This is a genomic window from Anaerotignum sp. (genome assembly GCF_030625865.1).
In the GTDB taxonomy this organism is placed as follows: Bacteria; Bacillota; Clostridia; order Lachnospirales; family Anaerotignaceae; genus Chakrabartyella.
The window spans coordinates 1-52918 of sequence record NZ_DAOUQB010000023.1 but is presented as its reverse complement, the minus strand read 5'-3'; the positions used below and the strand labels follow the sequence as shown (position 1 = coordinate 52918).

At 36.3% G+C, this 52918-nt stretch carries 47 protein-coding genes; 8 read left to right on the top strand and 39 right to left on the bottom strand.

The features are described from left to right. Together P9Q65_RS08225 and P9Q65_RS08220 are read right to left on the bottom strand one after the other, a co-directional pair. Positions 1 to 702, bottom strand: a 702-nt coding sequence (locus P9Q65_RS08225; protein ID WP_304508910.1) for a BadF/BadG/BcrA/BcrD ATPase family protein, incomplete at its 3' end; no start/stop codon positions are given. A 17-nt stretch (positions 703 to 719) separates the two neighbouring features. Then, entirely contained in the window at positions 720 to 1169 is a 450-nt protein-coding gene (locus tag P9Q65_RS08220) for a Fur family transcriptional regulator (RefSeq protein WP_330695309.1), read from the bottom strand. A 147-nt stretch (positions 1170 to 1316) separates the two neighbouring features. Here P9Q65_RS08220 and P9Q65_RS08215 point away from each other — a divergent pair, with 147 nt between their 5' ends. Beyond that, on the top strand, positions 1317 to 2006 hold the full coding sequence (locus P9Q65_RS08215; protein ID WP_304508909.1) for a Crp/Fnr family transcriptional regulator: 690 nt from the start codon (positions 1317 to 1319) through the stop codon (positions 2004 to 2006). 247 nt (positions 2007 to 2253) lie between these two features. Here the strand turns inward: P9Q65_RS08215 and P9Q65_RS08210 are convergent, their stop codons facing one another. From P9Q65_RS08210 to P9Q65_RS08200, 3 genes are all read right to left on the bottom strand, one after another. Then, positions 2254 to 2979: an ABC transporter ATP-binding protein gene (locus P9Q65_RS08210; protein WP_304508908.1), complete on the bottom strand. Its 726-nt coding sequence runs from the start codon at positions 2977 to 2979 to the stop codon at positions 2254 to 2256. Beyond that, entirely contained in the window at positions 2969 to 3778 is an 810-nt protein-coding gene (locus tag P9Q65_RS08205) for an ABC transporter permease (RefSeq protein WP_304508907.1), read from the bottom strand. Before P9Q65_RS08205 ends, P9Q65_RS08210 begins: the two co-directional genes overlap by 11 nt. A 221-nt stretch (positions 3779 to 3999) precedes the next feature. Next, complete coding sequence (locus tag P9Q65_RS08200) at positions 4000 to 5004, bottom strand: ABC transporter substrate-binding protein (protein ID WP_304508906.1); 1005 nt, start codon at positions 5002 to 5004, stop codon at positions 4000 to 4002. Positions 5005 to 5126: 122 nt separating this feature from the next. Here P9Q65_RS08200 and P9Q65_RS08195 point away from each other — a divergent pair, with 122 nt between their 5' ends. Continuing rightward, positions 5127 to 5804 (top strand): Crp/Fnr family transcriptional regulator, encoded by a 678-nt coding sequence (locus P9Q65_RS08195; protein ID WP_304508905.1) that lies wholly within the window; start codon positions 5127 to 5129, stop codon positions 5802 to 5804. 596 nt (positions 5805 to 6400) lie between these two features. Here P9Q65_RS08195 and P9Q65_RS08190 read toward each other — a convergent pair. The 12 genes from P9Q65_RS08190 to P9Q65_RS08135 form a co-directional block, all read right to left on the bottom strand. Further along, complete coding sequence (locus P9Q65_RS08190; RefSeq protein WP_304508904.1) at positions 6401 to 8134, bottom strand: ABC transporter ATP-binding protein; 1734 nt, start codon at positions 8132 to 8134, stop codon at positions 6401 to 6403. Then, positions 8127 to 9932 (bottom strand): ABC transporter ATP-binding protein, encoded by a 1806-nt coding sequence (locus P9Q65_RS08185; protein WP_304508902.1) that lies wholly within the window; start codon positions 9930 to 9932, stop codon positions 8127 to 8129. The genes P9Q65_RS08190 and P9Q65_RS08185 overlap by 8 nt, the downstream gene beginning before the upstream one ends. A 14-nt stretch (positions 9933 to 9946) precedes the next feature. After that, positions 9947 to 10969: a methyltransferase gene (locus tag P9Q65_RS08180; protein ID WP_304508901.1), complete on the bottom strand. Its 1023-nt coding sequence runs from the start codon at positions 10967 to 10969 to the stop codon at positions 9947 to 9949. A 52-nt stretch (positions 10970 to 11021) separates the two neighbouring features. After that, positions 11022 to 11255, bottom strand: coding sequence for a FeoC-like transcriptional regulator (locus tag P9Q65_RS08175; protein WP_304508900.1), 234 nt, complete (start codon positions 11253 to 11255; stop codon positions 11022 to 11024). Between the two features lie 11 nt (positions 11256 to 11266). Then, positions 11267 to 13306: a ferrous iron transport protein B gene (gene feoB, locus P9Q65_RS08170; protein WP_304508898.1), complete on the bottom strand. Its 2040-nt coding sequence runs from the start codon at positions 13304 to 13306 to the stop codon at positions 11267 to 11269. After that, on the bottom strand, positions 13303 to 13533 hold the full coding sequence (locus tag P9Q65_RS08165; RefSeq protein ID WP_304508897.1) for a FeoA family protein: 231 nt from the start codon (positions 13531 to 13533) through the stop codon (positions 13303 to 13305). Before P9Q65_RS08165 ends, feoB begins: the two co-directional genes overlap by 4 nt. Before the next feature lie 369 nt (positions 13534 to 13902). Further along, the gene (locus tag P9Q65_RS08160) at positions 13903 to 14520 is read right to left on the bottom strand and encodes a TetR/AcrR family transcriptional regulator (RefSeq protein ID WP_304508896.1); all 618 of its coding nucleotides are present in this window, start codon (positions 14518 to 14520) and stop codon (positions 13903 to 13905) included. A 690-nt stretch (positions 14521 to 15210) separates the two neighbouring features. Continuing rightward, on the bottom strand, positions 15211 to 16371 hold the full coding sequence (locus tag P9Q65_RS08155; protein ID WP_304508895.1) for an HDOD domain-containing protein: 1161 nt from the start codon (positions 16369 to 16371) through the stop codon (positions 15211 to 15213). Positions 16372 to 16959: 588 nt separating this feature from the next. After that, positions 16960 to 18000, bottom strand: coding sequence for a response regulator (locus P9Q65_RS08150; protein WP_304508894.1), 1041 nt, complete (start codon positions 17998 to 18000; stop codon positions 16960 to 16962). A gap of 18 nt (positions 18001 to 18018) precedes the next feature. Next, positions 18019 to 19311, bottom strand: coding sequence for an ATP-binding protein (locus tag P9Q65_RS08145; RefSeq protein ID WP_304508893.1), 1293 nt, complete (start codon positions 19309 to 19311; stop codon positions 18019 to 18021). Positions 19312 to 19658: 347 nt separating this feature from the next. Beyond that, complete coding sequence (locus tag P9Q65_RS08140; protein ID WP_304508892.1) at positions 19659 to 21824, bottom strand: amino acid permease; 2166 nt, start codon at positions 21822 to 21824, stop codon at positions 19659 to 19661. 59 nt (positions 21825 to 21883) lie between these two features. Next, entirely contained in the window at positions 21884 to 22234 is a 351-nt protein-coding gene (locus P9Q65_RS08135; RefSeq protein WP_304508891.1) for a LapA family protein, read from the bottom strand. A 1685-nt stretch (positions 22235 to 23919) separates the two neighbouring features. On the opposite strand from P9Q65_RS08135, the gene P9Q65_RS08125 reads away from it, so the two are divergent. From P9Q65_RS08125 to P9Q65_RS08115, 3 genes are read left to right on the top strand one after another with little or no spacing between them, the layout of a single operon-like run. Then, entirely contained in the window at positions 23920 to 24780 is an 861-nt protein-coding gene (locus P9Q65_RS08125) for a hypothetical protein (RefSeq protein ID WP_304508890.1), read from the top strand. A gap of 9 nt (positions 24781 to 24789) precedes the next feature. Next, positions 24790 to 25020, top strand: coding sequence for a helix-turn-helix domain-containing protein (locus P9Q65_RS08120; RefSeq protein WP_304508889.1), 231 nt, complete (start codon positions 24790 to 24792; stop codon positions 25018 to 25020). Then, the gene (locus P9Q65_RS08115) at positions 25007 to 25984 is read left to right on the top strand and encodes a hypothetical protein (RefSeq protein ID WP_304508887.1); all 978 of its coding nucleotides are present in this window, start codon (positions 25007 to 25009) and stop codon (positions 25982 to 25984) included. The genes P9Q65_RS08120 and P9Q65_RS08115 overlap by 14 nt, the downstream gene beginning before the upstream one ends. 445 nt (positions 25985 to 26429) lie before the next feature. Here P9Q65_RS08115 and metA read toward each other — a convergent pair whose 3' ends face one another. Beyond that, positions 26430 to 27350 carry a homoserine O-acetyltransferase MetA gene (gene metA, locus P9Q65_RS08110; protein WP_304508886.1) on the bottom strand — a complete coding sequence of 307 codons (921 nt, stop codon included), beginning with the start codon at positions 27348 to 27350 and terminating at the stop codon, positions 26430 to 26432. 94 nt (positions 27351 to 27444) lie between these two features. Next, positions 27445 to 28731: an O-acetylhomoserine aminocarboxypropyltransferase/cysteine synthase family protein gene (locus tag P9Q65_RS08105; protein WP_304508911.1), complete on the bottom strand. Its 1287-nt coding sequence runs from the start codon at positions 28729 to 28731 to the stop codon at positions 27445 to 27447. 809 nt (positions 28732 to 29540) lie between these two features. Here P9Q65_RS08105 and P9Q65_RS13440 point away from each other — a divergent pair. Then, positions 29541 to 29642 (top strand): hypothetical protein, encoded by a 102-nt coding sequence (locus tag P9Q65_RS13440; RefSeq protein ID WP_442870843.1) that lies wholly within the window; start codon positions 29541 to 29543, stop codon positions 29640 to 29642. Between the two features lie 220 nt (positions 29643 to 29862). On the opposite strand, the gene P9Q65_RS08100 is transcribed toward P9Q65_RS13440, so the two are convergent. The 9 genes from P9Q65_RS08100 to P9Q65_RS08060 form a co-directional block, all read right to left on the bottom strand. Further along, the gene (locus P9Q65_RS08100) at positions 29863 to 30441 is read right to left on the bottom strand and encodes a dipicolinate synthase subunit B (protein ID WP_304508885.1); all 579 of its coding nucleotides are present in this window, start codon (positions 30439 to 30441) and stop codon (positions 29863 to 29865) included. A 12-nt stretch (positions 30442 to 30453) separates the two neighbouring features. Then, complete coding sequence (gene dpsA / locus P9Q65_RS08095) at positions 30454 to 31326, bottom strand: dipicolinate synthase subunit DpsA (RefSeq protein ID WP_304508884.1); 873 nt, start codon at positions 31324 to 31326, stop codon at positions 30454 to 30456. 908 nt (positions 31327 to 32234) lie between these two features. Continuing rightward, positions 32235 to 35327: an SbcC/MukB-like Walker B domain-containing protein gene (locus P9Q65_RS08090; protein ID WP_304508882.1), complete on the bottom strand. Its 3093-nt coding sequence runs from the start codon at positions 35325 to 35327 to the stop codon at positions 32235 to 32237. Next, entirely contained in the window at positions 35324 to 36457 is a 1134-nt protein-coding gene (locus tag P9Q65_RS08085) for an exonuclease SbcCD subunit D (RefSeq protein ID WP_304508881.1), read from the bottom strand. The genes P9Q65_RS08090 and P9Q65_RS08085 overlap by 4 nt, the downstream gene beginning before the upstream one ends. 157 nt (positions 36458 to 36614) lie before the next feature. Then, entirely contained in the window at positions 36615 to 37661 is a 1047-nt protein-coding gene (locus P9Q65_RS08080) for an alcohol dehydrogenase (protein WP_442870844.1), read from the bottom strand. 32 nt (positions 37662 to 37693) lie between these two features. Further along, positions 37694 to 38284, bottom strand: coding sequence for an FMN-dependent NADH-azoreductase (locus P9Q65_RS08075; RefSeq protein WP_304508879.1), 591 nt, complete (start codon positions 38282 to 38284; stop codon positions 37694 to 37696). A 13-nt stretch (positions 38285 to 38297) separates the two neighbouring features. Next, the gene (locus P9Q65_RS08070) at positions 38298 to 39221 is read right to left on the bottom strand and encodes a ribokinase (RefSeq protein ID WP_304508878.1); all 924 of its coding nucleotides are present in this window, start codon (positions 39219 to 39221) and stop codon (positions 38298 to 38300) included. Further along, positions 39218 to 39694, bottom strand: a complete 477-nt coding sequence (locus P9Q65_RS08065; RefSeq protein ID WP_304508877.1) for a DMT family transporter — start codon at positions 39692 to 39694, stop codon at positions 39218 to 39220. The genes P9Q65_RS08070 and P9Q65_RS08065 overlap by 4 nt, the downstream gene beginning before the upstream one ends. 14 nt (positions 39695 to 39708) lie before the next feature. Continuing rightward, on the bottom strand, positions 39709 to 40134 hold the full coding sequence (locus tag P9Q65_RS08060) for a DMT family transporter (protein WP_304508876.1): 426 nt from the start codon (positions 40132 to 40134) through the stop codon (positions 39709 to 39711). Positions 40135 to 40293: 159 nt separating this feature from the next. Between P9Q65_RS08060 and P9Q65_RS08055 the strand changes: the two genes are divergently transcribed. Beyond that, a complete protein-coding gene (locus tag P9Q65_RS08055) occupies positions 40294 to 41040 on the top strand; it encodes a nucleoside phosphorylase (protein WP_304508875.1) in 747 nt (248 codons plus the stop codon). A 121-nt stretch (positions 41041 to 41161) separates the two neighbouring features. After that, positions 41162 to 41950, top strand: coding sequence for a hypothetical protein (locus tag P9Q65_RS08050; RefSeq protein ID WP_304508874.1), 789 nt, complete (start codon positions 41162 to 41164; stop codon positions 41948 to 41950). Between the two features lie 78 nt (positions 41951 to 42028). On the opposite strand, the gene P9Q65_RS08045 is transcribed toward P9Q65_RS08050, so the two are convergent. From P9Q65_RS08045 to P9Q65_RS07995, 11 genes are all read right to left on the bottom strand, one after another. Beyond that, complete coding sequence (locus P9Q65_RS08045) at positions 42029 to 43378, bottom strand: aminotransferase class III-fold pyridoxal phosphate-dependent enzyme (RefSeq protein ID WP_304508873.1); 1350 nt, start codon at positions 43376 to 43378, stop codon at positions 42029 to 42031. 37 nt (positions 43379 to 43415) lie between these two features. Then, complete coding sequence (locus P9Q65_RS08040; protein ID WP_304508872.1) at positions 43416 to 44510, bottom strand: YkvI family membrane protein; 1095 nt, start codon at positions 44508 to 44510, stop codon at positions 43416 to 43418. A 379-nt stretch (positions 44511 to 44889) separates the two neighbouring features. After that, a complete protein-coding gene (locus tag P9Q65_RS08035; protein ID WP_304508871.1) occupies positions 44890 to 45450 on the bottom strand; it encodes an XRE family transcriptional regulator in 561 nt (186 codons plus the stop codon). Between the two features lie 257 nt (positions 45451 to 45707). Further along, positions 45708 to 46625, bottom strand: coding sequence for an AEC family transporter (locus P9Q65_RS08030; RefSeq protein ID WP_304508870.1), 918 nt, complete (start codon positions 46623 to 46625; stop codon positions 45708 to 45710). Between the two features lie 107 nt (positions 46626 to 46732). Continuing rightward, a complete protein-coding gene (gene rplT, locus P9Q65_RS08025; RefSeq protein WP_304508868.1) occupies positions 46733 to 47086 on the bottom strand; it encodes a 50S ribosomal protein L20 in 354 nt (117 codons plus the stop codon). A 31-nt stretch (positions 47087 to 47117) separates the two neighbouring features. Beyond that, entirely contained in the window at positions 47118 to 47318 is a 201-nt protein-coding gene (gene rpmI / locus P9Q65_RS08020) for a 50S ribosomal protein L35 (RefSeq protein WP_304508867.1), read from the bottom strand. A gap of 73 nt (positions 47319 to 47391) precedes the next feature. Continuing rightward, positions 47392 to 47886 carry a translation initiation factor IF-3 gene (infC, locus tag P9Q65_RS08015; RefSeq protein WP_304508866.1) on the bottom strand — a complete coding sequence of 165 codons (495 nt, stop codon included), beginning with the start codon at positions 47884 to 47886 and terminating at the stop codon, positions 47392 to 47394. Between the two features lie 283 nt (positions 47887 to 48169). Next, complete coding sequence (gene thrS / locus P9Q65_RS08010; protein WP_304508865.1) at positions 48170 to 50077, bottom strand: threonine--tRNA ligase; 1908 nt, start codon at positions 50075 to 50077, stop codon at positions 48170 to 48172. A 373-nt stretch (positions 50078 to 50450) separates the two neighbouring features. Then, on the bottom strand, positions 50451 to 51371 hold the full coding sequence (locus P9Q65_RS08005) for a magnesium transporter CorA family protein (RefSeq protein ID WP_304508864.1): 921 nt from the start codon (positions 51369 to 51371) through the stop codon (positions 50451 to 50453). A 25-nt stretch (positions 51372 to 51396) separates the two neighbouring features. Continuing rightward, positions 51397 to 51714 (bottom strand): YbjQ family protein, encoded by a 318-nt coding sequence (locus tag P9Q65_RS08000; protein WP_304508863.1) that lies wholly within the window; start codon positions 51712 to 51714, stop codon positions 51397 to 51399. A gap of 403 nt (positions 51715 to 52117) precedes the next feature. Next, the gene (locus tag P9Q65_RS07995; RefSeq protein ID WP_304508862.1) at positions 52118 to 52864 is read right to left on the bottom strand and encodes an amino acid ABC transporter ATP-binding protein; all 747 of its coding nucleotides are present in this window, start codon (positions 52862 to 52864) and stop codon (positions 52118 to 52120) included. Positions 52865 to 52918 lie beyond the last annotated feature (54 nt).

The window sequence follows — 52918 nt, the reverse complement described above, 5'->3', positions numbered from 1 at the left end:
CAATACATCCTTTAATGCAGTAAGAATTGCTCCGTTATAGGCAACACCGCCGGAAAAAAGAATGGGTTTTTTCACGGGAAGCTTTTTCATCACCGTACCCTTATAGTTTCTGACAAGGGCATAAGCCAAGCCCAACAAGATATCCGCAGCGGGTACGCCCTCTTGCTGATGATGGGTGATATCCGTTTTGGCAAATACACTGCAACGCCCTGCAATTCTGGGAATAGACTTTGCTTCCTTTGCCAGCTCCGTATAATCAGTTAGCTTTAAATTCAGCCTGGACATCTGTTCCTCAAGAAAAGACCCTGTTCCCGAAGAGCAATTAGAATTCATGGAGATTTCGATACGCGATTTATCTTTCTCACTCAATCCGGTAATAAACCGTGCACTTTCGCCCCCAATGTCAATGATTGAGCCTACGCTTACATTTTCAGCCATTGCACCTTCGATCACAGCTGTTACGTCATTGACAGCCTTGATTTTACTGTCTGCACTTAAAAATTTGGTTCCACTGCCTGTTACGGCGCCGAATACAATTTCCCGTGGATCAAAAACAGCCGTCATTTCTTTCAGAATTTTTAATAGATTACTCTTAATCCTTCCCTTATGCATTTGGTATCTGCTGAACCTAATTTTATTTGTTTCATCCGTCAAGATAACCTTAACGGATGAATATCCAATATCAATTCCAATACTGTACATTTGTTTTCCTCCTGATTTTATTGATTTTGCTCGTTAGCGCATTTTTTACATATTCCAAAGAATTGAACCTTATGGTCTTTTACAGTGAAGCCTTTTTCCGTTAATAGCTTCTCTTCCAACGTTCCCAGCATATCCTCCTCCACATCAATTACTTCGCCGCAAATATCACAAACAAGATGATGGTGTTGGTGCTTTTCCTTTGAATCCATAATCTGAAATCGCATGCAACCATCATCCAGTAATATGTGATGTACAATTCCAAGCTTTTCAAACAGCTGCAGGGTACGGTAAACTGTGGCAAGCCCTATTCCGGGATAAGCTTTTTTAACCTCATCATATATTTCTTCCGTGCATAAATGCCTCTTCTTTTCTTCCCGAATAATATCCAGTATTGCCTGTCGCTGTACTGTCATCTTATATCCGCAGGTATGAAGCATTTTCTCAAAATCTATTGTGTCGATGTTCAAAGCATTATCACCTCCAAACCATGAAATACGTTTGCGCTTCATTTTAAAAATGATTATCATTTACATTCCATTTGTATTATAGTATAATAAAATCGCAAAAAGCGTATCTCAAGATACATATTATTAAGTTTTTTTAAGGAGAATAGAATGAAGCATAAATTATCTGTACTTCAAAAATGCACCTTGTTTCAGAATAAAAGCATTGATGAAATTGAAGCTCTGCTATCAGAAATCAGTTATAGGGTAGAAAGCTTTGCTGAAAATGATATTATTTTTTCACCTGTTCAAATTGCCGACAAAATCGGAATTTTGCTATCGGGCAGTGTTGATGTGCAAAAGATTTTTCCAAATGGCAAAATGGTTATTATAGAGAGAAAGAAAGCTTGTGAAGTAATTGGAGAATGCATTTTCTCAAAATACAGTTTTTATCCTGATAACGCCTGTGTATGCAAGCCCACAAAAATTTTATTTATTTTAAAAACCGATTTGCTTAAGCTTTTTACCCTTGATAACCAATTCATGCTTAATTTTCTCGAATTAACTTCAAATTCAATGCTGATGTTGAAACATAAAATCGGTATATTGTCTTTAGATTCCATCCAAGAAAAGATTGCCGGATATTTGGTTCATTACCTTCAGTATGAAAACGAACCCAACAATACAAATATCGTTTTACTTCCTTTCTCAAAAAAAGCCTGGGCGGAATATATGGATGTTTCAAGAACCTCTTTATCCAGAGAGTTGCGAAAACTTGAAGTTGAAGGTATATTATCTTTTCAAAATAGAACAATAGAGGTAATGGATATTAATCGATTAAGTAAAATAGTTTCACTGTAAAATAAATTGAACAAAGTGGCTGTCGAGAAACCTTGGGCGCCGCCCAAACCCACTTGCTTTTTATAAAAAGCAAGACCAAAAACTTTTTGTTTAAACCGCATATTCATGCGGTTTTATAATGGGTCAAGGGTGAAAACCTCGTGGGTGTTTGAGGGCAAACCCCTCAAGGGTTTGACTAATTAATTTCCTATACGAAAAAACAAGACAGAAACTCATAATTATGGTATGGTTCCCGCCTTGTTTTTTATTAACTATCAACTGGCTGATTTTCATTTTGCAGCAAGTCAAGAATTTGATTTCTAACTTTAACTAACGAAGGGTCAGTTAAGCTTCTTTTCATCTTAGGTGTTTCAATACGAAATTCTGTCAAAACTTTCGTTGGCCTGTTTGTTAAAAAAAGTATCCTATCTCCAAGCAAAAGCGCTTCGTCAATCTCATGCGTTACAAATATAATCGTTTTCTTCTTGCTTTCCCAAAGTGTAAGCAGATAGTGAATCATTCCGATCCTCAAGTTAAAATCAAGGGATTTAAAGGGTTCATCCATAAGCAGTAAATCAGCTTCATAGTTAAATGCTCTTGCGATAGAACACCTCTGCCTCATTCCACCACTTAACTCGCATGAAAAAAAACCTTCAAACCCTTTTAAACCTACCTTTTCAATTAGTTCCATACAGGTTTTGTGTGAACTCTTATCATTTACTATCCTAATATTTTCATATACATCCTTCCAAGGTAAAAGTCTGTCTTCCTGAAAAACATAGCTCGTATTTTGACTATTATTGATTACTTCACCGCAGGAGGGCAAAGTTAGCCCCGAAATAATATTCAGCATGGTAGACTTTCCACAACCTGAAGGTCCTATAATACATACAATTTCTTCCCGATTTGCTTCCATAGAAAAATCATGCAGTACCCTAACTTCTTCAAAGTTCTTTTCAATGTTCAAAATTTTTAATAATACTTTATCCCTCATAATTTTTTCTCCGTTTTAATCTAAATTCAAACAACTTTGCAGTGATTTTTTGAAAGAGAAAGCAAAGTAAAATAACAATGATACCCCATGCAAATACCATGTTTGTTTCTAGGTTCATTCTGGCATCTGTAATCTGTGCTCCAAGCCCAGTGCTTGCACTTAAAACCTCACCCATGACAACAAGCTTCCATCCAAAGCTAAATACTGTTATCAAACCGGTCTTAAAGTATGCCTTTAATGACGGAATGATAATTTCCAGAATCATTTTTGTTCTGGAAAACTGAAAGGCTTTTCCCATTTCAATTAGTTTCACATCAATGTTTTCAAATCCCTCCGCAATATTGACAGCCATAACCGGCGCACTCCCAATAAATACAATAAAAATTGTCGCTCTCCCGTTCAAGCCAAACCAAAGCATGGCTAGTGTCATATACAATATAGGCGGAGTTGCCTGAACAAGATAAACAAGGGGTTCAAGTAAATGCTTTATTTTTTTGCTACAACCCATCATAATTCCGAATATGCTTCCAATTAATATTGATGCGATTAGTCCGATCAGAAGTCTCTGAAGGGTAGAAAACAGTTCTATAAAAAAGCACTTGCTTTGTAATATTTTCAATAGAGATTTAGCAGTCAAAAAGGGGCTGGGGAGTACTAACGGCGTATAGATAGATGACAGTCCTTGCCAAAGCAACAAGATTATTAGAGAAATGATAATGATCCCTACGCTGGATGACCACCTATTATATAATTTTTTATTTTTAAAAACACGATTCATCTTTGTGATAAAAGCTTTCATCTGGTATTTTCCTCCTATCATCTCAAGTCTGTAAAGAACATCATCAGCATTTAGGTGTTTCTCGGCAAGTTTTCCAGCATCCTCTGTATTATTGACCATCCAATTGACTGTTTTTTTGAATTCTTCTATAAAACTTTTTGCAAATTCTTTATTCTGGGATAAAAACGTACTATTCGTTGCCTTTTATTACGCAGAAGGATGCATCTTTTACCATCTTAATCTTACTTTTGTAAATGATAAAATTCTTTATTAGGAATTGTCCCTCCGATACTTTCCGGTTTCATCTCCAACAAAACATTATAATATTGTTCTAAATCCTTTTGAGAATCCACAGCTGATTGATAATCAAAACCGAAACCCTGCATAGCCTCCGCAATCAGTTCCGCATTAGCATTTAAATTAGCGCTCGCCAAAGCACCTGCCTCAGCTGGGTTTTCTACTGTCCACTCAACTGCTTCTGAGAATTTTTTATTAAAGCTATTTATAAGTTCCTCGTTTTTGCTTAAGTATTCGTTACTTGAAACCATACAATTGGCAGGCATACTATACTCTTCTCCCTGTGTAAGCCTCCATTCCTCAGAAAATTCCGATATGACTTTGTAGCCTAGTACATTATTCGTATTCGAAGTAACAAATGGCTGCGCATCAACAGCGTACTTTATGGTCCCCACTGATAACAGTTGTGCTATTTCATTATGAGAAGAATATACAACTTCAATATTTTCACCCACTGCAAGTCCATTTTGTTTTAAGAAATATTGAGTTAATATTTCAGGTACTGAGCCTTTTGAAGGAACATATAACTCCTTACCAGCTAGATCTTCCCAGCTATTACAGTCGGAGTCCGTTGTACTTAAACACATTCCACCCCAGTTAAATACGTTGAGCAGTTTTACATCAACACCCTTATTGTTGAGATTAGCAGCTGTATGCGCAGGGACAATTAAAATTCCATAGTCACCTTCAGAAGCCATAGCCATCATAGTTTCCATATCACTGTAAAGCTGAAGATCTATTTTAATTTTATCTCCCATGCAATTACCTTCAATCATCCTTAAAATAGGAATTGTTGCAGGCGATTTCGGAGCTACCACCGTTATTGTTGTTTGCACTTTTAATTCAGCGTTTTGGGGACTACCATTACTTGTTACCTTTGAATTGGATTGACCACAACCCGTAATCAGGCTGATAATCAATACAATCATTAATGGAATTGATTTTTTCATAATTTGGTTCCTCCTAATTGATTTTGACATGCATTTTCAGTTGTGATACATTTATATAGTAAGTCATGGCTAACCAAAACGGTGTATCTGTGGATACACTTCAAAATTAAAGAGGGGCTCAAATGGACGATATCATTGAAGTTTTATATAAATGCATTATATTTAGAGGTTTAGATAAAGCCCAAATACGACTTGTTTTATCAAGAACTCGCTATCATATCAAGGAATACGGAAAAAACGAATTTATCTGCCGAGAAGATCAGTTTTCGAAAAATGTCGGAATTATCATTTTGGGCAGCATAGAAATACAGAAGTTACTTGCGTCGGGAAATTTAATTTGTATCTTTCATAAAAACAAAGGGGATTTATTCGGCGGTGCTGTTGTTTTTTCAACCGAAACCACATACCCTTGTGATGTATTTTCAAGAACCAACAGTAAGATTCTTTTTTTCCCTAAGCAAAGTATCTTTGAAATGTGCAAGGAAGCTTTGATTGCAGAGAACATATTAAATGCTTTTGCAAATAGAATTATCTATTACGAAAAAAGGCTCGAACTTTTTTCATACTCATCAATTAAAACGAAAATAGCCTATTTTTTAATTCACGAAATAAAAACAGCTGACAATTCAATCATTCATTTATCTTTTACAAAAAAAACATGGGCAGAATACTTAAACGTATCCCGACCATCATTATATCGAGAACTTAAAAAGCTTTGTAATGACAATATAATTGAAATAAATAAAGATAAAATTATTATTTTGGATGAAAACGCTCTTATTGATTTACTTCAAAAATAAATAATTTTATTTGATAATTTGCATTATTTTTACGTCACTTCTCGCCAGTCTGACATTGATATACCAAATATCTAAAGCACCAATAAAAGCTGACAGATCAATATGAACCTGCCAGCTAAAATAATTTTTCTGGAATATTTTATTTACAATTTGTTCAGACCATATATGATTTTAAGAAGTTGTCAAATGCTTTTTCAAAGCACTTCATTTCTTCCGGTGCCTTCATAGCCTGTTGATACATAAAAACATTTCCGAATTCACTTTATATAAACCTCTTGTAGAAAAAGGCAAGCATAGACGCGGGAAGTATGTACAAAAAAGTTCAATTTAAAGGGTGAAAGCCTAATTCCACTTCTTTTTATTGCTTTAAAATTTTCTTGAAGTCTTTTTGCCGCCATACACATGGTTTCCCGTGGCGATCTCCATCATATGCTCCTCAGTCTTTAAAAGCTCCCCCACCCGTCGGATGATCTTCTTATAGGCGGCTTTATCATTTTCATAAAAAGGTCATATACAAGGGAAAGTCTGCTCCACACTTATTCTTCTTTTCTTCCCATGCTTATTCCCCAACTATTCTACTTTATCAACAAAGCTATCTAACTATTTTGATATTGTGTTTTTAACATGGATGAGAATACCCCTTGTTTTTCCTTTAATTCTAATGGTGTACCAGTTTCTCCAATCGCACCGTCTTTGATTACAACAATTTTATCAGCGCCTAACACCGTTCTCATACGATGGGCAATAATCAAAACCGTCTTGTTTTTCACAAGCTCTCCAAGGGCACTTTGAATTTTTCTCTCATTTTCTGCATCAAGAGATGCTGTTGCCTCATCCAGAAGAATAATAGGAGCATCCTTTAGAATCGCTCTTGCGATAGAGATACGCTGTCTTTCACCACCAGATAATTTTTCTCCATTCTCGCCAATTAAGGTTTTATATCCCTGGGGCAGTTTACTGACAAATTCATGGCATCGAGCAAGCTTTGCTGCCCGAATGACTTCCGCGTCAGTAGCATCCTTCTTTCCCAGACGAATGTTATCCAGAATACTTGAGTTAAACAGTGTAACATCCTGAAAGACAATAGAATAATGCTGCAAAAGTGTCTCCGGATCAACCTGTGAAATATCTTCTCCACCTAAGGTTATTGAGCCATTATCAATATCCCAAAATCTTGCAGCCAACTTTGCTATCGTGCTCTTTCCGCCACCTGAGGGTCCTACAAGTGCTGTTACATCCCCCTGCCTCGCCGTAAAGCTGACATCATTTAAAATTTGCTTACCATCCTGATAAGAAAAATCAACTTTTTTAAATTCTATATCATAATTCTTTGGACTAAATATATCTCTTCCATCCTGTCTTGGCATTTTATCCATCTCTTTCATGCGATTAATCCGCACATTTAAAAATAGGAGCAGTGCAAAATTTTCCATTGCCTCCATGATAGGATTATAAATGCGGGCTGTTACAATAAGAAATACCAAATAAGTAAATATCCCGATATCCCCTTTTGTCAGAAGATATGCACCGTACAGGATTACACTGGGCAGCCCAAGCTTTAAAAAGACATAGGACAGATTAATAAATGCGCCGATTAAAAGCTCCCCTTTAATCATAAATTTTTCAAGAGCATCAAGCTGAGTATTTAAATCATTTGAAAAAGATTCTTCTCTGTTGTAGGATTTTATTTCATGGGCTGAGTCAAGCCCCTCTTGGATTTTTTCTGAAATATCCCTTTTTATATCGTATAGCTTTACATGCATATTTTTTTGAAGTGACTTTGTTAAGATAAAAATAAAGGCTGCAACTGGGACTACCCAGAAAACCGCAATGGACAACTGCCAATTATAAAAAAACATCATCACGCCCATAATAAAAACAGTTACTGATGCTGCATAAATCTGAGGTACCGAATGGGAAAAGAGCATTTCGATCTGGGTTGCATCCTCCATGATCGTTGCGCTCAAATCGGCAATATCTTTTTTGCCGAAAAAAGCCAATGGTAACCTTCTTAGCGTTTCAGCCAAACTAATTCTTCTTTTGGCACTTTCTTCGTAAATCTTCGTATAAGTCGAATCATATTGAAAATAGCCAATCACCAACATGACGACGAAGAATATTAAAGACATAACTGCATAGTAGGGGATGTTTCTTTGCGTTGCACTGGATGAATTCAATAGCTTACCCATATATTCATCCAAAAATTTAAAGCCTATAACAACCGGAGCCATAAAGCTGATATCCAAAATTATTGTCCAGATGATAGCATGAAAAAGATCCTTTGCTCCTTTTTCCGATAAAGCATATTTATTTTGAAAATACTTAAGCATATTGACCTCCTATCGCTGCATCGTTATCCTTTATTTTCCAATCTACGGATTTTTGGTATTCCTCCCACATTGCTTTGTAAATACCTCCCCGCTTCAACAATTCCTTGTGACTTCCCTCTTCCGCAATTTTTCCTTCTTGAATGACCAAAATTCGATCCACATTTTGCACTGTTGTAAGACGATGTGCAATCATAAGGGTGGTTTTTCCTCGACTGAGTTCCTTTAAAGCCTTTTGAATTAAATGCTCATTCTCCGGATCTGCAAAAGCAGTGGCTTCATCTAGTAACACAATAGGAGCATTCTTTACAATTGCTCTTGCAATGGCTATTCTTTGCTGCTCCCCACCAGAAAGATAGATCCCTTTAGAACCTATAATTGTATCAATTCCAGCTGAAAGGTTTTCAATAATCTCTCTTGACTGCGAAAAATCAATGGCTTTGTCAAGTTCTTCCTTTGTAACATTTTCTTTTCCAAATATAATGTTTTCTTTTAAAGAATCTTTAAATAGTTTGGTGTTTTGGAATACTAAGGAAATGCTGTCCATCAGCTCTTTTTTGGGAATTTCCTTTACGTTTACGCCTCCAACTAATACTTCCCCTTCATCAACATCCCAAAACCTAGCTGCCAGCCTAGCAATCGTAGTTTTTCCACCCCCCGAAGCTCCAACGAGGGCTATGGTTTCTCCTTCCTTTAATTTAAAACTGATTTTTTCCACGGCAGGCTTATCACTGCCTGCATAGGAGAAAACCACATTTTTAAACTCCAAATTATGATTTTTTATGCTGATTTTGTTTTCTGTATTACTCATGGCAGGGTAGTCTAGAAGCTGATCCAGCCTGTCGATTGCCTGCTCAGCAATCATGGTGTTTTGCTGAAAGTGCATAGATTTCATTAAAAGCATAGTGAAAATTGGTGATATAAGAATATAAAAAACAAAATCTGCAATGACAAGCGCTAGATTTTCTCCTCTTCCTATTAAAAAAATAGCCATTGGAATTAAAAAGAATGCTGCCGACTGCATAATTGTACTGTAAAACGACATTGGCTTTTGCCAAAGCAATGTATATGCATGAACCATCTCCTTATATTTGATAATGCTGTCATAAAAACGCTTGAACGAGAAAATGCTTTGCCCAAAGGTTTTTACCACAGGAATGCCACGGATGTATTCTACTGATTCAGAGCTCATTTCCTCCAAAGAATCAAAATACATTTTCTGAAAATTTTTCCCTTCTGCACTCATCATAAACCGCATGGTTATAAAACCCAATACAATCGGTACCAGAGAAGCTACGCCCATTCTCCAATCAACAGTAAAAATCAAAACAATTAGAATGATTGGCGAAACAACACTTCCTGCCATATCAGGAAGCTGATGAGCCAAAAAACTATGTGTCGTTGCTGCGCCATCATTGACAATTTTACGGATTTTCCCGCTGGAATGTTGATCAAAAAAACCCAATGGCATTGAAAGAATCTTTTTCACTCCAAGCTTCTGCATGCCAATTTCCACACGAAAGGCTGCCAAATGAGAACACATAAGGGAAAGAAAATATACTAAGATGCCTCCTACAGCACTACCAAATGCAAGCCACGCATAAAACCCGATGCTTGATAAATTAGCGGACTGGGAATTTGACAAAATATCCCGTGTAATATACCATACCAATACAAAGGGAACGATATTAAGTACTGCCGATAATCCTGATAAAATCAAGGCAAAAGGCAAAAGAATTTTCTTCTTACCCATATAAGGTGTAAATCTTTTTAATATGAATTTCTTTTTCTTTTTTGACATATTTTGCATTCCTCCTATTTTCTTGCAATATCCACGTCCATGTCCCCAGTGAGCATACTGACCGTCTGCTTAAAAACATTTCTAAATCCATTTCTAAGCATGGCATCACTAACCTCTCCCTGGTTCAATTGAAAGTCAAAGCCCCTCAAAACGCTTGGCAACCATGAAACCACCATCTCCTTGGGGCTGGTTTCCTCATCGGTTAAGCCCTCTGAAATGCACATAAATACGCCATAAGGGTTTAGTGCATCATATATTTTCTTAACCACCATGTCTAGGTTGTGCTTTGCAAAATTTAGGGTTCCTATGGCAAGAATAAAATCATAACCCTCGCCAATGGAATCCTTTAGGTAATCTCCCGTCATTACCTCAACACGGCTTTCAAGGTTATTTTCCTTTATCGACTCCTCCGCAACCCTGCCAACCTCGGCCGTATCAAAAATAATAGCCGTAAGTTCAGGATGACGTTTAACAATAGCCAATGAGATTAATCCCGGGCCTCCTCCAAGATCCAGCATTTTTTGAAAGCCCTTAAATTCCGAAAGCCCAGAAACCATATCCGAAATTTCCTTGGCTCTTCCACCCCTTTGCTGCGTCTTCATCATTTCAGCCCAATCCCCAAATATGGCATACGCCTCTAATCCCTCTTTTCCTTCAGCTTCACCGCCGGGACCTTCCTTTATCAGCTTAACCATATCAATTTCATCAAAACCGGTACCAGCGTGATACACCCTAAGATGATCTCCAATAAACCACTCTGATTTTCTTAAAAGATATTTATTTGCCAATGCCGTATTGCTATAACGACCCTCATTCTTTTCCAGAAGCTCCATACCTGTTAATGCATTGAGAAGTAATCTCGTATTTTCCGGATGTAGCATTCGCTTTTCAGCTACTTCCGTAAACACTTTCCCCTCTTCAAGCTCCGAAAAAAGTTCCAGCTCGATAGCCGTAAACAGTGTTTTCGTATACATTGGGGCATAAATCATATCAAGCAGCTTTTTTACGCTTGCGTCTACATGCGAACAATGCGTCATAGTTTCCCTCCATTTCTTATCCACTCTTATTAAATTAATTATCCTTATATAACTATTGAGACAGTTCCCAGATGATTGATCTCTGTGTCCCTTGATTACAACCTGCGCAGCTACTGCATCCACCAGCACAACTCGTATAAACCTCGACTTTCTTTATATAACCCTGTCTTTCCAGATAATCTATTTGCGCCTTAACAGTTTGGACATCCGTATTTAAACTGTCCGCAAGCTCCTGAAAAGAAAATGTTCTTCCTTTTTTAAATTGGTCTAAAATTTCATTTAGCATAGTCCATCCCCTTAAAAGATCAAAAGTCCAACATGATATGCAATAGCCGACATCAGTAAGGCAACCCCCATGTAATATCCTGCTATGCGTAATGTCCATTTTAGTGAATGGGTTTCCTGTAGCGTAGTTACGACAGCCATTAGACAAGGCACATTAAAGAAAAATGCATAAATAAACGCTAAGGCTTCTGCCTTGGAAATATCAGTAAGCATAGCGTTGCCAAGACCAGATGTGCTTACCTCCGCCTGCTTGGAAATAACATCCCATATGCCAGCAGCCTGCCCCTGAGAATTAAACAACGCAGCCAATACACCAAGAGCCGCTTCTTTCCCCATAGCGGCGGATAAAAATGCCATAAAGGTCTGCCAACGTAATCCAAACCACATGGTCACTGGTTCGATAAAGGTTCCAATCTTATAAATCACACTATTTGCTACATTACCGTCTGACGTATAGGATAAAGCCCAGAATATAACTGCTACGAAAATAATGGTCTTAAGTGCACGCTTCAGTACATCTCCCATACGCATAAAAACAAACCGGAATAAATTTCTGTATTGTGGCTTGTGATATGGTGGTAACTCCATAATCAGTCCAATTCTGTCACTTTCTTTAATTAAGTGTTTGCCGAATAGTCTTGAAGTAATTGCCATGTGCAATGAGGCCACTACAAATAGGGAAAGCACAACCAATAAAGCATGACTCCCAAAAAAAACGGTACTCACAAGCCCAACAACGCTCCATGTGGCAGCACATGGAACAACCCATGAAAGCGCTATCGTAGTTACTCTCTGTCCCCAAGAATCAATCACCCTGCTTCCGCTCACACCGCCAATATTACAACCAAAGCTTACTAAGAAAGGCATAATTGCCTTTCCCTGTAGTCCAAGTTTAGACATGGTGCTATCAAATACATAAGAAATACGAGCCATATAACCTATTTCTTCTATAAATCCAAACACTAGACTGATGCCAAACACAAAACTCACCATCATTAAGGCAAAAGTAACCGCAGTCAATATACCATAGCAGAGCAGCGAAATTACCACTTTCGGGACACCAACGGCAACCAACGCAGTCGAAAGCTGCACAGTAGCAATTTGAGATATTTTCTGGAATACCCCCATGATGGGAATCGCAATCACCATGGACAAAATGAGCCCTAATATAATGATTCCCACTGCAAGGGGCTTTCCCCAAATCCTGCTTGTGGCTATACGATCGAAGCGATTCATCCTGCCTTGCTTATTTGCTGCTTTTTTTACACTATTCTTAAGTAAACTTTCTATCCACTTAAATTTACAGTCTGCTGTGAATAAATTACCGTTTTTCACACTGGAGAGTACAGTTTCAACCTCTCTCCAACAGCTTACATCAACCTTGGATTTTACAAGCTGCATTGCATGATTATCCTGTTCCAGTAACTTTGCTGCCAACCACGAGGAGGAAAACGCACCTATGCCATCCTTCGGCAACAGCTTTAACAACTGCTTAAACGGCTCACCAATCACTTCAAAGAAAATATCTGTTAGTTCTTTCTCTTTGAGTGTGGAATTTGATTTTTGTGAGGTTTCAATAATTTTGTAGAATTCTTCATAACCTTTTCGATTTAAAGCCGTAATAGGTATCACTGGAATTCCAAGTTTTTTTGAAATAGCTTGACTATCAATGGTTTTACCCTGCTGAATCGCTACATCCATCATGTTGAGAAGCAATACCACAGGCTTATTGATACCTGTGTAATCCGCCAGCATAAACAAACTCCGCTCTAGCTGTGAGGCATCTGCAAGAATACAAATCAAATCAGCCTTATTCCCTGCTATGTAATCTCTCGTAACAACTTCCTCCTCGGAATTGGCAGAAAGACTATATGTACCCGGCAAATCTACAACAGCATAGTTTATTCCGTTGTAGTGAAAAGCGCCTTCTTTTTTTTCAACAGTTTTACCCGGCCAATTTCCCACATGCTGACGAGAACCGGTAAGGCCATTAAATAATGTTGATTTTCCTGAGTTTGGCTGTCCCAGCAACGCTATTGTTGTATCACTCATTTTGTAGATACCTCCATAATAATTTTTTCGCATTCATCTCGGTTAACCGCAATCATGGTATCTCTTCCATAAACCAAAACTGGCTGTTTTTTCTGATTTTGCATAACTTCAACCTCGCTTCCCACCGTGAGCCCAATAGAAGTGATCCGGCTTAAAAAGCGGGAATCTCCCTGAAGGCATGAAATTTTGCCTTTTTCGCCTTTCTTTACCTCATTTAATTTTTTCATATTTAACCTCCTTATACTTTATTTGTGTATAAATTAATTTTAAATTTTTTAACTATTTGATATTTTAAATATTCCTTGCCCAGTTGCTTCTCAGTCAGGCAATTCTCACCCTAATCTGAGATAGCAGATATGCAACAAAAGCTATAAAGATAACTACTGACCCAGCCATAATTCATCTCAACGCAAATTCAGTAAGATAAAACCAACATCACATTTCATATCCCGCATCTTAAACACAAATGCTTTTGTTCCTTCTCTAATTTTAAAAACTATTTTTCCGCCTTTAAAGTTAGCAATCACTAACTTTCCAATATTTTTTTTGAGGTTCTATTGAACCTCAATTTATTGCTTACCGTACTAATAAACTTTTTATGAATTTAAAATTCTTTTCCATCCTGCGGTAAAAAACTGCCTTAAGCTATCTATATAATTGTCCGCAGTTTCTCTGGGCATATTATGTTTAACCGTCTCAAAAATTGCAGAAAAAAAAGCACTTGAAATAATGTGTAACAGCTCAGGCGTAGCCCTTCCAGATGCTAATGCATCATTACCTGTAGACTTCATAAACCTTAAGGTGTACTCCACCTCAATTTCTACAAGATCGTGTATAAAATCCGAAAAGTCTGTTCCTTCTGCACAGGAAACAAGTAACTTGAACTCGTCAAAATAATCATAAACATATGCCATGAATTTTTTAACCTCATCAGACGAATACTCATACACAGCTTCCTTTTTTTCTGCTTCCGTCAACTGATCAAACTCCTGTTGCGCTGTCATAAACATTACTCTAAGCCCATTTACCGCAGGTGATACCAGTGCCTCAAACAAGGCTTTTTTATCAGGGTAATACCCATAAAATGCGCCTGTGGTAACACCTGCACATTTTACAATATTTCTCAGGGAAGCATCTTTAAAGCCTTTTTCTAAAAACTCTTTTTTACCCACAGCCATTATTTTCTGCAATGTATTTAAATCATTTGTGCTCATACTATCCTCCACGCTTATATAACGGCGTTATATAACACTGTTACATAAATAGTATTCTAATGAGCCGATTTTGTCAAGTCCATTTCTAAATCTTTCTTTGAAATAAAAGGAATCCTTACATTATCGACAGTTGCAACAAAATCGTCATCTCTGAAAGCCATTGTACGTTCAAATTCCATGTGCACTTAGCTTGCCATAATATATAATCTAACACAGCATTCAAAAAAATACTCTCAAAGCTTTCCAAAGAAATATAACATTAAAAAATAATATTATTTTGCTCCGTAATGACACTCCGCAACTGACTGAAAACATTATTCAATCATAATGGCCATAAAGGATGTTGGTCCAACACTTGTTCCTCAATCATAGCAAAAATAAGTGAATGACACGTTTTCACAAAGGTACATTTACTGCTTTTGCCGGAATAGATCCACGTGTAAAAAATACCCAGATTCCATTTCAGAAGCCAGGTAAACTATACTTTTAATCTTAGACCAGCGTAATATGACGGTCTTAATTAATGCCATTTTAATTCCTATAAGATTAGTTAATTTTTTATTTGCAGGCTGTATAAATTAATTTTACATCAGTTTGGACTATCTGCTTCAGCTACGTATTCATCTATTACAATCAGATGAAAGGATATAAGGCAAAGCTAAAAGTAATATCAGCTTACAGCCTAGGCCGCTACTGTTCTAGAAATTCTTTAAGCCTTTGTTCAAAACAATATTGTTCTATTTCAAGTACTGTAAACGTCTTGGGGTAAAACGGTGTTCTCATGGGTTCATTCATAATTTCCCATGCATACTTTTGCGCAATGTGCACGCAAAATACTAATTCCTTGTTTACAATTGCATCGTTAAAAGGATGATGATGGAATAATGCAGCTTCCACAATCGGGAAAGGTAATTCCCACCAACTTAGCAAATAACCCCCTACCTCTTGATGGGTAAACCCATATTCATTATTCTCCAAATCTAACAAATTATTGAAATTTTCATCTGTACCAATGAACTTACTATTCAATTCATAATTCATAGCTAAAATGCCTATGTTATGTAACAATCCTGCTGAAAAACAGGTCTCCGGAAGTTTTTTGTTTAGGAATTTCTCGTAGATTATAGTTAATATTTTATTTGCTAGCCGTGAATGATCCCACAGTTTTTCAAAATCACGATTTTTATAACCATTAGAATTTATTGAGCTTAGTATTGAAGTTGAAGTAATGAGAAGCTTCGTATTTTGAAGGCCTAAATAAGTTACAGCTTGTTTTACAGAACCTATTTTGACTCCGTAAAGAGCAGAATTTGCAACATGTAGTAAGTTTGTTGAAATAGCTAAGTCTTTTTCTATCTCATAAGAAATCGTTTTAATGTCTTCATCTGTTTCAAGCAAAGATAAGATATTTCTGTAGTTCAATGAAATTGTGGGGATTGAATCCAAATTATTAATTAAAACTAATAAATTGTTAGCATTTAATATACTTTCAACGTAAAAGAGTTGTTCAACACAATGGATAAGTTCCTCATTATTCCATGGTTTGAAAAAATATACCTTCGCAATATTTTTTATAATAGCTTTAATTATTGTTTTTTCTTCTGTATAGCCACTTAAAATTATTCTGATTGTTTGAGGATATTTCTCCTTAATTTTGCTTAACAATTCATAACCATCCATAAACGGCATTTTCATATCGCTTATTACAAGATTAACTTCAGTATTTTCTAATATTCCAAGAGCCTGTTCACCACTTTGTGCAGTATAGATATCATAATCGGTATCAAAAAAAGCTCTTTCCAATGCTTTTAGTATTGGAATTTCATCATCTACCAGTAAAATTTTTTTCATTATATCCTTCTATGATGTTTTCATAAGCACAACACCATAACTTCCTTTCTTTTTAATATCGTAGTTCAATACAATGCGTATACTGTGGACTTTTGATTTCCGCCTGTCAAAATAAACGAGAACTGACAAGGCAGACACTTATATTATTGCTAAACCTTATGGTGTAGGATTCCTTCAGATTTTCAACTTATTAAGATCTAAATCTGATGGAGTCGCTTGTCCCGTTTTCTTCAAAAACAATCGAAAAGCGAACCCGATTAAAGTTTCAGCTAACCTCCTATATCGATTAGCTATTCTTGGAACTACAGTATTTTTTCTAATCCGTTCTGCATCTGAAATCTGTCTCTGCCTATGATAAGCGGCTCCAACACTGAATGAAATTTCTTCCACGCATATGGCTCATCCGCTCATGCACTTGAAATCTCCTCCCACAGTCACTTCACAAAAAGAAGATACGAAAAGTTCTTGTACAAAAGTCAACGGATACCAGTGACAACGTTTATCTATTCAGACAGCCCGTTCCATTGCTAGGATTAAGTTATTAGATATCCAGTTAGAGAAAATTCCTGACTTTTCATAGCCGATCTCCTACTTACTTATGCCTATAGCAAATAAAAGATTATCATCAAGTTTGATAGGTTGAAACTTTATATTGCCATCATGTAAAGCTTCTTGAAAAATGTCTTTAATCAACTGAAGTTTAATATCTAAGAAGGTTAAATTATTTTTTTCATCCTTTTCACTATTTACAAATGCCATAGGAAATAGAATTGAAATAATAAATTTATTTTCTTGGTCTACTCCAATATTTAAGAATACACCCGTTTTTTTAAACTGTTTATAAAACAGGGTGAAAATTATTTCTATCATAGCTTTTAATAAGCCTAAATTAACAAAAAATGAAAATTCTTGCATTTCTTTTTTTTCAATTTTTGCGCTTGGAATTTTATTTATAATAAAATCATATAAAACATTTGCAAGTTCTTTCGTACTAACTTCTTTTTTTTCCACGGAAATATGTTTTACCAAGATTTCAAATAATTTATCTTCCATATCAAAAATGTCTTTATACATATGCTTTTGTTCTATATCAAACTCCTTCCCAAATTTAAGGATTGCTATGCCACAACGTCCTATTATTTGGGTGCTTCTTTTTGCTTCGTTAACTACCTCATTAACTTTCTTTAAAATATTTTGGTAAGCTTGATTTTTAATTTCGAGGGCTTTCTTATACTGAATATTTTCTTGTTGAACTCTGCAATATTCTAACGCTTTATATATAGATGTTTCTAGCTCCTCAAAACTCCAAGGTTTTGTCAAAAATTTAAATATATCAACTTGATTTATCGTAGCTAATATTTGTCCAAGCTGTGCATATCCACTTAAAACAATTTTAACAGTGTTCGGCCATTTTTCAGTTATAATGTTTAGTAATTCTAATCCATTCATTTCAGGCATTCTCATGTCTGTAACTATAACATCAATTTTTTTACTTTCCATTATCTCTAAAGCTTTTTTTCCACTACTAGCGAAATAAGATGTGTACTCTTCGTCGAATAAACTTCTTTCAATAGACCTTAAAATGCTTACCTCGTCATCCACAAACAACACCGAAAATTCTTCATGCATAGTAACACACCCATTCTTTTATTTTGATATATAAGTAGGAAGTTTGATTGTAAAAGTAGTACCGTTATCAACTATACTATCTACTTCTATTAAACCATTATGTTTTTTGGTAATAATATCATATGATACGCTAAGTCCAAGGCCCGTTCCTTGTCCAACGTCCTTTGTTGTAAAAAATGGCTCAAATATTTTACTAATAATATCTTTAGGGATTCCAGGCCCATTATCCTTAATTTTAATACATAGATATTCTTCCTTAATATAAGCCCCAATTGAAATTTCACCAAGCGTATTATTTTGTTGGGATTTTATAGCTTGAGCAGCATTTACAATAATGTTAATTAATACCTGCCCTAATTGAACTTTATTACAATAAACCATTAATTCACGGTCAAAGTCAACTTTAACTTTAGCAACATATTTTATTTCATTAATGCTAATATTTATAACAGAATTTATTATATCTAATAGTAAATAAGTTTCTTTTTCATCATCGTCAGCTGATCTTGCAAATACACGAAGGGATTGCACTATATTCTTAACACGTTCAACGCCATTTTCTGAATCGGATACGATATTTGATAATTCATCTAATATATATTTAATTTTCAATTTATTGTACTTTTCCATTGTTTCATTAATTATCCTATCACATTCAGCATTTGAAATGCTTTTAAGTTCATTTTGTTTTTTTTCAATAAATAAAAGATACTCACTAATCCTGTTTAAATATTTAGAAAGAATTTCAAGATTACTTCCTATAAACCCAATAGGATTATTAATTTCGTGTGCAACACCTGCTGCCAGTTGCCCGATTGCTGCCATTTTCTCAGATTGTACTAAATGAAATTGCGTACTTCTTAACTGCAAATTAATTTCTTTAAATTCATTATTCTGTTTTTGAGCATCCAAAATCATCTTTTTCAATTTAATTGATTTCGCTCTATTTTCAATTGCTGCTTTTATTCTCGCATTAAATTCAATTGGTATAATTGGTTTAGTTATATAGTCGGATGCTCCAAGATTAAAGCATTTTTCAAAGCTTCCTTCATCTGATAAAGAAGTAAACATTATGACAGGGATATCATCATATTGAGCATTTGATTTTATTAATTTTAATATATCAAAACCCGAAAGTACCGGCATTACTACATCCAATAATATAATGTCAAATTGCATTTCCTGAATAAGCGACTCGACATTTTGAGACTCTTGGCATAAAAATATTTGAGTTATGCTTGGTATTTTTTTAAGCTGGTTTTCAGCAGTAACTAAATTTAATTTACTATCATCAACAACCAAAATTTTCATAAAACAACACCCCTTTTAAACTGTTAGGATATCCTTCACCAATTTGAATCACCTTTTATTTTTCAACAAACTCTACAATCTCCAAAATTCATTTATTGCAATACAGTTGAATATTATTGTAGGTAATTTTCTAATAAAGACATTTTTTATCTATTATTATATATTTTTCCGCATATTTTGTAAACACAATATGCATGCCTCATCATAATCTTCCATCTTCCTGATTTATTATAAACTCATACCCACTATTTCATTGTAACATCTATTCTTAAAAATGAGCCTCTAGCCATTAACTATTTTTTCCACTTAAGATTAGAAGCACGTTTTTGCAAATTATTTCTTATATTTTATAACAGTGCATCCTCAAATCCACTTGAAGAAACAAATAAGATACTACTTGGTGATTCTTTAATAAATTTAGTAAGCAACTCACTATCAGGTGGCATACCAATAATACTCAAATCCGAATTAATTTCTTTTAAGTGTTTTATGAAATCTCCAGAAAAAACACGTATCTTTGTATTTGCAGGTAACCTTGCATCTTCAATGAATAATAACAATTTTTTTGCTGTTTCTTTCTTTTCTTCATCCACCTTTACAACTCTACATAAAGTAAGCTCTGCCCCCATATTTCTAGACAACTGTAATGCACATAAGACAGCAAGATCATTATTAGGACTTTTATCGCGTAACCATAAATTTATTTTTCTTTCCAATCCCAGCCCTTGTTTTGGGTGAAGCCACAAATAGCAGTGAGATAGCTTTAATCCTTTCATGGAATCAATAAGCCTAAAAAGTTTATCCCTTTTCTCTCCTTCTTCACTGATTGTAAACAAAGCAATGTTCGGTGCTAAAAACGAACTTTTCATGCATTGTAATGCTGGAAATAGGACCGACTCAAATTTAGCTGACGTTATTAGTGTTTCCTGTATAAAAATATTGTCTTCTCTTAGAGGAGCCAGCACCTCTCCAATTTCTTTTTGGTTGAGATATTCTACTTTTTCATCTTCTGTTGAGGAAAGATAGTATGCTCTGCCAGATGGAAATACCAAATCATGTACAATTCCAGATAAACGCTTAAAATCATGAGGATTTTCTATTGGTATTACAACAGATGGTTTCCACAATCTTGGATGATATGGTATAGAGGATGCCTTTTGTGCCGCCCATTCAGCAATGGAAATAAATATTCCACCTCTAACGTCTCCCCAAGGTGATGTCAAATTTTTCTTTTTTAAGTAAATATATAAAATTATAATTGTTGAAAATGTAAACACTGTGAAAATTGGGTTTATAAGTAACATAACAGACAAACATCCCAGCGTACCAGTAATCGGAACAAATATGGTCATTTTCATACTTGGTCTGTAACTTATTACGCCTGTAATCTGCTCTAAAAATACTACTAGATTTATCATGCCATATGTTGTCAAAAAGAACATCGTTAACAATTCTGCCAGACTATCCAAACTCCCTGCGACTATAACAATTACAGAAATAACTGAAGAAAGGATAATTGCATTAAATGGTTCTCCTTTTTCACTTTGTTTTGCCAAATATCCACTAAACGGTATCACTCTATCTTCAGCCAAAGCCGCAAGCGTTCTTGGCGCACTAACCAACGTAGACAGCGCAGATGATAATACAGCTCCCATGACGCCTGCGATAACTAGAATTTTAATTTTTGACAGCTTAAAAATTACCGATGGATCTGTCAGCAGCATTTCTTGCGTCGCTTGATGAGCAAACCAATACGCAACAAACAAATACACCACTAAACCAGTAAAAACAGCCCCCAGCGTTCCTTTAATGATACTCTTTCTTGGGTTAGCCAGTTCTCCAGACATCGTTGCTCCCGTTAAAATACCCGTAACTGCCGGAAAAAAGATTGCAAATGTCGACCAGAAATTTCCATTCGAAAAGGTGCCTTTCAAAACAAGTGAACCATTATTTAAATTCGTTCCTAATAAAAAAGAAATCAGAGAAAGCATCACTGCCACAAGAATAACATACTGAATTCTAAAAGCCAGTTTCGTACTTTTTAATGATATTGCAGATAATAAAGCCCACGTAATTACTCCAACAAAAACTTGAGAATGCGAGGGAAAAAATGACACCCACAATTCACTAAAACCAGTAATATAAAAAGCTATTGAAAATGTCTGGGAAATATAAAGAGGAATTCCGATAGCTCCTCCCATTTCATGACCAAGTGACCTAGTAATAATTGCATACGCACCACCAGCCCCGATTTTTATATTGGTAAGCATGGAAGACATTGATAGCGCTGTGGAAAGAGTTATCACATGTGCAAGTAAAATTATTATTATCGTCCCTGTCAGTCCGACGTTCCCAACGATCCATCCCATTCTCAAGTATAAGATTACACCTAAAATTGTTAATAGTGTCGGTGTATACACCCCTTCAAAAGTCTTAAGTCCGGATTTCTTTTCTTGCATATTCTCAGTTTTATTTATCATAAAATTTCTCTTTCTCCTTTTAATAAATCCCACTTGGCAAATTCCCCTCAAAATTGCCAACTAAAATTCCGCATATATAAATTAAACTCACTTTATTCTTGCACATTTACTTGTGCTTCTTTATAAACATGTGCTGCCGTTTTCAACTCTTTAATCTCCAACTCATATTTTTTAACTTGCTCACTTAGTTGACTATTTTCATCAGTTAAGGCTGCGTTTAACTTTTCATAGTCCTTTAATTTTTTTCTTGCTTTAAATTTAGAAATAGCATCCAGCAAATAAACAATGATAGCACCAATACTTGCAGATATTAAAATAACTAACGCAGCTGAAACATTTAATTTAGCAAAAACCAAATTAATGGGAATTGCTTCTGCATTTAATATCGCAAATAATGCTATTATAATTGAGAGTAGTAACGTAATAATCATATTTTTTTGCATAGTAATATTCCTCCAATAATGTTCATAATTTTTAGCCTATCTGCTTTCTGCTGAAACAAAACACATTTTGCTTCTGCCAGTTTGTTTGGCAATAAAGAGTTGATCATCTGCACACTTTATAAATTTTTTTCATCCAATTCAAATTGATATTCACATAACCCAAGGCTCATTGTGCACTTAATTTTATATTTGCCAGCATATGTAATACTTTTCTCAATTTCTTTTCTTATTCTTTCAAAAAATTCATACGCCTGTTTCTAGTTTGAATTTGATAAAAGAATAAGAACTTCTTCCCCCCCTAAAAAGCTCATCTGAATCTCTTACTGTTTTTTAAATATTTTCGTGCTATTATTCAGCAAAAGAACCCATTATTGTAACCATAGATATCAATAACATTCTTAAAGTGATTATATTACACATATTTCGGAAAAAGGAATTTTTTCATTTTCCAATTTCTTTTTGTAAACATTCCATATATCTCTTTAAAAAAATAATGATTTTTGACCTTGTTACTTCATTATGTTTGGCAATTGAGCTGATTACGATTAACAAAAGAATACTCATTGCCAAATATCTGGTTTTCTAAATTTTTTCCTATAAAAGCACTTCTGAATAAAAATTGCTTTCAATATCCCATTCATCAATCACTATTCGATTACATAAAAAACGGCTTAAACTTAATTTTATGTTGATAATATTCTCTTTGATTCATAAGATTTCTTCCTTAAAATATCCGTTTTTTTCTACTATAATTATTTCGTAATATATTTCCCAGCAATTATTTTTATTTTATAATATTTTATTGATTCATCTGCAAAATTAATGAAATTATCTTTATAACCGTTTTATTTGTCCGCCATTTATACCAATTTTTTAATAGACCCTTAACATTGAGTTTTACTTATCTTCACTAACAATAACAATGTATAAAAAGATATTGATATTTTACTCTATTAAAAAACTTTTCACAAGAAAAATCAACAAAATACTTGAAAATCATTCCCTTGTACTTTTGCCGACCAAAAATTGGAGTATGTTACTTTGGAGCTGAATTCCGTTCATTTTTTCAAAAAGGATGCACCGCGTGTATTTCTCAAAACAGTTAGTTGCTCCCAAGGAGCCAATCCGTACAATGGGTAAACTGACCATCGTGTCGGATCGCAACTTTATTGCCGCAGATTCCAGTTGATGTTTCCTGTGGGCGAAACAGATTATTGCGCATTTAAGTGTTTTTCAATCAGACACACTGGAAACATAGTATGAATATTTTGTACCGGTAAGCCCCAATATTCCTTCGTCCTCATGCAAACTTTGCCGTCCAGCAATGAAAACTAATACACCTTTTTCATCAGCAGAACAGGTTCAGCCCATATAAAATTTATTGAATTATTAATAAAAGGCATATGTCTTGTTATTCGTATACAGGGTATGAGCACCCCGCTGTTAGCACTTAACTTTACCTAGAAAATAAAATCCGGCTTATCACAAAATTGAACCGTTGCATCTTTATCTTGATCCAACGGCTCTTGCTTTACCTACATACCCAAAATAGTCCAGAGTATCCTTGCAAAAGGGCTGTGAATTGACTTATATTTGTTTTTATTTTCTATTCAAAGAAAAATTATTGACAAACGATAATTTTTTTACTATGTTATTATTGTAAAACAATAATTGAGGTGATTTTTATGTTTGAAAGCATTATTACATTTCCATTTATACAGATAGCGGATGGTCTACGTTATCTCTCTCTTTCAAGTTCGTTTGGAAACATTGTGGCAATTATTTTGTATGGTACCATTTGCCTACTCCCAATTATATTTTTGATGTTACAAAGGTCAAAGCATCAACTAAGTTATATTGATGCTCTACTGCTACTTATGTCAGTTTTACTATTTGTGGTAATGTATCAACTGATTAACCCAGGGCTTATTAGTAATGCAGCTGCAACGAAAGCTTTTCCATGTATAACTCTGTACTCCGTCATTTGTACCTATGTCATATTAAAGTTGATAGAATTATTTAATGGCAAGAGTATTAATAAGCTGTGCAAATACCTTATTCTACTGCTTTGGGCAGTTAACATTGTATTTGCTTACTCTGTTTTGTACACCAGTATGATTAGCTTTGGGGCGTCTATCAAAGCCTTACAGGCAGCAAATGCGGGAAACCATGATATGCTGGGAATGACATATGCTTTTATGTTTTTAGGTATGCTTGTGGACATCATTCCTCTTTTAGGTAATATTATAATCGTGCTTTTCGCTATTCTATTTGTAAAGGGCTTTTCCACAGACCGATATACTGAAAAAACAGTTATAGCAGCGCATAAACTATCAAGTGTTTGTAAATTATCCCTTATAGTAACAGTTTTAAGCGCAATGATATTCAATATTTCACAATTTCTCTTTGCTTCCAACCTTCATCAAATCAACAGTAATATAACGATCCCTGTTCTGTCTATTATCTTTGCCTTGGCAATTCTTATTTTTTCCAAAATTATCAGTGAGGGCAAAGAACTTAAAGATGATAATAACAGCATTATATGAGGTGAGGATATGGCTATACAAATACACATTGAACAAATACTCAAAAGAAAAAATATGACATCAAAGGAACTGTGCAATTTGATCGGGATTACCGAAGCCAATCTATCTATACTCCGTAGCGGAAAAGCAAAAGGGGTGCGGTTTAGCACAATAAATAAAATCTGCTACTACCTCGAATGTGATGTTGGTGACATATTAAAATTTAATGGAGTTTTGGAGGACACCAGTGATGAAAAATAAAATAATCTGCATAATTCTTGCCATAGTTACAATGGTTGGTTTTACCGGCTGTCAGCTTGCTCATGAGGATTTAGCGCAAGCGAAGATAAATGACAGACTGATCGGTGTGTTTGTTTCTTACGAGTATATTGATTTATTTGATTTTGAAGGCTACCTTAATGACAATATCGGCAAACTTGCAAACGGTGGGGAAATTAAAATAGATGGTACTGACAATCAATACAATGACCGATTATATGCAACATTGGTTGATGAGGAGATAACCACAACAGACGGCGAAAAGCATACAAATTACAAGTATGTTTTTGAAGGTGTGGATGGCATTTCCATGTTTTCTCCCACAATAATCGATCCGGTTACAGGGGACAGTTATTCTTCAAGTAGCTCCCATAATGGAATTTCTGACTTAAAATATCATGTGAACGTCGGAGATAATGAGAAAGGCATAGAGCTCGAAGGAACGATATACATTGCATCAGGAGCAATGTCAAAGACACTTTTTACAAATCCTGTCTATCAAAGCAATGACGGCAAGGTGTATTTGCTAAGCGGTCAAGGTTTTTCAAGTGATAATCTCGACGAGGGTGAACTTTTCACCAACACCATGGAGGACTCTGCAAGTATAACAGATAATAAAATAACAACCACATATACAGCAAGCATAAAGCTATCAATTGCAACAATAAATCCCACAGAAAAAATAGCTATTTATCAAATGGACAGCGAAAATAATATCATTACAAAAAATGAATATCTGCCCGAAAAGGTACCGGAAGAAATCCTCCCTGACAAATCTTGTGAATACTTTATTGTGGAAAGCCACAAAAAAACTTTTAATGGTGAAAAACAAGTCGAGAGGCAATTGTTTTCAAAAAAAGACGACTCACTTTATTATTTAAAAAAAGGTGCTAAAAACGTGCTATACAAAACATTTTCAACGATTCTATGGGAAGATTTAACATAGATCAATTATCCTGTGTGCGAATAAAATCCTATAATTTAATATTCGACAAAACTGAGCCACTGTATTTTTAAATGCAGTAGCTCTTGTTGTATTTTCAATATTTACCCGCAAATGTCTTTATCAACGCTTATTCGAACGTCTCCAAATCTTTTGTTCTTCTGCACTCTGAATATGTCATTTTTCATCATAGACAGCAGTTGAGATATAGATTTTAACTACCCATTTCCTTTGCCCTATGTACTTCTAAATTTGATTAATTTAGGCACTAAAATAAGTGCCTGTATGCTCACATTTCTAATTACACACAGACACTTATGCAGATGTCTAAAATATTATTTAATGGTCTTTCTCATACCCCATTTTTACACCAAACAATGCTATTTACGATACTTTACGATAGTTTTAGAATACATTCAAAATCCTCTAATCCCTTGAAAACACTGGATTAATGACTTATTTTTGTAATATCATAAGGTGTGGTCTGATAGACATAATAATTCAGCCAATTGGAATAAAGTAAATTTCCGTGGGCACGCCAACGAACCAGAGGCTCTTTTGTGTCATCGTCATAGGGAAAATAATTGCATGGGACTGCCGTTTGCAACCCTGCATTTTTGTCTCGGATATATTCGTTGTTTAATGTTTGCGGATCATACTCGGAATGACCCATAATGAAAATTTGTTTGCCATCTAAAGTAGAAACAGCATATACCCCCGCTTCCTTTGAATACGCCAAGATTTCCAAAGATTTTTCTTTTAAAATATCTTCCTTATTTACTGTTGTGTATCGTGAATGGGGTGCAAAAAATATATCATCCGCCCCCCTAAAAAGCATAGAGTTTTTCCGTTTGATTACATGGGGAAATACACCAAAAAGCTTTTCCTTCATTTCATACTTGGGAATACCAAAATGATAATATAGTCCTGCTTGGGCACCCCAGCATATATGAAACGTGCTGTGTACATTCGTCTTGCTCCACTCCATTATTTCTTTCAGCTCATCCCAATAGTCTACTTCTTCAAACCCCATTTTTTCAACGGGGGCACCAGTAATAATGAACCCATCAAATTTTTCGCCCTTTACATCATCAAATGTTTTATAAAAGGCCAGCAAATGTTCACTGGGGGTATTCTTAGTGATGTGCGTTTTAATATGAATTAACTCAAGCTCAATTTGCAAAGGAGTGTTCCCTAAAAGTCTGGAAATTTGTGTTTCCGTATCAACTTTTGTTGGCATCAGATTGAGCAACAATATTTTTAAAGGGCGTATATCCTGGTTTATGGCTCTATGCTCAGTCATAACAAAAATATTTTCTTCTGACAATACCTTTACTGCCGGCAATTCATTGGGTATTTTGATTGGCATTTTCTATCACCGCTTTCCTTTCTTTATCAAATTTATTACTAAAGTCATGGGCTTCACAAAGTTCTTGGTCTGAAGCACATGGAAATTTTTTTGCTCATTGGATAGCATCTAATGCCTGGGTAATATCATCAATTAAATCTTGTGCATTTTCAAGCCCACAGGAAAAACGAACCAAGTCTCCGGATATACCACACGCAATTAATTCTTCTTCATTCATTTGTCTATGGGTTGCGTTTGCAGGGTGCAAACAGCAGGTTCTTGCATCCGCAACATGGGTAGCAATGGAGGCAAGCTTGAGACCGCTCATAAATTTTTCCGCTGCATCTCTTCCTCCTTTTACACCAAAGCTTACTACGCCGCAAGTACCATCGGGCATATACTTTTTCGCCGTCTTGTAATATTTATCTCCTTCCAATCCAGGGTATACAACCCAAGAAATTTTATCGTTTTCTTTCAAAAACTTCGCAACTGCAAGGGCATTTTCACAATGACGGGCAATTCGCACATGGATGCTTTCCAGCCCCAGATTCAAAAGAAAAGCTGATTGAGGAGATTGGCAAGAACCAAAATCTCTCATAAGCTGTGCAGTCGCTTTTGTAATAAAAGCTCCCTCTAACCCGAATTTTTCCACATAAGTAATCCCATGATAACTGTCATCCGGTGTGCAAAGCCCCGGATATTTTTCTGCATACGCTTTCCAATCAAACTTACCGGAATCCACAATGCAACCGCCTACTGCCGAACCATGCCCATCAAGATATTTTGTTGTGGAGTGTGTTACAATGTCCGCCCCCCACTCAAATGGACGGCAATTCACAGGGGTAGCAAAGGTATTATCTATAATAAGGGGTACCCCATGGGCATGTGCCGCATTTGCAAAACGCTCAATATCAAGAACTGTTAGCGCAGGATTAGCAATGGTTTCTCCAAATACAGCTTTCGTATTGGGTTTAAATGCAGCTTCTAACTCTTCTTCTGTGCAATCAGGGGTAATGAATGTAAAGTCAATCCCCATTTTTTTCATTGTAACGGAAAATAAATTGTAGGTGCCTCCATATATGGTTGAGCAGGAAACAACATGATCCCCGCAAGTTGCAATATTAAAAATAGAAAAGAAGTTGGCCGCTTGCCCGGAAGAAGTCAGCATAGCCGCAGTACCGCCTTCCATTTCGCAAATTTTTGCTGCTACATAATCACAAGTAGGATTTTGCAATCTTGAATAAAAATATCCATTCGCCTCTAGGTCAAAGAGTTTCCCCATTTCCTGGCTGGTTGCGTATTTAAATGTGGTGCTTTGAATAATAGGAATTTGTCTGGGTTCACCGTTTTGTGGAGTATACCCTCCCTGTACGCATTTTGTTTCAATTCTGAAATCACTCATCATGTATTACCTCCTTCGTTTTATTTGAAATAAAAAAACCCGCCTCAAAGTTAAACTTTGAGACGGGATATTCCCGCGGTACCACTCAAATTGCATTAAAAAATAATGCCACCTCTCAGGCTCCAACAAGCCCTATGCCTTTACGCAGCAATCACGGAAGGAGCCTACCGACATTTACATGTTTTCGAACCTTCAGCTCAGAAGCCATAGACATTAAGCAATCTTATTATCGGTTCGCACCATCCCCGACTCTCTGTGAACGCAACAGCTCAGCCCTCTTCGTCATAGCCTTTTATATTTGATTTGTTTTATTATAGCATCTGATTTTTGTTTGTCAATAAAAACTTTTTAAAATAAATAAAATTAGGAAAACAAAATATCTACATAATTCTTCCTTTTTTGACGATTTATTAAGATAATGCACCCAAGTTACAATTGGACTATATCTGCATGCACCGCCTTTCCCTTGCCTAAAAAAACTTAGTTCTTAAAGAAAAAATACTGGATCACCACGCTTTTACACGCTTTCACAGCGTACTACCTACCGAGCACAAGGGGTTGCTCATCTAAAATGTTTTTTCCGCCTCTGCATAAAACTGATTCTGGACAGTGGAAAAATTTCTGATCTATAGGAACAGTGTAAAACAAACGAAACGATTTTGGCCTTTGCAAATACATTCCAAAGAATGATATCTCCCAAAATTGCATTGGTAATATAAGCTTCGGTAAAAACGGAAACAAAGCAAATTCAAACTATTGCATCAGCAAACACAATAATAGTATCCTGATTATAGAAAAACCTTGTATTAGTGGAACTTCCGGCACATACCTACACAGTGTTCAAGTGCATAGGAACAATGCCGGAAGCTTTTAACAAACTGAATCAGCAGATTTATAGCCCCTGCAGTTAATGCGAATGATCCCGATTATACTTACAGGATATGGGTTGCATTGAAAAAAAAAGCACAACGTAAAAAGGATCGAAAGCTAATCTCTGCTTTTGGAAAAAAAATTTCGTTATTTAAGCAATACTCAAAGGATACTGTATCTTGTCTTTGATGCACAACTAACTGGCTCTTTATATCTGCAAACCAACCATCCTTTGGCAAAATGGTACTGGCTTTTCTTTCACTATTGTAATAAAGGCTGAATTTGAATTCCATCAAAAGCAAGCTCTAAAGTTGGAACAATTAGTTCCGTCTTTGCGATCATGGACTTAGGCTTACCCTCATAATTATCTTGCTGAAATGGCACAAAATAAATGCCTTTGGTGTTCATTAAACATCCGATATTGGTTAAATTTAATCCCAAAGCATCATTTGTAGAAATGGAAATTACTAAGGGTTTATTGTTTCGCATATGCGCCTTTGCCGCCATGAGAACAGAGGTATCGGTAATTCCATTGCTTAATTTCGCAATGGTATTGCCTGTACATGGTGCAATAATTAATATATCTAACATTCCCTGAGGGCCAAGAGGTTCGGCATCTACAATTGTTAAAACTGGTTCGTTTCCTGTAATCTCAACTACTTTTTGCATGAAATCTTCAGCTTTCCCAAATCTTGTATCCATAGTTGCAGCATTGGTAGATAAGATGGGTATGATATTGGCCTTCTCTTGTTTTAATCTTTCAAGCTCTTTCATAATTTTATCAAATGTGCAAAAAGAACCGGTAATTGCAAATCCAACGTTTTTCCCTTCTAATTTCAAGATAAACTCCCCCTAAATTTTTAATTCTAATGAAGCCTTAATCCCCCTAAGCAGGATGTTTGCGCTTGTTTTTGGCGAATATCTCCCAGGAATGCCAAGTGATAATTTCGCTTTGATACCCGTTCTTTCACAGGCGTCAAAATCTGTCCCCCCCGGCGCTGAAGCAATGTCAATAATAATTGAATCCGCGTCCATTTTTTCGATAAGTTCTGCATCTAACACCATCGCCGGAATTGTGTTAAAAACGAATTGTTCACGGGAAATAAGAGCTTGTAATTCTCCCAGTGAAACCCCTTGATAACCTTGTGCCATTGCATCTTTACGCGCTTCTTCTTTTCTTGCCCCAATGGTCACTTTAGCATTTAATCCTTTCAATCTCTCTGCAATCGCCTGTGCACACCGCCCGTATCCCAATACCAAACAATGTTCCTGATTTACATTTTGGGTACTTAAGGCTATGGCTTCTGCAATTGCCCCTTCTGCCGTGGTAATTGCGTTTTCCAGTGCTACATCCTCCATTTTCATAAAATCAAAGCACTCAACATTTTTCATTTTCGCTGATTCCAGTACGTTGCTTGGAATATTTCCACCAAACACAATGCTGTTTTCTCGCAAATTTTTGCTAAAATCCTTCAATAAAACGATTGTATTATCCTTAGTCAACAAATGAACACCATCTTTCGTAAAAGGAACAGGTGCAATAACAATATCGGCTTTTTCCATTGCACTTTCTAAAGAATCAGCCTTTTCAATTCCCTCTAATCGATCCGCACCATTCAAAGCATAGGATTGAACCAATAAGAAGGATTTTTTTAATAAATCAGCCAAATAAAGAAGTCTCTGATCTCCCCCAATAACAAGAATTTTTTTATCCGACCATTCCATTTTTTCCACCTCCTATCTTTGATTAAAATATGCTCAAAATAAAATCATGTGTTTGTATCATTCCTATAATGGAAAAGCGTGATCGTTCTAAAAGAATAAGTATTTTTTCAGATAGTAAGCCACAGTCCAGAAAAACTTTTCCGGTGTCCGTCTCCACCGCCTTCCTGCCAAACATCCTTGCAATGATTTGCCGTATCCAACTTCGTTTGGGAAATAGAGAAGTTGTGAAAACCTGGCTTCAAGAAAAAGCTCCAAAACGAAAGTGGACATCTGTGCGATGTGGCATTACCAGTATTTTACAAAAAAAATGGTGCAAATTTCCTTTGCTCAGAAGAATGAAGAACCAGCTGACATCCTGTGTCATACACGTTGTAAAGATGAGGGTTGGGGCATTTTTACATCTGTTGAACAAATGTGGTTGTGATAATGATGTAGCATTTCTAAACAATTTAATTCTGGCCATACGGACCCAGGCCATCCAATACCTCGTTTTTTGAAACAACAGACGCAACCCATAAAACCCATATCGACTGCAAAACCGCAGGTATTGAAACTGAAAACCGGGTGTCAACCGAAAAAGCCATGCAAAGGCTCAGGCAGAAAAGTTACATTTATTAAAACGCCATGGGGAAAAGCTGTCTCTAAAAAAATCCGTGGTGTCTAATGAAATCCAGTAATATAATTATTTTAACGCTATCCAAACGTATCTAATTTCAAAGTCTGCACATTAGGAAGAAACTTTAGTACGCCTATTTTCCAAGATTATCACAAAGCAAAACCTCCTTTATTTTTTGTGGTTGCCCTTGGGCTTTCCATTAAATAAAAGAGGTTCATTTTGTTTGCATCCTTAAATTCTAAAATTAATTCTTAAAATGAAATTACAGAAAAATTGACTTTGAAACGAAAAACTAAACAATTACTTCTACAGAACTTCCTGACAACCCCCGTTGAACCAATATTTTTTTATCAATATTCTCCTTTAGTTCTGTAATATGAGAAATAATACCTACAAGTCTATTCCCATAAGAAAGACGCTGTAACACATGAATTGCCTGCTCTCTGGAATGTTCGTCTAAAGCGCCAAAGCCTTCATCAATAAACATGGAATCAATTTGAACCCCTCCTGCATGACGCTGAATCACATCAGAAAGCCCTAAGGCCAAAGATAGGGAGGCTTTAAATGCCTCACCGCCGGAAAGAGATTTCACGGAGCGGCTTTTTCCGGTGAAAAAGTCCATTACTTCCATTTCTAAACCACTTTGACTCCGTCTATCTGAAGCATTTTCGGCACGGGAAAGATGATATTGTCCCCCCGTCATTTCGCCTAAACGTAAGTTTGCAGCACGAAGCACACGGTCGAAGTAAAATCCTTGCACAAAGGACTCAAAAGTAATTTTATCTTTTCCGGAAAGCTCTCCATTTGCCGTTTTTGAAAGTTCAAGAATTGGCAAATACTGCTTTTCCATCTTCTGACGCACTGTTAACTCTTGTTTTCCTTTTTTCAATGCAATTTCTTTTACAGCAATACTTCTGCTTAACTCTTCAAGGATATGGTCTGATTCCTGTAAACGAAAAGCTGTTTCATTTTTTTCTGAATGAAGTTTTTCCAGGTCAGTTTTTTCAACTTTTTCTCCTGACTCTGTTCGTTGTATAAAGTCCTGAAGTTGGTTAAGTTTATTAAAAAAAATACGGATTTTTTGCTCATCTTTTTCCAAAGCCTCTCTGGATTCTGGCAAAGCTAAATTATATTCTTCTTTTGAAGCAAAACCTTTTTCAACGATCATTGATTCAAAGCTTCCTTTTGCCTTCTCCATTCGTTTTTTTCCTTGTATCTCCAAATTTTTTGTCTCATCCAACCGGGTCTCTAGCTTCTGCACTTCCTCTTTTTTTTCTTGATAAAGTGTAAGAATTCGGCTATATTCATTCTCCCCTTTTTCAATATAACGCCGTAACGTTTCAATTGCCGTTTTTGCCTGGTCAGAAGTGGTATTTTGTTCAAGCCGTTCTTCCAAGGTTACAAGCTCCCCTTGTAACAGGCTATTTTTTTCCACGATTTCTTTGATTTTTCCATCAATATTTTCCAATTTCTCTTTTAATTGCAAAAACACTGCTTTTTCATTTTCTTGAACTTGTTCCACTTTTAAAAACTCCAGGAGTTCTTTTTTTTGCGTCTTGAGCTCCATTTCCAAGCGATTGATCTCTTTCTCAAGAATTTTAAGATCCTCATAAAAAGTTTCCTCTGTTGTTGACAATTCCCCATACACTTTTAAAATAGATTCTTTTTGCAACTGGCATTTCGCCAAAAGGCCCTTCCCTTCCGTAGCAAATTCCTGCAATTTCCTGTGGGTAGAATCCTCCTGCTCCTTGGCAATTTTCCATTCCTTTTCTGTAGGGGCATGAAAAGAAAGTACTGCTTTTTGAGGATGTTCCTTAGAACCGCAAACAGGACATGCTTCGCCGTCTGTCAGCTTGGATGCTAGAATACCCGCTTGTTCTGCCAAAAAAGCAGATTCCACATTCTCTCGATGGTGCCTTGCAGCTTTCCAGGCTAAATCAGCCTTTTTGTATTCTATTCGCATATCTTCTAAGGTTTTTTCATCGATTTTAAGCCCTTCTTGCAAAGTAAGAATCTGTTTCATTCGATTCAGAAACTCTTTTTTTGTCTGAATCATTTGAGATGTTATCAACTCTCGTTTTTCCCAAATAGGCTTCTCTTCCAACTTCAATTTTATCTCATTCATTCTTTTTTCTGAAATATCCAGCTTAATTTGCATTTCCTTTGCCTGGTTTTCAAAGGTATCTTTTTCTCGCAGCAAAATGTTTCTTTCTTCAATTATTTTTTCTTTTCTGGAATAATCAGCAAAATCCCTTTCCATTCTTTTCAACCGAATCCTATCCTCATTCAGTTTTGGCTGCTCCCTCTCAAATTTTTCTCTTTCTTCCGCCTTTTCTTTTAAAACAGGGTACAGTACCTCTAATTTTTTTGTAATATTGAAAACCTGATTTTTGACCTCTTCCAATGCTTCAGCTTCACGAAGCATGTTTTCTTGTAATGGTAAAAGATAATCTTGGGCAATTCTTTGCTTCACAAGAAAATTTTGCTTCGTTGTGTTACCTTCTTTTTCTTTTGATAAGATAAGCAATTCTTGCTTTGCTTCTTCCAAATCATCAATACGTTTATTATTGATCTCGCCTTTACTGATAAGAGCAGTTATTTCTTGTTCTTTTTTTGCGTAAGACTCCTTTTCCAGCTTTAATTTTTTTATTTTTTCCTGAGAAAAAATAAACTCTTTTTCCTCATTTTCCAGTATAACTTCTGCCTGGTATAACATACTTTTTTCATCCATCGTCTCATGGTTAGAAAGTTGCTGCAAATAATAGAGTAATCTCTTTTCGCTATCCTCATATTCAATTCTATTTTGCCGTTCTGCTTCTTTTAATCTTTGTTGAAAATCGGCATAAAGATCGGTATGAAATACTTTACGAAAGATTGTCCCTCTTTCACCGCTATCGGCGTATAAAAGCTTTAAAAATTCACCTTGGGCAATCATTGCAATTTGCTTAAATTGTTTTGCATCTACAGCCAAAAGATCTTCAACGGCTTTTTTCACCTGTACAAACCCTGTTGAAATTGTAGTATCCCCGCAATATAAAACCGCATCAGCAACCTCCATTGTCGTCCCTTCACCGCTTTTTTTCGGACGACGATACGCAGGATTTCGGGTAACACAATAAACCTTCCCCCTATGCTGAAATAATAATTCCACAAATGTTTTGGCTTTATCCGGTGCAAAGTCACTGCGTACACTGTCGATGCCACGATTAGAACCACTGGTCTCTCCAAATAAAGCAAAACAGATTGCGTCAAAAATTGTTGTTTTCCCTGCTCCGGTGTCTCCACTAACAAGAAAAAGCCCCCCTTTCCCAAGTTTTTCAAAGGGAATCTCGACTTTATTGGCAAAGGGACCAAAAGCAGATATGGTTAAGTGTATTGGCTTCATTCCATTTCATCCCCCAAATCTTCCCAAGTATTTTTTGCAACTTTTTCTTGTATTTCGTCCATTTCTTTCTGATTTTGCCTTTGAAAAAAGATATCAAACAATTCCTGTGGTGAAGTATCCTCCGCAGAATAGGCAAGCTCTTTTTCTTTGTAGCTGCCGCTGTTTTCCATCTCCATTGTCATTAAATTCGGATATATCGTTCGCAGCTGCCCCACAGGGTCATTTTGTGCCATAGAATCTGTTAAAATTGCCCGAATATAATCCTCCGAACCGCCTTCTTTCCTTCCTGCGTCTATAAGGCTTTGTAAAGGCCCTTTCATTTCTCGCAAAGGGCGTTTCGGTATCAGGGGGATAAACTCCATTTTTATATCGCCTTTTTCCCTCAGCTCTAGTTTTGTAATATTTTTTTTGCGTCTAATCTCAGAAAAAGAATAGGCAAGGGGAGATCCTGCATAGCGTATTTCATCTTTGGCAATTCTTTGCGGACTATGCAAATGCCCCAAAGCAACATAGTCAAAATCAAAAAAAACTCCGGCATCCACCTCATCCAAACCACCTAAAGAGTAAGTTTCGGAGTCACTCTGCTCTGCCGTACCATGCCATGTTACATATTGATGTGCCAATAGAATATTTCTACATTTTTTTCTCAATGTTGTCCCTTGTAAGACAATTTCTACTGCCCTCTGATATGTGGGCATTTCCTCTTGATAATAAGGACTTACCAGTGCAGGTTTAATAAATGGCAATAGATAAACTTCAATTTCCCCAAATTCATCCTGCAGAATAATTGGTTCAAGCCTGCCATTAAAACTTCCGGAAATATGAATTTTGTTCTCCTGAAAAAGACGACTTCCAAAATTCAAACGATGTGCAGAGTCATGATTTCCGGCTATCATAAAAATTGCGATATTGCGCTTAGCAAGTTCAGTCAGAAACTCGTCTAATAAATTTACGGCCTCCACAGGGGGAACACCCTTATCGTACACATCCCCTGAAATAAAAATACCGTCAATGTCCTCCTCCTCTGCCCTTTTCAATATTTGAGAAAGAATGTATTTTTGGTCATCTATCATGGAAAAATCATAGATTTTTTTACCCAGATGCAAATCTCCAATATGAAAAAACTTCATGCTCCCCCTCCTTTTTTCATGAGTATATAATAGAATGAAAAATGACTCTATGGTTTAAAAGCAGACATCCCATAAGATATCTGCCCCCACTTGATGAATCATACATTGCGTTGTACTATCTTTTATTCTTTTATTAGCTTTCCGTTATCATTCATCATCAATTTCGTTCGTAGGGTGTAATCACCCATTTTATACACCCATCCAACTTTTTTTCAAAAATACGATAGCCTTCCATAACGTTGTTTAAAGGCGCCCGATGGGTAATTAAACAACTTGTATCTATTTTTTTGCTTTGTACCATTTTCATTATATCATCACAGGAGTTTGCATCCACACCACCTGTTTTAAATACAAGATTTTTTCCATACATTTGGTGCAAAGGCAACATTTGTTCTTTTTCGTAAAGTGCAACCAAAACGACAATGGCATTAGGTCTAGCAATCTGCCATGCCAACTGGAAGGTATTTTCCCCACCGGCAACCTCAAATACACGGTCTGCCCCTCTTCCTTGCGTTAGGCTCAAAATTTCCTCTTCTATATTTACTTCCAAAGGATTTAGACAAATATCAGCCAACCCCTGGGCTTTTGCTAAGGCCATTCTCTCGTTGTTTGTATCTACAACAATTACCGTAGCAGGGCTATATAATTTAATACTCAATAAGGTACAAATTCCCGTGGGTCCGGCTCCTAAAACAACTACTGTGTCCGCAGGTTTCAGCTCCCCAATACTTGCCGCCCAATAACCCGTTGCTAAAATATCACCGTTAAATAATGCATCCTCGTCAGAAACATCATCAGGGATTTTAGTAAGTCCTTGGTCAGCCATAGGAATACGAGCAAACTCAGCTTGTCCTCCATCAATACAACAACCCAGTTCCCATCCTCCATGAATACAGTTATTTACATAACCTTGTTTGCAGAAAAAACATTCCCCACAGAAAGTTTCCACATTTACAGATACACGATCGCCCACTTGAAAATGCTTTACACCTTTGCCGATTTCAATTACTTCACCCACAAATTCATGACCTAAAACAGTATTTTCCTTCGCTCTGGGTACGGAACCATGCTTAATATGCAAATCACTGGAGCAAATGGTCGATCTGGTTACACGTACAATGGCATCTCTATCCTGTTGAATCACAGGCATAGGACGATCTTCCAAGGAAATCTCACCATTTCCCTTATATACAACTGCTTTCATCATTTTTTCCATTAAAACCCTCGATTCTGTGTTTAAAAGTTTACTGCTATCTCTTTCCCTTGTTCCATAGCCTCTTGTAAAATTATATCTACCGGGCGCAATCCCATATCCAAGCCCTCGGCCGAAATACAATCATATCGTTGAATCCCAAAAAATCCGCACATGGCTTCTATGTATCTTGAACCCATTTCCATGGGTGTTCCTTCGTAAAACCCGCCTCGAGTAGTGATATAAACCAAATGATCCCCTTTGCAGGTACCAAAACAGCCCTGTTCATTACAAGCAAAAGTTATACCCTCGACACACAAATTTTCTATATATACTTTTAATAAAGCAGGAAAGCTCAAGTCCCAAAAGGGAGCAGCCACAACAAGTTTATCCGCCTGAGCAAAAGCCCGGGCATAACGAAAACGAGGGTGAGAAAAATCTTTTTTTGCCAATAATTCATCTCTTTGGTGAAAAAACCCCTCTGACAGATAAGTCATTCCTTCATCCATAAGAGAAAGCTCTGTAATCTCATAAGCCCCTGTTTTTTTCAGCTCATTTAGAAAAAAATCCGCTAGTTTTTTCGTACGAGAATCTTCTTTACGAATACAGCAATTCACAAATAATACCTTTTCCACACAAGTCCCTCCTTTAGTCAATTTTCTCTGCCACCAAAACCCCAAATTTTTCTTCTTTCAATACCTGTTCCACTTCTTCTTTCAACGGAACGGAATCAGATGCGCCTTTTTTGCCGATGGCTAAGGTACTTGCTGTTGTTGCCAACAATAAGGCTTCGGGAATTGATTTTCCGTTTAACACGCCATACAAAAAGAACCCGCTAAAAGTATCCCCTGCTGCTGTGGTGTCTACCACATCAACCTGAAAACAACCGATTTTATAAGTTTCGGCGGCGGAAGCACAAATGGCGCCTTTGCTTCCAAGGGTTAGAAGAATATTGACACTGGGATACTTTTCTTTTAAAACAGGTAAAATTTCTTCGTCTTTTTCACAACCTGCTATCTGCTTGCCTTCAACCTCATTCACAATCAACCAATCCAAAAGCTCCAGAGGATATTCTAAGACCTTCTCATCCATAGGTGCAGCATTTAAAGCTGTTTGCAATCCTCTCTTATGGGCCGCTTCTATGATATAACCCACCAAATTTGTTTCATTTTGAAGTAAAACAAGACCCTCGTTGCCGAAATGATCCAACGTTTCGTTAATATATTCCTTTGTGAGAAGTTGATTTGTACCACCATACAGTAAAATACAATTTTGTCCGTTACAATCCACCTGAATCATTGCATGTCCAGTGCTTTCCTCAATCTTTTCCAAATAGGCAATGTCTACGCCATTTTCGGCAAGTTTTCCTTCCAAAATTTCGCCGCCTTTGCCAACAAAACCAGCGTGATAGACCATATTTCCGGCCTTTGCAGCAGCAATAGATTGGTTTAAGCCCTTCCCACCACAATTTACAAAAAGGCTTTTTGAGGACATTGTTTCCCCCGGTTGAACAAAATGATCCACCTCATAAACGTAGTCCATATTCAAAGATCCAAAATTCAATATTTTCATTCTGTTTCCTCCTCTTCTCTATTTAGAACAGCTTCCTTAAATTCTTTTTCCCGAATTTTTTCCTTCCAAGCAATTCCTAACAAAATTAAAAAAATCCCCAATATTTGAATGGGACGAAAAGTTCCAAAAAAAACATAATCCAGCGCAATAGATGTACTAAGCTGACCAAAAAGCATTAAGACAGTGGATGTCATTGCGCCGGCCTTTACTGTTCCAATAATTAAAAAAATCATGGCAATCAAACCACAAATACTACCCATATAATACAAAAAAGGAACCTCTCTCACGTGGGCAAGGCTAAATTCGCCGCCTTTACCGGTAATATATACAAAGCAAAAGGCAATCAAAGTTGCTTCAATATAATTTATTAACGCTCCCCTTGCTGTTCCCAAGCATTCCCCCGCTTTTACATTCACCATTTTATTGATTGTATTTAAAAACCCATTGGCAATTGCAACCACATAAAACATCATATTATTTTGCCTCCTTAACCGTAAACAACAACCAGAACACCAGCTAACACAAGTAAGTAGCAAGGGAGCTGCTTAAGGTGAAACGGCCTTTCGGTTGCATTAAACCATCCCCGATGATCAACAATGGCCGAGGAAATCATTTGCCCTATGACCGATAAGCTTAACATTGCCGTTGCCCCAATATGCAAGGTACACCAACTGCTGGTTGCCACCATGATTACCCCCATAAAGCCTACGGTATAAACATACTTTGGCACGCCTCTAAAAGTAATCTTTTTTTTCTCCTTTAATGTTATATATAAAAAAAGAAGAACTGCGGCAATAATATGAACAAAAAAACAGATACCAAAAAGGCTGTAATAATTCCCCAACTGCCCATTTAATGAAACCATGAACCCTTGGAAAATTCCAGCCAAGATCAAAAAAATAAAATAAACCATGTTTTCCTCCTTAAAAGCACAAGGCTTTTCCTTCCCTCTTCTTCCAATGATTTTAGCATATTCTTCTAAGAGATTCAATTTATATGAAGTGCAACATTGCATTTTTTCAAAAATTAAGGTAAATTATAAAAAAAGAACATAAATCAAGGAGGAACACACATGGCAAACCTACAACCCCATATTCAATTGGATGATTCTCTCGGCATAAAATATGCGCTGCTTCCCGGCGACCCAGGCAGATTGGACCGAATTTCTCCTTTTTTGGAAAATGTTCAAGAACTGATGTTTAACCGTGAATACAGAAGTTTAGTGGGCACCTATAAAGGAATTAAAATATTAGCAATGTCCACCGGTATGGGGGGCGCTTCAACGGGAATTGGTGTAGAGGAACTGTGCAAAATCGGTGTGGAAGCAATGATCCGCATTGGAAGTTGTGGCAGTTTACAACCAAGGGTAAAAATGGGGGATATTATTTTGGTAAGCGGTGCTGTGCGTGATGACGGTGCATCGAAAACTTATGTAGATTCCATGTTTCCTGCTGTGCCTGACACAAATCTTTTATTTGCCTGCATAGAAGCTGCAAAAGAAAAAAACATCCCCTTTCATACCGGAATTGCCAGAAGCCATGACAGTTTCTATACAGATAATGAGGATGCAATTGATGCGTATTGGTCAAAAATGGGTGTCCTTGGCTGTGATATGGAAACAGCCGCCTTATTTACAATTGGCCATTTAAGAGGAGCCAAAACTGCTTCCATTTTAAATAATATTGTAGAATACCAAGGAGACACCTTTGATAGTATTGCAAATTATATAGACGGTGAATCCCTCTCCGTACAAGGTGAAAAAAACGAGATACTTGTTGCTTTGGAAGCTTTTGTTAAGTTAGAAAATGGGCTTTGCTGATTTCAGTGTTCATAACGTAAGTATGCTTCACTTAAATTGAAGTTTGCATTTTTTTATATTAAGTTGAAACATTTACTCATTTTTATCGTCTTAATAAGAAAATTAAAAAGGAGACGAAAAAATGAAAAAATATTTCTGCTTTGCCGCATTCATTTGCTGTTTATTTTTGTACACCGGGTGTTCGAATGAGAAAATAAAAGAACCTAATTCCTCCGACAATTCCCAAGTTGTTGAAACAAATCATAAACCTTCCATAAAATCCGAAGAAACTATGATAGGTAAAATAATTAAGATAGATAGCGACAGTATTTTCGTTGCTGACACAGAGGATGAACATGGATTATATCAGATTTCAGCCAGTGAATTTGCAGATGAAACTTCAAATTTAAGCGTCGGAGATATCGTTGAAATTGGATTTGATGGTTTAATTTTGGAAATTTATCCTGGGATCATTGCCAATGTGGATTACATCATGTTTTTGGAAAAAGGGGAAGATTTTGTGGGTCTTTATCATGATATTTTTATGGATTTATATGAAACCGACTCCGGCTTAAACAGTGATATTGACTATATTGCCTTGGATTTGACAAAGGACAAAAATCTTACTCCCAGCGAAAAGAATGCCCTTCTTTATTTACTTTGGTGTGATATGCTAATAGAAACAAGATTGGCAACTTATGATGATTTGCTTGCTGAAAATTTGATTACTATCAACAAAAATACAGGATTTTCTGAACTAGAAAACGGTATGCTATTGAAATTGGAATCAACAAAAGCAGAGGACGAGAACTTCACCTTTACTGCTGAAAAGTGGCGTTCCTCTCTGGGCGCATATTATTTTAACAACTGTGATGCAAAAAAGGAAAATGGAAAATGGACTTATTCTATTGGACAGGAAATGATTTCCTAGTAAAATATAAAAAAGGGAGGGGATTGTGTAAATCCCCTCCCTTTACTATGTGTGTATTCATACTTGTGTTTAAAAAACTTACCATCCTTTTCTAAACTGCAACACTTCATCGGAGATTTTCCCGTCTAAGTATTCTTGTATGGATTCTCCTATAATTTCAAATCCTCGTCTGAGATTTTCAGGCTTAATATTCAAAGGTGGTTGAATACGCAAAACATTTTTACCAAGAGAAATAACAACCAAGCCCTTTTCGTATGAACGATACAATACTTTATAGGTTCCTATTTCATCTGGAACAAGCTCATGAGTCACAGGATCTTTCTTTGTCAAAACCAGACCTCTTGACATTCCTTTACCACTTATTTTTGTAGCCATTTCAGGATATTTTTTCATGACATCATTCAAATAGCTTTCCATGGCTTTTTCATTTGTGGCTAAAATTTCTTGGAATTCCTCTCCCTGCATATAATCAAAAGAAGCACATCCTGCTGCACAAGCCAGCGCATGACCACCCAAAGTAAACAGGTGTGCAGGAGCAGGCAGAGATTCCATAATTTCCTCTCTAGCCATAAAAACACCCAGTGGTAAACCTGCCCCTACAGATTTTCCTAATATAATTCCATCGGGAACGATATTGTAGTGCTCAATCGAAAACCATTTTCCTGTTCTATAAAATCCTTGTTGAACTTCTTCGGAAAAAAATAAAATCCCATGTTTTTTACAAAGAGAATACAACTTATCCATGAAAATCTGATGGGCCGCAATTAGACCGGCATCCCCTTGAATCGGTTCAATGATTATAGCGGCAACTTCTTCTGCCGGCAGATACGTTTCAAAGGCTCTTTCAATTTCTTTTGTGCAGTCCCTTTGACAGACCCCATCATCCAAATCATCACCATAAAAAGGAAAATTAAAAATGTCGGGAAGGAAAGGACCCATTTTCGAGCGCATTCTTGTTGTAACAGCACTGAGTGACATAGAACCATAGGTATTACCGTGATATCCGTTAATGAATGTAATAATTTTAGTTCTTCCCGTATATGCTCTTGCAAATTTTATTGCTGCATCATTGGCATCAGAACCACAATTGCCAAAGCATACCTTAGCTTGAATCCCCCCTGGATAAACAGATGTTAACCTTTCCGCATAAGCAATGTTAGGGGTATTATTGATATAGGCAGGTGTATACTGTGTATATAACTCCAATTGATTTTTCATTGCCTCCTTAACAGCAGGAAAGTTGCTGCCTAAATTTAAAGAGGACGCACTACTTAGAAAATCTATAAATTGATTATCGTCCTGATCAAAAATAATTTCTCCCTCAACCTTTTGTACCGTTAACGGATAATAGGACAGATGCTGACATGGTGCCATTACTTTTTTGTCACGCTCTATCCAAGCTTGACTTTTTGTTGTTGTTAAACTCATTACCTTCATCTCCTTGTTATTGCCCCTACTAACTCTTTTAAGCTTTTTTCATCAGCTTATATACACCAAGCGTCATAATAGGAATTACATATACGAAAAAGAATACCCACGCCAATGTTCCATAGCCTTTTGCGATCAAATTAATCAGTCCGTAGGAAGAAATAAATGTTGTTACTACCAAAAGCAACACTGCTATCACAGGTGTCGTCCACTTTGGTGCTTCCCCACCCCTACTTTTATAGCCTTCGGCAATACGGTCTGTTATAGAATAAATCAATCCTGATCCTGTCTCAATCAGGGTACCGAACAATACAATTTGGAAAACATAGCGCAACCAAGGCATATTCATTTGAGACAAAATGTAATCTACAGGGAGCTCTTGGTCAATAATGGTCGGATAAAAACCTGCCATAGCCACAAATAAGATAATGCCAGGTAAAATACCAATTACACCTGCAATTAAGCCGGAAGTAAGGGCTTCTTTTTCAGTTTCACAGTGTCTGATGGTATAGAGTACAGCAATAATAATTGCCAAATTATAGAAGGCATACTGAAAACCACCAAAAGCCCAATTTCCTGTTACAGGAACTGAAGCAAAGCTTTGTCCGATTTCAGAGCTAAATCTTGTAATTACCAATACTAAAAATAAAAAATAAACACCGTATAATACAAAGGACCACATAGATAACACTTTTTCAATCATCTCTGACCCATTCATTACTAACAAAAATACAGCGGCAGACATTCCGATAATTCCAACCCACTTATTAAGACCGAAAAGTTCATGAAGTATGGAACCTGCAGAAGCCGAAACAACGGCCAAAACAATCAAAATAAAAATTATGTAAGCAATTTCAAATACGATCCAACCGGGCCCCATCAGTTTTTTCATAAAATTCTTATAATCGTATTTTTTAAATTTATGAGCAAAGGCAAAGGAAACGCCACAAACGATTGACCAGGTTAGTAAGGAAACAATGCACATTCCCAATACACCACCCAAGGGGCCGTAACCCATAAAATACTCCACTAACTCTCGCCCTGTTCCGTAACCCCCAGCTATTACGCACGATTGAAAAACAATGCCGGGAACAAAGTACTTTTGAAATTTCTTTGATGATAAAATACTCATATGATTCCTCCTTAATACTGCATATTTCGTTTCATTTTTTACTGCGCAATAGTAATACTAAATTTAGTTTAATAGGATTATATATTTAATATATTTAAATGTCAATAAAATATTAAACATTTTTTAGTATTTGTAAATTTTATAGTTTAAAATAAATTATTGTTCTCTTTAAATATATTTTTTTGTCGAAATATGAAATTTTGAATAAAAAAAGAACATATCTTTTGTACAAGTTTAAGCCAAAAGATATGTTCATCCAATTTTAATTTAATCCTAATTAATTCAAAAGATATCCGCTTGCGCTAAAAAGCAAAATATCCAACAAATACTAAGAAAAAAATGTTTTTTTACTTCATATAATTATTTTCCAAATTTTCATTTAATACAACGCTGGTGAAATAACTGCAACTGCTTCCACATCTTCATCTCCAGGGTTATACAACTGATGGTATGTTTGCTGGGGAACATAAATGCTGTCCCCTTCTTTTAAAGTGTATACACTATCACCAATATGATATTCCAGGATACCCTTTAAAACTAAAGTACACTCTGCAGCTTCCTCATGATACTGAACCATAGTGCTACCCCAGCTTTTTGCACCCAGCTTAAAACACAGCATTTCCATTTTTGTACACGCATTTGTATTTCTGCTGTATGGTGTCACAAATTGATATTCCATATTAATATCAGCAAACTGAATTTTTGTTCGATTATCTCTTGTAATAACCGTAACCTGCTCCTGTTCCTCCTCTTGGGAGAAAAGAGAAACCAAAGGTATCTCAATGGCTTCTGCAATACGCATTAGTACTGAGAGGGAGGGACTGATTAAATTACGTTCAATTTGCGAAATATATCCCGGGGTCACCTCTGCCTTTTCTGCCAAATCCTTTGCAGTGATACCTTTTTCCACTCTTGCAGCTTTAATTTTTTCTCCAATCATGAAATTATCCCCTATCTTTTTATCTTTTTACTTCAACAATGAGAGCGCAAAAAATTTCTCAAAATCATATTATATTGCTAAATTCACAATTATCCGAAAAAATCTTTTGCTTAATTTAATGCAATTATACCATAGCATTTATATAAATTCAAAGAAAAACACGAAAAACCAATGTATTCTTAAACAAATTTATAATTACTAAACTATTTGCACAGAATAAACCTTTAAATCACTATTTTGTTTTAACACTTTTTTGATTAGTATAATTTTAAAACAAGCAGTAAAATTGTCATTAAAATTAAACTAAAAGGAAGCATCAAAGAATTTAATACTGCTGCAGCAGAGCGATCATAACCACACCGCTCTGTATAAATTGGTGCAATGCTCAGTATCGGTGAAAAAACCACAATAGAAAGTATTTGCCGATGCAACAAGGGACCTGGCAAATAATGATATATTATGTAGGAAAAAACTGAGGCAATTAGAATTCTCAAAACAAAAACACTACCCATGTCCTTTAATACACTTTTTTTCATCTTTGGCTCAAACATAATTCCAATTAAAATCATTGCAAGGAAGGTGTTTGCCTGACCAATCATTCCTGCAAAATCAAATATAAGATTTGGCAAACGTATCCCTAGTGCACATAATGAAATCATAATCAAATACGCTACAAAGGGCATAGATGATAATAACGTTCTAGCAATTTCCTTTCCTTTCACATTTCCCTTTCCCTTGGCAATCAACGTTGCAATGGTAAAAGTAATCCCGAAAACCATGATTGCATTTCCTACATCAAACATACAAACAATAGCCACCGTATCAGCCTTGAAAAAGCTCTGCATAAAAGGCAATGTACAAAGGCCAACATTATAACCGGAGCCATTGATAATAAAAAACGCACGTTCAGCTGGTTGCCTTTTCCAGGTTATAAATAAAATCAGCGCAATTGCAATAATGTTTGTAACAACTCCCATAAAAATATCCATTAGAAATGAGATGTCTAGATTTAATGTCCTAAAATTACTTATAATTACCATGGGTAACGTTATTTTCATTATTAACCTTGTCAAAAGGTCTGTATCCTTTTGGGAGAACAATCCTCCTCGTTTTAAGACAAAACCCATTGTAATCATAAATAAAAATCCAAAAGCTTTTGTTAAAACGATTCCCATTAACAGCCTCCTTCCCGTTTTCTTTTATATCCTAATAAAGGGTTACTTAGCAAGGGCATGAAAAAAGACCTTTTGCTTTAACAAAAGGTCGGATTCTCAAATGTTAATTACAGTTTAGCTTTTGCTGTATCTACCAATGTTGTAAATGCAGCAGGATCAGAAACTGCTAAGTCAGCCAACATCTTTCTGTTGATGTTAACGTCAGCCATCTTTAAACCATGAATCAATTTGCTGTAAGAAATATTGTTCAATCTTGCAGCTGCATTAATTCTTGTAATCCAAAGGCTTCTGTATTCTCTCTTAGTCTGTTTTCTTCCGGCAAATGCAAATGCCATAGCTTTCATTACAGATTGTTTTGCTACTCTGTACTGCTTGCTTCTAGCACCACGATAACCTCTAGCCAGTTTCAATACTTTTTTATGTCTTTTTCTCGCGTTTAACGCGCCTTTCACTCTTGCCATGGTAAAGTCCTCCTAAAAAATATACTCGAAATTATGCGTATGGTAACAGTCTCTTCTTAATGCTGTTCAATACAGTTTTGTCAACAGTTGTAGCGTGTCTCAAGTTTCTTTTTCTCTTTCTGGACTTTTTGCCAAGAATATGCTGTGTATTGGACTTCTGTCTTTTCAGCTGACCTGTGCCAGTGATTTTAAATCTTTTCGCTGCTGCTTTTTTTGTCTTTAACTTAGGCATAATGTTAATCCTCCTAAAATAATTCTAGCAGATAAACCTGCTTGTGTCTTGTTGCTTTCTTCCTTCCTGCGGATCAGCTCTTTGGTGCAAGGAACATAACTAAGCTCCTGCCTTCCATCTTGGGTTCTTTTTCAATCACACCAAACTCTGCTGTTTCTTTTGCAAAGTCTTCCAGAATGACCATGCCCGCTTTGGAATGACCAATTTCACGTCCTCTAAAACGAATGCTAACCTTTACCTTATCCCCATCCTTCAAGAATTCATTTGCTTTTTTTACTTTTACCTGAACGTCATGGGTATCGATACCGGGAGACAAACGAAGTTCTTTGACATCTACGGTTTTTTGTTTCTTTCTGGCTTCTTTTTCTTTCTTAGCCTGATCGAATTTGTATTTTCCATAGTCCATGATACGACAAACCGGAGGTTTTGCAGTTGGCGCAATCTTAACCAGATCTAACCTTTTTTCATCTGCAAGCTTCTGGGCATCTCTAGAAGAAACGATTCCCAACTGTTCCCCATTTTCGTCGATCAATCTTACCTCTCTGTCTCTGATTTGCTCGTTGATCATTAATTCTGTAATAGCAAAGCACCTCCCAAATTATTGTACCGTTATTCCGCAAGAACGCAAAAAAATTGCGCCGGAAGAATCCGCCGCACACAGAAAAACAGAGTAAACTCTCTGATTTACAATTCGTGTATTAACCTTATACAGCTCATGCCATAAGGTGAGAAGCGGAACTTCTTCTTTATTACCATAGAATTATATCACTTTATTTCAATTTCGTCAACATATTTTTTAATAATACTTATAAATGGGTGCAGACAAAGCTTTGTCTGCACCCCCTGAAAACTTAGTCCATGCTTCTTTCTGCAATTTCTTTTTTCAATCTGCCAATAACATCTGCCAAATCAACCTGACCTTCGTCACCATTCTTTCTGGTACGTAAGGAAACCTTGTTTGCTTCCACATCTTTTTCGCCAACAACGATGATATAAGGCACTCTTTCGTTTCTTGCCTCTCTGATCTTATAACCGATTTTTTCTGCACGGTAATCAACCTCCACACGAATGCCTTCTGCATCCAAGGAATCAGATACCTGCTTTGCATAATCAGCAAATTTCTCAGAAATAGGCAAAACCTTTACCTGTACAGGAGAAATCCATGCAGGGAACTGCCCCGCAAAATGCTCAATTAAGATACCAATAAAACGCTCAATAGAACCAAATGCAACACGGTGAATCATAATAGGACGCTTTTTGCTTCCGTCAGCAGCTGTATATTCCAATTCGAACCGTTCAGGCATCTGCATATCCAACTGGATTGTGCCACACTGCCATGTTCTGCCGATGGAATCCTCCAAATGGAAATCAATTTTAGGGCCATAAAAAGCACCATCGCCTTCGTTTACAACGTATTCAACGCCATTTTCGTCCAAAGCATCTCTTAAACCAGTTGTTGCAATTTCCCAAGCCTCGTCAGAACCCATGCTATCCTCAGGTCTGGTAGAAAGCTCGACATGATATTTAAACCCAAATTTCTTGTAAATTCCATCAATTAAGCGCATTACGCCGCTGATTTCATCTTTAATCTGCTCTTCTGTCATGAAGATATGGGCGTCATCCTGGTTAAAGCAACGCACACGCATCAAGCCATGTAAGGCACCTGATTTCTCATGTCTGTGAACCAGCCCAATTTCACCAACACGCATGGGTAAATCACGATAAGAATGCATATCCTGCTTATAAACCAACATACCACCTGGGCAGTTCATAGGTTTTACGCAGTAATCCATATCATCAATCACCGTTGTGTACATATTGTCTTTATAATGATCCCAGTGACCGCTTTTTTCCCAAAGCTGTCGATTCAAAATAATTGGTGTGGAAATTTCAACATAGCCAGCTTCTTTATGCACTTCTCTCCAGTATTCCAACAATGTGTTTTTCAAAACCATACCCTTAGGCAAGAAGAATGGAAATCCAGGGCCTTCGTCCAACATAGCAAACAATTTCAATTCTTTGCCCAATTTTCTATGATCCCGTTTTTTTGCTTCTTCCATCATTGTCAAATATGCTTCCAATTCAGATGCCTTAGGATAGGAAGTACCATAAATACGGGAAAGCATTTTGTTCTTTTCGCTGCCTCTCCAGTATGCACCTGCAACAGAAGTCAATTTAATTGCTTTTACATATTTAGTGCTCATCAAGTGAGGCCCTGCACATAAATCTGTAAAATCACCTTGTTTATAGAAAGAAATGATTGCGTCTTCGGGCAAATCCTGAATCAATTCTACCTTGTAAGGCTCATTTCTGTCTTCCATATATTTAATTGCTTCTGCACGAGGCAATTCAAAACGTTCGATAGGCAAATCAGCTTTTACAATTTTCTTCATTTCCCCTTCAATTATTTCTAATTCCTCAGGAGTAAAAGCTTTTTCACGGTCAAAATCGTAATAGAACCCATCTGCTATCGCAGGTCCGATTGCCAATTTTGTATCAGGATAAAGGTTTTTTACTGCCTGTGCTAAAATATGGGAAGTCGTATGGCGGAATGCCATTTTACCTGCTTCATCATCAAATGTGCAGATACTTACTTGGGCATCCTTTTCCACAACATAACGTAAATCCTTCACTTCTCCATCTACCATACCTGCACAAGCGTTCCTTGCCAAACCTTCACTAATAGATTTTGCAATATCCAATACGGATACTGCCTGTTCATATTCTTTTACAATGCCATCTTTTAAAGTAATTTTCATGTTTATCCTCTCCTTTTCGAAATAAAACAATTTTCTTAGGAAAGCAGATTACAATAAAAAAACTCCCATCCACTTTCCTTTCGGAAAGGGACGAGAGCATAATTCTCCCGCGGTTCCACCCTTTTTGTTAAAAAACCACTCATTTATAACTGTAACGTAGTCAACGGGCTTTATTAGAGCCACTCCGAGGTGGTATTCATACTCTTTCGCAACGCAGGACATTTCCACCCAAGATTATTATAATCCGATGTCCCTCTCTGGTCGTTTTGAAAGGACTACTGTCCTCATCATCGCTTTTCATTTTTCAATTGAAACACTTTTGATTATAGCACCAAAAATAATTCTGTCAACACTTTTCTTCAAAATTCACGAGTCAAAACCATTTGTTTTTTTTGAAAAAATAAATTCCTGCGACAATAAAAATCAGCGAAACCAAAATTACGGAAAAATAACCATATTTCCATCCATACTCCGGCATATCAAAATTCATACCGTACCACCCTACAATCAAAGTCAAAGGCAAAAAAATTGTTGTCACCACCGTAAAAATCTTCATGGTTTTATTCAAGCTTATATCTACCTCTGCCTCATAAGACTCCCTTACCTGGGTAACGGAATCCCGGAGATTCAACACATTTTGAAAGCGCCGCTCTGTTCTTCTGTTTAGCATTTTAAAAGAACGTAGGGTTTTCCCATCAAAAATACCATTCTCATTTTCGCCTAAAATATCCAGCACATTTAAAAACTGTTCATAGTATCTTTTCAAAAACATTAGCCTTTTCCTGAGGCTTATAATATTTCCAACACAATTATGCTTTTGGGATGTAATTAAAATCTGTTCCATATCCATAATCTCTTTTTCGATGGCATCAAAAACCTCATAATCTTGTCTTGTTTGCGCTTCAAAAAACAAGAAAATAATACGATTCAAAGAAATTTTTTCTCCTAAATTCTTTGCACTATCCTCAAGCAATTCCATAACGCGTTGTTTTTGGGAAGTGAAAAAGAAAGCTCGCCCTTTTTCCAAATATATGATTACACTTCCGTAGCTTAGCATTATTTTATTAAAATCTGGCATTTCCAGACTGATACAATCAAAATTTTCAAAAGAGTCATACTTTGCATAGCCAAAACGACGTGCTTCATCAAGAATTTTTAAAGAAATCCCCCATGTTTTCGCTCTGTTCTCCATTTCTTCATAGGTTGTAACAGATAAAAATTCTATATCTTTTGATTGACTTTTTTCCAAATGCGGAGAGATTTTATACCCTCCGTTGCCAATAATCATAAACATAGCAAACATCCTTTAATGTATAAAACTATTTACTTTTAAATTTCACGGCTGTTCCATAAGCCATAACCTCTGCTGCCGCCGTTGTAACAGCACTGGTTGTAAAACGAACATTGATCACCGCATCTGCCCCAAGTTTATTCGCCATCTCTATCATACGCTCCGTAGCAATATTTCGCGCCTGCATCATCATCTCTGTGTAGCCACAAAGCTCACCACCTACAATGCTTTTTAACCCTGCACCAATATCTTTTCCAATATGCTTTGACTGAATTGTGGCCCCCTGAACGAGTCCCAGCATTTCTAATTCTTTGTCATTAATATAATCTGTATTTACTAAAATCATAATTCTCCTCCTCTAAAACGATATAAGCAAATGGCTCATCTCTATTGCACACATTTTTTATAAACATCCTATCAAACTTTTTAGGACTTAAATAAAAAAAATCCTAATTCTATAATGAGCACTATTGTTTTCGTTCCAGAAATAGATTTAAATATATCATACCCATTTTCTATTCCTCTAAACTGAACAAATCATACATGAAACTCCAGTGTATATGAAGAGGCTATAACGATCAGCACTTCATTCATCATAAAATATTTCTATATTATACCATAATTCATCTTTTTTTACAGCCAAAAATAATAGATATTTTTTATAAATATAAATGAACCCATTTACTGCTACGTTACGGCAATAAACGGGTTCTCTATTCTCTGAGAGCGAGCAAAATATTTCATTCCACTTACAAGACTTTAGCAAGGAACGTTTGCAAACGCTCACTTTTGGGATTTTCAAAAATTTCTCTGGGTGTTCCCTCTTCTACTTGCTTGCCATCAGCCATAAACATTACCCTGGTGCCAACTTCTTTTGCGAAGCCCATTTCATGGGTCACCACTACCATCGTCATATTTTCATTGGCCAACTGTTTCATAACTTCCAAAACTTCCCCTACCATCTCGGGATCCAAGGCTGATGTCGGCTCATCAAAAAGCATTACCTCCGGCTGCATACATAATGCACGCACAATAGCAATACGCTGCTTCTGTCCCCCCGAAAGCTGTGAAGGATATGCATTAGCACGATCTCCCAATCCCACTCGATTCAAAAGTTTCATCGCCAACTCGGTTGCTTCCGCCTGGCTTTTCTTTTGAAGCTTCATGGGCGCAATAATCATATTTTTCAGTATTGTCATATGAGGGAACAAATTAAAATGTTGAAAAACCATTCCCATGCGCTGGCGATGAATATTAATATTCGTTTTTGAATCTGTAATATCAACGCCCTCAAAATAGATGTTGCCCCCCGTAGGAATTTCCAACAAATTTAGGCAACGCAAAAAGGTTGATTTGCCTGAGCCCGAAGGACCAATTACAACAACGACTTCGCCTTTATTTATTTCTGTATTAATCCCGTCTAGTGCTTTAATTACGCCGCCGTTATAATATTTTTGTACATTTTCAACTTTTATTAGAGTTTCTTTAGCGCTCACTGCTTCTCAGCCTCCTTTCCAGCTTACCTACCAGCCATGTAAAGAACATTACCA

Bases quoted from the DNA above. Each gene is read 5' to 3' on its own strand.
- P9Q65_RS08175 (WP_304508900.1), bottom strand. From the start codon at position 11,255: ATGCTAAATGAAATTTTAGACCAATTTAAAAAAGGAAGAACATTTTCT.
- P9Q65_RS08195 (WP_304508905.1), top strand. From the start codon at position 5,127: ATGGACGATATCATTGAAGTTTTATATAAATGCATTATATTTAGAGGT.
- P9Q65_RS08150 (WP_304508894.1), bottom strand. From the start codon at position 18,000: ATGCATGAAGAATTTTCGGTGTTGTTTGTGGATGACGAGGTAAGCATT.
- P9Q65_RS08215 (WP_304508909.1), top strand. From the start codon at position 1,317: ATGAAGCATAAATTATCTGTACTTCAAAAATGCACCTTGTTTCAGAAT.
- P9Q65_RS08105 (WP_304508911.1), bottom strand. From the start codon at position 28,731: ATGAGTGATTTCAGAATTGAAACAAAATGCGTACAGGGAGGGTATACT.
- P9Q65_RS08055 (WP_304508875.1), top strand. From the start codon at position 40,294: ATGGCAAACCTACAACCCCATATTCAATTGGATGATTCTCTCGGCATA.
- P9Q65_RS08125 (WP_304508890.1), top strand. From the start codon at position 23,920: ATGTTTGAAAGCATTATTACATTTCCATTTATACAGATAGCGGATGGT.
- rpmI (WP_304508867.1), bottom strand. From the start codon at position 47,318: ATGCCTAAGTTAAAGACAAAAAAAGCAGCAGCGAAAAGATTTAAAATC.
- P9Q65_RS08040 (WP_304508872.1), bottom strand. From the start codon at position 44,510: ATGAGTATTTTATCATCAAAGAAATTTCAAAAGTACTTTGTTCCCGGC.
- P9Q65_RS08030 (WP_304508870.1), bottom strand. From the start codon at position 46,625: ATGGGAATCGTTTTAACAAAAGCTTTTGGATTTTTATTTATGATTACA.
- P9Q65_RS08200 (WP_304508906.1), bottom strand. From the start codon at position 5,004: ATGAAAAAATCAATTCCATTAATGATTGTATTGATTATCAGCCTGATT.
- infC (WP_304508866.1), bottom strand. From the start codon at position 47,886: ATGATCAACGAGCAAATCAGAGACAGAGAGGTAAGATTGATCGACGAA.
- P9Q65_RS08185 (WP_304508902.1), bottom strand. From the start codon at position 9,932: ATGTCAAAAAAGAAAAAGAAATTCATATTAAAAAGATTTACACCTTAT.
- P9Q65_RS08085 (WP_304508881.1), bottom strand. From the start codon at position 36,457: ATGAAGTTTTTTCATATTGGAGATTTGCATCTGGGTAAAAAAATCTAT.
- P9Q65_RS08070 (WP_304508878.1), bottom strand. From the start codon at position 39,221: ATGAAAATATTGAATTTTGGATCTTTGAATATGGACTACGTTTATGAG.
- rplT (WP_304508868.1), bottom strand. From the start codon at position 47,086: ATGGCAAGAGTGAAAGGCGCGTTAAACGCGAGAAAAAGACATAAAAAA.
- P9Q65_RS08045 (WP_304508873.1), bottom strand. From the start codon at position 43,378: ATGAGTTTAACAACAACAAAAAGTCAAGCTTGGATAGAGCGTGACAAA.
- P9Q65_RS08120 (WP_304508889.1), top strand. From the start codon at position 24,790: ATGGCTATACAAATACACATTGAACAAATACTCAAAAGAAAAAATATG.
- P9Q65_RS08135 (WP_304508891.1), bottom strand. From the start codon at position 22,234: ATGCAAAAAAATATGATTATTACGTTACTACTCTCAATTATAATAGCA.
- thrS (WP_304508865.1), bottom strand. From the start codon at position 50,077: ATGAAAATTACTTTAAAAGATGGCATTGTAAAAGAATATGAACAGGCA.
- metA (WP_304508886.1), bottom strand. From the start codon at position 27,350: ATGCCAATCAAAATACCCAATGAATTGCCGGCAGTAAAGGTATTGTCA.
- P9Q65_RS08065 (WP_304508877.1), bottom strand. From the start codon at position 39,694: ATGATGTTTTATGTGGTTGCAATTGCCAATGGGTTTTTAAATACAATC.
- P9Q65_RS08060 (WP_304508876.1), bottom strand. From the start codon at position 40,134: ATGGTTTATTTTATTTTTTTGATCTTGGCTGGAATTTTCCAAGGGTTC.
- P9Q65_RS08035 (WP_304508871.1), bottom strand. From the start codon at position 45,450: ATGATTGGAGAAAAAATTAAAGCTGCAAGAGTGGAAAAAGGTATCACT.
- P9Q65_RS08210 (WP_304508908.1), bottom strand. From the start codon at position 2,979: ATGAGGGATAAAGTATTATTAAAAATTTTGAACATTGAAAAGAACTTT.
- P9Q65_RS08000 (WP_304508863.1), bottom strand. From the start codon at position 51,714: ATGATTTTAGTAAATACAGATTATATTAATGACAAAGAATTAGAAATG.
- P9Q65_RS08080 (WP_442870844.1), bottom strand. From the start codon at position 37,661: ATGAAAGCAGTTGTATATAAGGGAAATGGTGAGATTTCCTTGGAAGAT.
- P9Q65_RS08165 (WP_304508897.1), bottom strand. From the start codon at position 13,533: ATGAAAAAATTAAATGAGGTAAAGAAAGGCGAAAAAGGCAAAATTTCA.
- P9Q65_RS08090 (WP_304508882.1), bottom strand. From the start codon at position 35,327: ATGAAGCCAATACACTTAACCATATCTGCTTTTGGTCCCTTTGCCAAT.
- feoB (WP_304508898.1), bottom strand. From the start codon at position 13,306: ATGAGTGATACAACAATAGCGTTGCTGGGACAGCCAAACTCAGGAAAA.
- P9Q65_RS08145 (WP_304508893.1), bottom strand. From the start codon at position 19,311: ATGAAAATTTTGGTTGTTGATGATAGTAAATTAAATTTAGTTACTGCT.
- P9Q65_RS08180 (WP_304508901.1), bottom strand. From the start codon at position 10,969: ATGACGCATTGTTCGCATGTAGACGCAAGCGTAAAAAAGCTGCTTGAT.
- P9Q65_RS08050 (WP_304508874.1), top strand. From the start codon at position 41,162: ATGAAAAAATATTTCTGCTTTGCCGCATTCATTTGCTGTTTATTTTTG.
- P9Q65_RS08005 (WP_304508864.1), bottom strand. From the start codon at position 51,371: ATGTTTATGATTATTGGCAACGGAGGGTATAAAATCTCTCCGCATTTG.
- P9Q65_RS08160 (WP_304508896.1), bottom strand. From the start codon at position 14,520: ATGAGCACAAATGATTTAAATACATTGCAGAAAATAATGGCTGTGGGT.
- P9Q65_RS08205 (WP_304508907.1), bottom strand. From the start codon at position 3,778: ATGAAAGCTTTTATCACAAAGATGAATCGTGTTTTTAAAAATAAAAAA.
- P9Q65_RS08190 (WP_304508904.1), bottom strand. From the start codon at position 8,134: ATGCTTAAGTATTTTCAAAATAAATATGCTTTATCGGAAAAAGGAGCA.
- P9Q65_RS08155 (WP_304508895.1), bottom strand. From the start codon at position 16,371: ATGAAAAAAATTTTACTGGTAGATGATGAAATTCCAATACTAAAAGCA.
- dpsA (WP_304508884.1), bottom strand. From the start codon at position 31,326: ATGGAATGGTCGGATAAAAAAATTCTTGTTATTGGGGGAGATCAGAGA.